A 57,328-nucleotide genomic window follows, 5' to 3' on the forward strand; every position below is an offset into this window, starting at 1 on the left:
GATGGCGCCGGAGAGGAAGCCCCGGCCGAGCGGGGAGTAGGCGACGAGCCCGATGCCGAGCTCGTGCAGGGTGTCGAGGACGCCGTCGTACTCGATCCCGCGCTCGAAGAGGCTGTACTCGGTCTGTACGGCGGCCAGCGGGTGGACGGCGTGGGCGCGGGCGATGGTGCCGGGCGAGGCCTCGCACAGGCCGATGTGGCCGACCTTGCCGGCCGTGACGAGCTCGGCCAGGGCGCCCACGCTCTCCTCGACGGGCACGTTCGGGTCGACGCGGTGCAGGTAGTACAGGTCGATGTGGTCGGTGCCCAGGTGCCGGAGGGAGCGGTCGGCCGAGCGGCGGATGTACTCGGGGGTCGCGTTGTGGCCGAGGAATCCGCCCTCGTCGGTGAACTCGATACCGGTCTTCGTGGCGATCACGGCGGCTTCGCGGCGGCCGGCCAGGGCCTTGCCGAGCAGCATTTCGTTGCGGAAGGGGCCGTAGCCCTCGGCGGTGTCGAGAAGGGTGACGCCCAGCTCCAGGGCGCGGTCGATGGTGGCGAGGGACTCGGTCTCGTCGGTGGCTCCGTAGTGGGCGCTCATGCCCATCAGGCCGAGGCCCTCGGCGCCGACCTCCAGCCCCTGGCCGCCCAGCGCGCGGATCTCCATCGTGCTCTCCATGGTGTGCTCCTCAGTAAGTAACTAACTGGATAGATTTATTATGCGACGGGTCCGCGCCGGATGTCAATAACCGGATAGTTACTTGCTAGGCTGCGCCCATGGCACGGGATTCCAGCGCGACCAAGGCACGGCTGCTCGATGCGGCCTTCTCCGAGTTCGCGGCGTACGGCATCGCAGGAGCGCGGGTCGACCGCATCGCCGAGGCCGCGCAGGCCAACAAACGCCTCATCTACGTCTACTACGGCAACAAGGAACAGCTCTTCGACGCCGTGCTCCAGCGGGCGCTGGAGACGGGCTCGGAATCCGTGCCCTTCGACGCCGACGACCTGCCCGGCTATGCGGGCGCCGTCTTCGACCACCTCGTCGAGAGGCCGTCACTGATGCGCCTGGTGCTGTGGAAGCAGCTGGAGCGCCCCGGGTCCACCGACATGGAGGCCGGCTCCTACCAGGGCAAGATCGCGGCGGTGCGCCGGGCCCAGGAGACGGGCCGGATCGACCCCGGAATGGACCCCGCCGACCTGCTGACCCTGGTGGTGGCCCTGTCGCAGGCCTGGTTCGGAGCGGTGGGCGGCCCGGCGGCGGGGGAGCAGGGCCCGGCCTGGCCCCCGGAGCGGCTCGCCCGCCACCGGGCGGCGGTGGTGGAGTCCGTACGCCGGATCACCGCACCGCCCGACTGCGACCGATAGGTGGCCAAGAGCCCGCACGGAACCGACTCACGGAGCACCATGCGTTCTGCACTGCGCACGTTTGCGCGCCTGACCTTCGGAAACTGGCTTTCAAGGTCGTACCTTGCCCTTGCCGCCTTCTTCCTGCTGTTCGGCTTCGGAGTGAACGACAGCTACGTCGGCGGACTGTTGGCCGCCCTGCTCACCCTCCCCACGGGAGGCGCCCTCGTTGCTGTCGCCGGTTTCCTGGGGGCATGGGCTCGGACGGGCGTGGCAGCGGGCTTCATCCTGCTGTTCTCGTACACGTTCCAGGCGTTCCTCCTGGGGCTGCTCGTGCACGCGGCCCGAAGGCGATCCGGGCGATTCCGGGTGTAGCGAAGCCTGATCGTCCGGGCCCAGTCCTCACGGTCACCCAGCTCCCCGACCGATATTGAGTGATCGACAAGACACCCCCGGGTCCTACGACGCCGCGCACAGGGAGTGGCCCAGTGGGGCCGGCCGTAGAAGACCTCGCGGCCGCTGCGGTTGCGGGTCAGCAGGCCGCCGACGTGCAGCACCTTGAGGTGCTGGCTGACCGCGCCCGGAGTCATGGACAGGCGGCGGGCCAGGATGACCGTGGTGACCGGTTCCGCGAGGGCTACCAGGATCATGGCGCGAGTGCGGCCGATGAGTGCGTTGAGCGCCTCGGTCGTCGGCACGGTGCCGTGCTGCCAGACCGTGGCGACGCCGGGAGCGGGGTAGGTCAGCATCGGCTGGTACGGCTCCGCCATCACCGTCGTGTCCGGCCAGTGGAAGACGCTCGGCACCAGGATCAGCCCGTCTCCGCGGAGGGGGCCGCTGCGCCGCCACGCCAGCGTGCGGACCCGCAGCTGCTGGTCGATCACCAGATCGGGCTGTTCACCGGCGTCCGGGACATGGGCGTGGACGAGCTGAAGCGCAACGTCACGGTGTCTCCGCCCTCGCCCGCTGGCACCGGGGGCGCGCACCGACCGGGGGCCCGGCGCGCACCCCCGACCGGGGGGGGCACGGCGCACCTCCGACCGGGGGCGCGGCGCTCGCCGGCCCCCCGGCGGGCGCCGTGCCCCCGGGCCCCGGCCCCGTCACCGGGTCCAGGCGCGCCAGACCTCCTCGTTCCGCTCGACCCACCTGCGGGCCGCCTCCTCGGGCGAGAGCTTCTCCTCCGCGATCATCAGGGCGACCTCGTTCTGATCCTCCGCCGTCCAGCGGAACTTCTTCAGGAACGACGCCGCCTTCCCGCCCTTGGCCGCGAAATCGGCGTTGAGGAACTTCTGCAGCGGAGTGTGCGGATAGGCGCAGGCCACCTTCTCGGGGTCGGCGTCGCAGCCCTCCTTCCACTCGGGCAGCTTCACCTCCGTCATCGGCACCTGCCGGAACAGCCACTGGGGCTGGTACCAGTACGTCAGGAACGGCTTCCGCTCCTTCGTGAACTGCTTGATCTGGGTGATCTGGGCCGCCTCGGAGCCCGCGAACACCACCTCGAAGTCCAGGCCGAGGTTCTTCACCAGGGCCTTGTCGTTCGTCACGTACGACGGGGAGCCGTCCAGCAGCTGCCCCTTCCCGCGGCTCTCCGCCGTGCCCAGCCGGTCGGCGTACTTGTCGAGGTTCTTCCAGTCCGTCACGTCCGGGTGCTGCTCGGCGAAGTACGTGGGCACGAACCAGCCGATGTGGCCGGTCAGCCCGAGTTCACCGCCGCGGACCACGGTCTTCTTGTCGTCGACGTACCGCTTCTCCTGCTCGGGGTGACCCCAGTCCTCCATGATCGCGTCGATCCGGCCCTGGCTGAGCGCATCCCATGCCGGCACCTCGTCCACCTGCACGGTGTCCACGCGGTAGCCCAGCTCGTGCTCCAACAGGTATGCGGCAACAGCCGTGTTGGACTGCGCGCCGACCCAGGACTGCACGGACAGGGTGACCGTCTTCGCGCCCTGCGCCGCGGCGTACGGCGAGGACTGCTTGGTCATGTCCGCGGCACCGCAGCCGGTCAGCACGGTCAGTACGGCCAGAACGGCGGCGGTCGCGGCGGGCGCGCCGAACGCGCCCCGCCGCCCTCGGCGTTCGGATGTGTGCATCATGCCCGGACTCCCTTCGCCGGCTGGGTGATTCGGTCGAGCATCACGCCCAGACAGACGATCGCGGCCCCCGCCACCAGACCGGTGGCCAGTTCGCCCTTCGCGAGGCCGACGACCACGTCGTAGCCGAGGGCGCCACCGCCGACCAGACCGCCGATGACGACCACGGCCAGCACCAGCACCACGGCCTGGTTGACGGCCAGCAGAAGCGCCGGACGGGCGAGCGGCATCCGGACCTGCCACAGCAGCTGCGATCGGGTCGCGCCCAGCGACCGCGCCGACTCCACCACCGCCGGATCGACCTCGCGCAGCCCCTGCGCGGTGATCCGTACGACGGCCGGCACGGCGTACACGACGGCCGCGGCGGCAGCCGGGGCCCGGCCCACGCCGAACAGGGCGACGACCGGAATCAGGTACACGAACTGCGGCATGGTCTGGCACACGTCCAGCACCGGACGCAGCAGCCGCCCCGCACGCTCGCTGCCGGCCGCGCCCACCGCCACCGCGAAGCCCAGCGCCAGCGTCACCGCCACCGAGGCCAGCACCTGCGACAGCGTGTCCAAGGACGGCTCCCACACCCCGAGGACACCGGTCGCGGCCAGCGCCAGCACCGCGGTCAGCGCGGTCCGCCAGGTGCCGGCCAGCAGCCCGACGGCGCCGACCAGCAGCAGGAGCAGCCACCACGGCAGCCCCTGAAGACCGGACCGCAACGGATCGAGCACCCAGCCGGTGAAGCCCGCGGCCCACTCGGCGGTACCGCCGACCACCGGCACACCGGAATACAGGTGGTCCGTCATCCAGGCCACGGCCCGGTTCACGGGCTCGGCCGGGGACACCGTCCAGGACTCCGGCCACTGCGCGGCCCCGAACATCCGGCCCGCCACCGCCACGGCAGCGGCCGCGAGCACGGTCAGCACCCGCCCGTACCAGCCGTCGAACACCCGGAGCAGGAACGGCCGCTGTGCGGAGGCGTCCGGCGGGGAAGCCAGCCGGACACCCGCCGCATGCGCCGTACGGTCCATCACCACGGCCAGCAGCACGATCGGGACGCCGGCCGCCAGGGCCGCACCGACATCGACCGACGCCAGCGCCTGGTACACCCGGTCGCCGAGGCCGCCCGCGCCGATCACGGACGCGATCACCGCCATCGACAGACCCATCATGATCGCCTGGTTGACACCCAGCAGGATCTGGGGGCGGGCCAGCGGCAGCCGGGCCGTCAGCAGCCGCTGCCGCCCGGTCGTACCGAGGGACGCGGCGGCCTCCATCACCCCGGCGTCCGCCTCGCGCAGGCCGAGCGCCGTCAGCCTGGCCATCGGCGGCGCCGCGTACACGACGGTCGCCAGGACCGCGGCGGGCACCCCGATGCCGAACACCAGCACCATCGGCAGCAGGTACGCGAACGCGGGCAGGATCTGCATCGTCTGCAGCACCGGCTGCAGCGCCCGGTCGGCGCGCGGCGACAGGCCGGCCGCCAGCCCGAGCAACCCGCCCACCAGCACGGAGGCGAGAACGGCCACGACCATCAGCGCCAGCGTCTGCATGGTGGGCACCCACATGCCGAGCAGCCCGCAGACGGCCAGCGCGGCCGTGGAGGTCAGGGCGAGCCGGACCCCGGACAGCCGCCACGCGAGCAACCCGGCCAGCGCGACCACACCGGACCACCCGGCAGCCAGCAGCAGGGTGTACACGGCACGCACGGACACCACCACGACATTGCTGACGTGCCCGAAGAAGTAGAGGAAGACGGGGTGGCTGTCCCGGTGGTCGACGATCCAGTCGCCGGCCCGGCCGAGCGGCCCCGACAGGTCCACGGCCAGCGCGCCCGGCCAGCTGCCCGAGCCCGGGTACAGCACGGCGAGCACCCCCAGGGCGGCCGCGGCGACGGCCGGGGGCAGGGCCCGGCGGACGACGCGGCGGCCCCGGGCGGCTCTGCCGTCCTCCGCCGGACGGCCGCCGGCCTCGGCCGCCCCGGCCGACCGGCCCGGGCGACGGGGCCCGGGCACCCCGGGCCGCGTCCCGCCGCCGCCGCGCGGCGCCGGGGGACGTACGGGTGAGGGAGCGGCGGTCATCCGCACCACCGCCCTCGGCCGGTCGCCGCGGCCGCGACCGCGGCGCCGGCGGGTCCGTGCTGACACGTCACGCCGTTCACGCGACCGCCTCCTCTGACGTACGGCGGGAGGGGACGCCGGCGACCACCGCCAGCAGCCCGGCGTCGTCGACGATGCCCAGGCAGCGGCCGCCGCCGTCCACGACCCGTGCCGGGCCGCCGTTCCGCGCCACCGCCTCGATCCCCTCGACGACGGTGGCCGACGGGGCCAGCGCCGGGCCCCGGTCGGCTTCCCCGGCCGCCGCCGGACGCATCGCGCTGCGGACCGTCATCACCTGCTCGCGCTGTACGTCCCGGACGAAGTCGCGTACGTAGGCGTCGGCGGGGGAGCCGACGATCTCCTCGGGCGTGCCCAGCTGCACGATCCTGCCGTCCCGCATCAGAGCGATCCGGTCGCCGAGGCGGAGCGCCTCCGTCAGGTCGTGGGTGATGAAGACCATGGTCCGGCCCTCCTCGTGGTGCAGCCGCTCCACCTCCTCCTGCATCTCCCGGCGGATCAGCGGGTCGAGGGCACTGAACGGCTCGTCGAACAACAGGACTTCGGGGTCGGCCGCCAGCGCGCGGGCCAGCCCGACCCGCTGCTGCTGACCGCCGGAGAGCTGCCCCGGACGGCGCTCCCCGAGGCCCTCCAGGCCCACCTTGTCGAGGAGTTCCCCGGCCTTGGCACGCCGCTCGGCGCGGCCCACGCCCTGGATCTCCAGACCGTAGGCAACGTTGTCGAGCACGGTGCGGTGCGGCAGCAGGCCGAAGTGCTGGAACACCATGGCGACCCGGCGGCGGCGCATCTCCCGCAGCCGGGCCGCGTCCATGGCGAGCACGTCCTCGCCGTCGATGGCGAGCCGGCCGGCGGTGGGTTCGATCAACCGGGTCAGGCAGCGCACCAGCGTGGACTTGCCGGAGCCGGACAGGCCCATGACCACGAACACCTCGCCCTGGCGGACTTCGAACCCGACGTCCCGCACGGCGGCCGTGCAGCCGGTGCGCTCGCGCAGTTCGGCAGCGGACAGGTCGGCGTCGGGGGAGCCGGGAACCTTGGCGGCGGCGGCCCGCGGACCGAAGACCTTCCAGAGGCCCTCCACGGCGAACACGGGGGGACGGTCCCCGGTGGTGGCGGTGGTGGTGGCGGTGTCGGTTTCGACGGCGGTGGTGGCGTCGGTGTTGCTGGCGTTCATCGCTTCTCACCTCGCAGCGGTTCGGCGCGGAGCAGTTCGGCGGCCTTCTCGCCGACCATCAGCACCCCGATCATCGGATTGACGGCGGGCATGGTCGGGAAGACCGAGGCATCGGCGATCCGGATGCCCTCCAGGCCCCGGATCCGCAGATCCGGCCCGACCACCGCTCCGGGGTCGTCGGCCGCACCCATCCGGCAGGTGCCGGCCGGGTGGTAGACGGTGTGGGCGACGGAACGGGCGTACGCGCTCAGCTCCTCGTCCCCGGTGATCTCCGGGCCCGGGCACACCTCGCGTCCCAGCCAGCCGGACAGCGGCGGCGTCGCCGCGATGGAGCGGGCGATCCGGATGCCGTCGACGAGGGTGCGGGCGTCGTAGTCCTCCGGGTCGGTGAAGTACCGGAAGTCCAGGGCCGGCTTCACTTCGGGGTCGGCGCTGGTCAGGTACAGCCGGCCGCGGCTGCGGGGCTTGGGGATGTTGGGGGTCATCGACACGCCGTGGGCGGGGCGTTCGTAGCCGATCCGCTGCGGGTTGTCGGTGAACGGCACCTGGTAGAAGTGGAACATCAGGTCCGGGCCCGCAGATCCGGGGTCCCGGCGCACGAACAGGCCGGCGTCGCTGTCCATCGCGGAGTTCTCCGGGATGGGCCCGTCCGTCTCCCAGACGATCACCGACTCGGGGTGGTCGAGGAGGTTCTCCCCGACGCCCGGCAGGTCGTGGACGGCCGGTATGCCCAGGTCGGTCAGCTGCTCCCGCGGCCCGATGCCGGAGTGCAGCAGCAGCCGCGGGGTGTCCACGGCACCCGCGCACACCACGACCTCGCGGCGCGCGGTCAGCAGCGACTCGGTGCCGTCCGCGGCCCGGACGTGCACGCCGCGGGCCCGGCCGCCCTCCAGCTCCAGTCGGCAGGCCCAGGTTTCCAGCAGCAGCGTCAGGTTCGGCCGCACGTCCATGACCGGGTGCAGATAGGCGACCGAGGCGGAGGACCGTTTGTTGGTCTCCGGGTGGTAGGCGAGGTCGAAGAACCCGACGCCCTCGTGGAACGGCTTGCGGTTGAAGCCCTCGACGACGGGCACACCGAGTGCGGTGTGGGCGGAGTCGACGAAGTCCCGGGCGATCGCGTTCCGGTCCTCCTCGGCCACCGGCACGATGTGGTTGAGCAGCTTGTCGAAGTACGGGTCCATGGCCGCCGAGTGCCAGCCTTCGGCCCCGGCCTCGGACCACTCGTCCCAGTCGGACGGCAGCGGCTTGAAGGAGATCAGGGTGTTGTGCGAGGAGCAGCCGCCCAGCACCCGGGCCCGGCTGTGCCGGATGTGCGAGTTGCCGCGCGGCTGCTCGGTGGTCGGGTAGTCGTAGTCGAGCTCGCCGCCGAGCAGGCCCATCCAGCGGCGCAGGGTCAGTACCTCGGGCCGGTCCACGTCGCTCGGGCCGCCCTCGATGACGGCGACGGTCACATCCGGGTCTTCCGTCAGCCGTGAGGCGATCACCGAACCGGCGGTGCCGCCGCCGACGATGACGTAGTCGTACGTGTGCGTGGTCATGACGGTGTTTCCCTTCAGCCCGCGAACCAGCGCACGGGGCGCGGGGCGAGGTTCTGGTAGACGTGCTTGCTCTCGCGGTACTCGGCGAGGCCGGTCGGGCCGAGCTCCCGCCCGACGCCGGACTTGCCGAAGCCGCCCCACTCCGCCTGCGGCAGGTACGGGTGGAAGTCGTTGATCCAGACGGTGCCGTGGCGGAGCCGGTCGGCGACGCGCCGGGCCCGGCCCTGGTCGGCCGTCCACACCGCGCCGGCGAGGCCGAACTCGGTGTCGTTGGCGAGGGCCACCGCCTCCTCCTCGGTGCGGAAGGTCTCCACGGTCAGGACCGGGCCGAAGACCTCCTCCCGGACCACCCGCATGGTGCGGACGCAGGCGTCGAGGACGGTCGGCCGGTAGAAGAACCCGGTGGGGCCCGTGTCGCGGGGGCGTTCGCCGCCGGCCCGCAGTACGGCGCCCTCGGCCAGGGCGGAGGCGACGTACGCCTCGGTGCGCTCCCGCTGGGCTGCGGAGACCAGCGGCCCGCACTCCACACCCGGGTCGGTGCCGCGGCCCAGGCGGATGCGGTCGGCGCGGCGCGCCAGCTCCGCGACGAACCGGTCCCGCACCGATTCCTCGACGATCAGCCGGGAGCCGGCCGAGCAGACCTGCCCGCTGTGCAGGAAGGCGGCGTTCAGGGCCTGGTCGACGGCGGTGTCGAAGCCCTCCGGCGTGGCACAGGCGTCGGCGAAGACGACGTTCGGGTTCTTGCCGCCCAGTTCCAGGGCGACCTTCTTGACCGTGTCGGCGGCGGCGTGCGCGACCTTCGTACCGCTGGCCAGCCCGCCGGTGAAGGACACCAGGTCCACCCCGGGATGCTCGGCGAGCCGGGCGCCCACCGGGTCACCGGCACCGGTCACGAGGTTGGCGACCCCGTCCGGGAGACCCGCCTCCTGCAGCAGTTCGACGAGCACCACCGTGGACAACGGGGTGATCTCACTCGGCTTGAGCACGAAGGTGTTGCCCGCTGCGAGCGCCGGCGCCACCTTCCAGCTGGCCTGAAGCAGCGGATAATTCCACGGCGTGATCAGGGCGCACACACCGACCGGCTCGTGCACGACGATGCTGTGCACGTCGGGGGAGCCGGCGTCCACGACCCGGCCGGCGCTCTCGGCGGCGGCGAGGCCGGCGTAGTAGCGGAAGGCCGCGGCGACGCAGTCGACGTCGATCCGGCCTTCCTCCAGCGTCTTGCCGGTGTCGCGGCTCTCCACCAGGGCGATGCGCTCCCGGTCCCGCTCGAGCAGGTCGGCCGTACGGCGCAGCAGCGCCACGCGCTCGGCGACGGGCGTACGCGGCCACGGCCCGCCGTCGAACGCGGACCGCGCGGCGGCGACTGCGGCATCCGCATCGGCGACGCCGCCCTCCGCGACCACGGCGAGGACCGTCGCATCGGCAGGATCGAGTACCTCCCGGCTCGTGCCCGCTGCCGCGGACCGCCAGGTCCCGGCGATGTGAAGGGTCTGTTGCTCTGACACGGCGGGCTGTACCTCCGGTGGTGCGCCCTCCGCAGCTGCTCCGCGGAAGGGGGATGCAGCCGCGACTGCCCCGCCCCTCCGGGCTCATGCGCAGAAGTCACAGGAAGTGACTGGCGTCACGCGGGCAGCGTGACTTCCGCCACATCGGCCGGGTCTGTCAGGCCCGTTCGCCGACGAGGCCGTGTGGCCGATGACTGCGGCCCGCCGACTGCCGCTCACCTCCTCCGTGGCATCCTCCCTTGACCGCTGCGCGCGTCCGTGAGCGTGTAACCCGTCCCGAGCAGGAGAAACCCGTGATGACCGAGCAGGTGCCGAATCGTGTCGCCGACTACGAGCGCCGCTTCAACGCGCTCTTCGAGGAGTACTTCGACACGTTGAGCACCACGCTCGATGTCCCGCCGCACAGCCGCTTCACCCCGGACTGCCTTCGGCTGCTGCGGGACCTGTCCTTGCGGGGCGGCAAGCGGATGCGCGTCGTCCTTCTCCACGAGGCGGCCCGACTGGTGACCGACGAGCCGGTCGAGGGGCTGGACGCCGCGGCGCTGAGCATCGAACTGCTCCAGACGCACGGCCTGGTGCACGACGACCTCATCGACGACAGCCCCACCCGCCGGGGCGGCCCCTCCACCTACTACGCCTACCGCAAGCAGTTCCCCGACCACCCGCAGGCCGCGCTCGGACTCACCGTCCTCGCCGGCGATCTGGCGCTGGCCCTGTCCCTGCGGGTGCTCCTGGACGCCGAACTGCCGCCCGCCGTGCGGCACGCCATGGTCGACGTGCAGACGCGGACGGCAGCCGACACCTTCGTGGGCCAGATCATCGACCTGGAGCGCGACTTCACCAGCACCGCGCCCGACGAGGACGTCCTGCACTGCGTGGCCGACTACAAGTCCGCCCGCTACTCCCTCCTCGCGCCCATGCAGCTCGGGCTCCTGGCGGCAGGCGAACAGCCGGCGCTCTTCGAGCAGGAACTGCGCCGCTATGCGCGGCTGGTGGGCATCTGCGGGCAGATGCGCGACGACTACCTGGACCTGTTCGGCGACGCCGACACCATGGGCAAACCGACCGGCACCGACATCCGCGACGGCAAGCACAGCTACACCGTCAGCGCCCTGCTGTCCGCCGTCGGCGGTACGGAGCGCGCCGTCGTGGAAGCCGCGCTCGGTGACCCGGCCTGCACCCCGGAGACGATTGCCGCCGTCCGGGAGATCGCCGAAAACCGGGGTGTGACGGCCAGGATGCAGGCGGACATGCGGCGCTTCGCCGAGCAGGCGTCCGTGGTGGCGGCCGGCTGGCGGCCGCGGTGGCGCGAGGAGGCGGTCACCTTCTTCGAGCACCTGCCGCGGTGGAGCGTCGAGCGAGCCGGGTGACGGCGTACGTACGAGCAGCGCGCCGCGTCGGGCTGTGACCGGCCCGGCGAGTGGGGGAGGCCGGCGCCCGCCTTCGGCCTTGACCTCAAGTCCGGTTGAGCTCCTATCGTCCCTCTTGTTGATCATCGGACCGACGAAGGGAGCCGTCGTGATTCTCGTGACGGGAGCCACCGGGAACATCGGCAGCGCGCTGGTGGAGGAGTTGAGCGGGCGCATCGGTGCCGGCGCGGTTCGGGCGCTGGCCCGGAACCCGGGCCGGGCCGGGTTTCCCGAAGGGGTCGAGGCAGTCGCCGGGGACCTCGCCGATCCGGCTTCGCTGCCGGCCGCCCTGCGGGGAGCGCGGGCGATGTTCCTGATCTCGCGCTTGGGGGCCGATGAGGAGATCGTGGGTGCCGCCCGGCAGGCGGGCGTGGAGCACGTGGTGCTGGTGTCGTCCCTCACCGCCGAGACCCACCCGCATCTCGGGCCGGCCCGCGAGAACCTCGCCGTGGAGCGGCTGGTCAAGGACAGCGGCATGGCGTGGACGATACTGCGGCCGACCCAGTTCGCCTCCAACGCCCGTTGGTGGGCCGGGGAGATCGGCGCGGGCCGGCCGGTCCGGGTGCCGTACCCGGACATCGGGCTGCCCGCGATCCACCCCGCGGACATCGCGTCGGTGGCCCGGGTGGCCCTGACCGAGCCGGGCCACCGGGGGCAGACGTACGCGCTGACCGGACCGGAGCGGGTGACGCCCCGGCAGCAACTGGAGGCCGTCGCCGCGGTGCTGGGCCGGGAGGTGCCGCTCGTCGGGATCGACCGTGCGGAGGCACACCGGGGCCTGGCCGCCTTCCTGGGGGACGAGGCGGCGGACGCGGTGCTCGACGTCACCGGCGGGGACGTCAACGAGGGGCTGCTGCGGGTCCGGGACACCGTCGCGCGGGTCACCGGCCGACCGGCCCGGACGTTCGGGCAGTGGGCCGAGGAGCACGCGGCCGCCTTCCGCCCGGCCAACGCCGCCACGGCCACCGCCCGCTGACACCGGTCCCCTCGGCCTCAGCCGTCGAGGCGGCCCCGGAGGAACGGCATGTCCCGGTCGCTCACGCGCGCATGCGGACCGGCGGCGCGCAGTACCACGTCGAGGACGCGGTCCGGCTCGGCGGCGTAGCAGTGCGCGAACCAGGGCATGTTGGCTTCGACGACCGCCCATGTGCCGCCGGTGAGCCGTCCGATGTCGACGCAGACCGCGCTCGGCAGGTCCTTCGCCGTGGCGTCCAGCACCTCCCGGGCGAATCCGTGGGCCCGTGCGTCGAGCGGCGCCGGGTCGGGGCGCCCGTGTACGGCATAGCGGCTGCCGGCGGCGACCTCGCCGTCGAGGACGAACAGCCGGTACTCGGTGGCGAACTCCACCACGCCGCTGACCAGTACGGGAGTGGAGCCGTCGAGCGTGGCCGGCAGCCGGTTTCCGTCCCCGTACACCGCGGCGGGAAGGACATCGATCTTCGCCGAGGGCGGTTTCACGAAGGTGCGCTCCGTCAGGGACCGGGCCTGTGCGAGGGTCGTCAGCCGGATGGCACGCCCGGTCAGGGCCTGCGGCACCGTGGTCAGCCAGTGGTCGGACGGTTCGAGGAGGCCGAGGCCGAGCCGCCCGGCCACCCGGTCGGCGGCGAGCGGGCCGCCGTACCAGTGCGTACGGCGGCCCTCCGCCTGCCCGGCGTGGGCCATGACCTCGTACCCGCGCCAAGCCGCCGCGTGCGCGAGCAGTTCTGCGGTGGAGGTGCGGGGCGGGTGCAGGAGAAGGGCGGGCCCGGTGCCGTGGTTCACGGCACCGAGCCTACGAAGCCGCCGCCCGGCCTCGCTCGGGATTTCGAACCACGTCCTGTGGCTGACGGGGACGGTCGGCCCGTGGGCTCAGCGGTCGCGGGTCAGGGCCGCGGGAGCGCCCGCCGACTGGGCTCCTTCCGACTCGAGCGTCAGCCGGTCGGGTTCCGCCATGGTCACCACGTAGACGTTGCTCCGAGGGCAGTCGAAAGTGGCCGCGCGGTCGGTGGGATGGCTGGTCACGGCCTCGAACACCGCGGTGTTCCCGCTGATCTGCCGCAGCTCGAGGGCTTCCGTACAGCCCAGGTTCCGCCCGGTGGAGACCTCCTCGAGGTCGCTGCTCTGGCTGCCGACGACCTCGCCCACCTTCCCGGCGCGCACCGTGAACGTGACGGCGAACTCCCGCGTCTTCGCCCGGGAGATGCCGTCCGCCTCCGGAGTCCCGGGCCCGAGGCCGGACCACGTACCGACCCACGACGCCGGCAGCGACGACGCGGAAGGCGACCCTCCGGACGGCGAAACGGTGGACGAGGTGGCGGGGGAACCGGAACCGGCCGCGTCACCGCCACCGCCCCCGTCGCCGTCTCCGGGAAGTCGGATCAGGAGCGTGACGACAGCGGCAAGGGCGGCGGCACCGGCCGCCGCGCCGATCACCTGCGGCCGACGGGACGCCCACCCACCCCGGGGCTCGGAGGCAGCGGGGGAGCGGAGCGGCGTGCCGGGAGCCGTGGAGGGCGGAGGCGCCGCCCCGGCGGAAACGGGCAGGGCCGGCGCCTGCGGGGGAGGAGCCGGCGGCGTGCCCATCCCCGCGGCGGGGAGAAGGGGCGGCTGCGATGCGGCCAGAAGGCGCCGGAGTTCCGCCTCCCGGCGGCCGACGTCCGCCACCAGGGCCGCAGGCACCGCCCCGCTCCAGCCCTCCTCCTCGGCGGCCCCGAGCCGCGCCCGCACCTCCTCGGCGGTGGGGCGCAGCTCCGGGTCTTTGACCAGGCACTCCTCCACCAGCGGAACAAGTGATTCCGGTAGCCCGTCGAGAAGGGGCTCGTCGTGGACGATCCGGTACAGGAGGGCCGGCAGGCTCAGCTCCTCGCCGTGTGCCAGGAAGGGGCTGCGGCCGGTGGCCGCGTACACCAGGACCGTGGCAAGGGAAAACACGTCCGCCGGCTCCGCGGCCACGGCGCCGGTCGCCTGTTCCGGCGCCAGGTAGCCGGGCGTGCCGATCACCGCGCCCGTCTGCGTGCTGCGCGGGTCGCGGACGGCGCGGGCGATCCCGAAATCGATGAGGAAGGGCCGTTCCGGGCCCAGCAGCACGTTGCCGGGCTTGATGTCGCGGTGGACCACCCCCGCCGTGCGTACGCTGACGAGTGCGGCCGACAGCTCCCGGGCCAGGCTCCGTACGGCCGGTTCCGTCAGCGGTCCGTACCGGCGCACCCAGTCACCCAGCGAGGGCGCGGCGATGTACTCCGTCGCCAGCCACTGCGGCGAAGCACCCGGCGGGCTGAAGTCCACCACCGAAACCGTCCACGGGGAGCGCACGCGGTCGTTGGTGCGTATCTCCCGGGCGAACCGTTCGGCGAAACCCGGCTCCAGGCTCAGGTCCCGGTGCACGGTCTTCAGGGCCAGCGCCCGGCCGGATGCCGTCCGTGCGAGGAACACCTCGCCCATTCCTCCCGCGCCGAGCCGCGCCAGCAGGCGGTACCCCCCGATCTCCGGCGGATCACCAGGCTGCAGAGACTCCACCAACTCCACCGGTCCTCAAGGCCGTTGCCGACCCGTACGGTACGGGCCATCCGGTGAGTCACCTTAGAGGACGAGCCCCAGTACCGCTGCGCACGGACCCCGGCCCGGGCACCTCGACCCGGGGCCCCGCACCCGCGTCCCTGCCCCGACGGCTTCGACCTGCGCTACGGAGCCATGGCCCGCCCCCCGATGCCCGGGGCGCCGGCGAGTTGCCCCTGCCACCACGCCTCCATCCCGCGGCCGTCCATGTCCGCCCAGACCGGAGTCTGCTCGACCTGGGCCCGGCCGAGCCGGCGGGCCAGCGCGACCAGCTCCCGCCCGGCGGGGCCGCGGGCGTCCTCGTAGCCGAGCACCAGCTCCTCGAAGGAGTCGCAGCGCCGCCAGCCGTCGGCGAGGGCGGTGGCGTCCTGGAGGGCCTTGGCGGCCCCGCTCGTGTTGTGCGGTCGTACGACGCTGGCCGCGTCCCCCGCGAGCAGCAGCCGGCCCGCGGCCGTACGCGGGCTCTCCAGGTCGTAGATGGGCTGGACGAAGGTGTCCGCGGGGTCCGTCAGGGCGAGTGCCCGCCCCCAGTACGCCGGGAACTCGCGATCCAGCAGGGCGCGGAGGTGCCCGGCCAGTTCGGGGGTCAGGCCACCCGGCGGGAAGCTCGTGGGGTCATCGAAGCGCAGCCCTCCGTCCCGCGGCGGCGGGGCGTACAGCACCCAGTTCACCCGGGGCCCGTCCGGCCCGGGGATCCGGTAGATGACGCACGTGCCGCCGGAGAAGCAGACGGTGGTCACCGCGTCGGGCACCGGGTCCACACCGCCGCCGAGCTCCGCCAGCCGCGCCGCGTCGAAGTTCCCGCGCCAGCACACGTATCCGGCGTAGTGGGGCCGGGACTCCGGGCAGACGGCCTCGCGCACCACCGACCGGTACCCGTCCGCGCCGATCACCAGGTCGTACCGCTCGACGGAGCCGCCCGCGAGCCGCACCTCGGCACCGGCGGGCCGCACCACGGCGCCCGCGAGCCGCACCTCGGCGCCGGCAGCCCGCACCTCGGCGTCCGCATGCCGCACCCCGGCGCCCGCGGACCCGGTCGCGATCGCCGCGACGCCCGTCACCGCCTCCCCCTGCCGGTAGACCACCGAGTCCGGGACCGACTCCCGCAACCCGCGCCACAGCAGGCCCCAGTGGTAGGAGTGGAACGGGAACGTCTGCTCCCAGATCACCCGCCCGCCCTCCGCGGCGGCGTCCCGGACCACCCAGCGGCGCCGCTCCAGCCGGTGCGCCGCGATCCCCTCGGGCAGCGCCCCGCTCGCCCTGAGCTCGCCGGCCCGCTCGTCGTGGATGCACAGGCCCACACCCCGGTCCTCAAGCCGCCCCCGCGTGCGCTCCAGCACGACGACCTCGCCGGCCCCCGCCCGCGCCGCCGCCGTGGCGAAGGCACAGCCGGCGATGCTCCCGCCGACCACCGCGACCGTTCCGCCCCGCATAACCGCCTCCTGACGCAGCGGCTGCCCGCTGCCAGTGACTCACCGTCCCCGCCGGGTAACGCTACTGAACGCGGCGGAGGGCGGAGGGCGATCCCGCCGGACCCGGCAGGAACCACACGACGACCAGGTGCGTCGCATACCGCGTGCACAAGAGGAAAAGCAGATTCCTGACCCTGGCCGCCGTGTTGCTGGCCCTTCAGGCCGTCACCCTGATCGCCCCGGCGTACGCGTGCGGCTGCGGGGCCATGGTCACCGACCGCTCCTCGCGGATGGGCGTGGAGAAAGAGCTGTCGGTCGTCCGCTGGGACGGCCGCACCGAGCAGATCGTCATGCGCTTCACCGTCAACGGCGATGCGCCCCGGGCCGCCTGGATCATGCCGGTGCCCACACGGGCCACCGTCGAACTGGGCGACCCCGACCTGTTCGGCGACCTGGCCCGGCGGACCCTGCCGGAGCGGAAGACCCGCCACTACTTCTGGCCCAGGGAAGGGGACTGGCCCTTCTCCACCGGTACCGGCGACGGCGCAGCTGCCGCCCCGATGCCCGGCAGCGGCGCGCCGGTCGGCGTCGTCGGACGCGAGCAGCTGGGCGACTTCGACGTCGCCCGGCTGACCGCCACCGACCCGGACGCCCTGCGGAACTGGCTCACCGCCAACGGCTTCGAGCTGCCGCCCGGCCTCGCCGCGGAACTGCGCCCGTACGTGGAACAGCAGTGGGAGTACGTCGCGGTACGCCTCGCCCCGCGTGAACCGGGCCGGATGCTGCGCGGCACCCTCGACCCGCTGCGGATACGCTTCGCCAGCGACCGCCTGGTGTACCCGATGCGCCTGTCCCGGCTGGCCCGTACCCCGCAGGCACTCGGCCTGTACGTGCTGGCCGACCACCGCATGGAACCCCGCGACGCGATCGGCGGCGGGACCCCGGAGGTCACCTTCGCGGGACGCGTCGAACCGGAGCCCAGCGACCCGCTGGCCGCCCTGACCGACGGCCGCCCGGCCTACCTCACCGCCGTCGAGCAGGACTTCCCCCGGCCGGCCGCCATCACCGGCGACCACGAACTCGTACGCACCCCCGCGGACACCCCCTTCCGCCGCACCACCTACACCGACGCGCTCCTCACCGTCGGCCCCGGTGTCCCGGCCTGGCTGCTCACGGTGGCCTCCGTCCTCGTGGCCGCCACCGCGGCGGCCGTCACCCTGCGCCGCCGGAAGACCTCCCGCCGGGCGGCCGGCCAAGGACGGCCCGCCTGAACCTTCCACCGCCACGCAGCAGTGCCTGAGCCGGTCGTCAGGGGCAGGTGTCCAGCATCGTGGTCAGCACGGTCTTCTCCGCCTCGGTGGCCGTCAGCCCGTAGTACGCCTTCACCGTGGTCCAGGCCCGCCCGAACGTGCACCACGACGCCTTGTCCGGCGGCTGCCACGCATCGGGGGACCGGTCGCCCTTGGCCCGGTGGGAGTCGGCGGAGACCGTCAGCAGCTGCGGCCGGGCGAGGTCGTTCGCGAATTCCTTCCGCTTGGCCTCGTCCCAGGTGTTCGCACCGGAGCGCCAGGCGGCCGCGAGGGAAACGACGTGGTCGATGCCCAGCTTGGCGGGGTCGCTGATCACCTGCCCGTCGTACAGGCTCTTCCACGTCCCGGACACCGCCCGGCAGTCGGCGTCCCGCTTCACACCGCGCCCGTCCCGTTTGAGGACGAACTCGGGGACGTCGCACTGCTGGTCCTGCCCCAGCCAGTGCGCATGGCGCGACCTGCCGAAGCCGGTCATCGGCCCTTCCGGAGCCACCTTCAGCCCGGCCAACTGCGTGCGCGCCTCCGAGACGTCGACCATGCCGGGCAGCACCTCCCCGGCCGCCGGCTGCCAGGCCTCCTCACCCGCCCCCGTGCCCGGCATCGGTTTCGGCCGCGGTGCGCCGGCGGCCGACTTGCCGTCCGCACGGTCTGCGGACTCCGTGCAGCCGGACACGGCCAGCACCGCGGCCACGAACACACAACCGAGCAGGCGCGTCTGACGCCTCATGAGTCCACCTCGAAAACCGAGTACCCGTCACTGGTGGGGACACGCTACCCAGAACGGGACATCCTGATCGAAGACCGGCACGCCGCCTCCACAGGAACTCTGTTCGCACGGTCACCTGGGGAGCCCGGTCGCCGCCGCCCCCCACCGCGTGACAGTGTGGTGCCATGACCATCGAAGTTAGCCCGGCTTCGGTCTTCGAGGACGTCCGGACCCTGCTCGGCCCGAAGTCACCCGGCGCCAACGTCTGCTGGTGCCTGAGCTACCGGATCCCGTCCAAGCTCAACAACGAGCTCCGCGGGCCGGCCCGCGGGGAGTACGTCGCCGAACTGTGCCGTACGGGACCCCCTCCGGGGGTGATCGCCTACGACGGCGACGAGCCGGTCGGCTGGGCCGCCGTGGCACCGCGATCGGATACCTCCTTCGCGCGCAGCCGCAAGATTCCGCACGTGGACGACCTGCCGGTCTGGTCGCTCTGGTGCATCCGCGTACGCCCCGGCCATCGGAAGCAGGGCATCTCGCACGCCCTCATCACCGGCGCGGTCGAGTTCGCCCGCGCCCACGGGGCACCGGCGATCGAGGCGTACCCGCTCGACAACGGTGACGCCAAGGTCGACATGACCATGGCGTACGCCGGGCTCCGGAAGAACTTCGAACGCGCCGGGTTCACCCACGCCGCCGACACCACCTCGGTGCTGGCCGGCCACCCCCGGGTCCTGATGCGGCTCGACCTGCGCTGAACGGAAACGGGCCGGCCCGACGCCGTTGGCGCCGAGCCGGCCCGTCTCCCGGACAGCGGGACCGGTCAGTCCGTGCCGGACTCCATCGCGGCGCGGTCCAGCATCTCGTCGTCACCGGACACCTCGCCGCGGGAGGCGATGGCCTCGGCGCCGCCCTCCGGCATGGCGCCGATCAGCCCGGTCGCGGCCGCCTGGGCGGCACCGATGGCGGGATGCGCGGTGCCGATCAGGCCGAGCCCGGCGTACTGCTCCAGCTTGGCGCGCGAGTCGGCGATGTCGAGGTTGCGCATGGTGAGCTGGCCGATCCGGTCCACCGGGCCGAACGCCGAGTCCTCGGTGCGCTCCATGGACAGCTTGTCCGGGTGGTAGCTGAACGCCGGGCCGGAGGTGTCCATGATCGAGTAGTCCTCGCCGCGCCGCAGCCGCAGCGTGACCTCGCCGGTGACCGCCGTGCCCACCCAGCGTTGCAGCGACTCGCGGATCATCAGCGCCTGCGGGTCGAGCCAGCGGCCCTCGTACATCAGCCGGCCGAGGCGCCGGCCCTCGTTGTGGTACTGCGCGAGGGTGTCCTCGTTGTGGATCGCGTTGACCAGGCGCTCGTACGCGGCGTGCAGCAGGGCCATGCCGGGCGCCTCGTAGATGCCGCGGCTCTTGGCCTCGATGATCCGGTTCTCGATCTGGTCGGACATGCCCATGCCGTGGCGGCCGCCGATGGCGTTCGCCTCCATCACCAGGTCGACGGGGGAGGCGAACTCCTTGCCGTTGATCGTCACCGGGCGGCCCTGGTCGAAGCCGATCGTCACGTCCTCCGCGGCGATCTCGACCGAGGGGTCCCAGAACCGCACGCCCATGATCGGCTCGACGGTCTCGACGCCGGTGTCGAGGTGCTCCAGGGTCTTGGCCTCGTGGGTGGCGCCCCAGATGTTGGCGTCGGTGGAATAGGCCTTCTCGGTGCTGTCGCGGTAGGGGAGGCCGTGGGCGAGCAGCCACTCCGACATCTCCTTGCGGCCGCCGAGCTCGGAGACGAAGTCCGCGTCGAGCCACGGCTTGTAGATGCGCAGGTGCGGGTTGGCGAGCAGGCCGTACCGGTAGAACCGCTCGATGTCGTTGCCCTTGAAGGTCGAGCCGTCGCCCCAGATCTGTACGTCGTCCTCGAGCATCGCCCGGACCAGGAGGGTGCCCGTGACGGCGCGGCCGAGCGGCGTGGTGTTGAAGTAGGCACGCCCGCCCGAGCGGATGTGGAACGCCCCGCAGGTCAGCGCGGCCAGGCCCTCCTCGACCAGCGCCGCGCGGCAGTCGACCAGGCGCGCGATCTCGGCACCGTAGGTCTTCGCACGGCCGGGCACCGAGGCGATGTCGGGCTCGTCGTACTGACCGATGTCGGCGGTGTAGGTGCACGGGACGGCACCCTTGTCGCGCATCCACGCGACCGCGACGGAGGTGTCGAGGCCACCGGAGAAGGCGATGCCGACGCGCTCGCCGGCGGGGAGGGAGGTGAGGACCTTGGACATGGGAAGAGTATGCACGAGGATGCATGTTCATGCAACGCGCGTCGCTCCCGTCCGCTGCACCGCCTCTCCGGCCGCCCGAATCGGTGATCGTTGCTCTCTGGTGAGGATCGGTTCCGGCGTGTAGCGTCAGCTCCAGCTGTCGTGGTTCGCAGTACCTGCCCGCGCCTTGGCGCGGGCGCCTTGCTGTGCAGTGCGGGACCAGGGCGATCACCTCCGGGTCCGCGCGGTGCGGACCCGACATCGACTGAGAGGCACGAGCATGGCCAGCGGAACTGTGAAGTGGTTCAACGCCGAAAAGGGCTTCGGCTTCATCGCGCAGGACGGCGGAGGCCCCGACGTCTTCGCGCACTACTCCAACATCAACGCCTCCGGCTTCCGCGAGCTCCAGGAAGGCCAGGCCGTCACCTTCGACATCACCCAGGGCCAGAAGGGCCCGCAGGCGGAGAACATCACCCCTGCCTGACCCGCAACCGGCACACCGGGCTCCGGAGGCAGTACGCCCCCGGAGCCCGGTGTCCGGCCGGCCGGACAGTCCAGCCGGCCGGTCAGTGCGGTCGGCCAGTCAGTGCGGTCGGCCGGTCAGTGCGGAAGCTCCACCGACAGGTGCGGGCTCAGCGCCCGGAGGAAGTCCGCCGCGTCGAACATCGCGCCGGCCGAGGCCACGCCCGTCGTCCGAATGCGCCCGGCCAGGATCCGCTCGACGGCCTCCGCCGCCAGCGGGGCAGTGACCGCGTAGATGTCCTGTCCACGGGCCGTGGCGCGGCGCTCGACGTCACCCGCGCGGACCAGGACGTCGACGACGAACATCTGGTCCGACCGCCCCAGGGCATCGACCGGCTCCGGCTCCGGCGTGTCCTCCCCGGCCAAGTCCCTCGCGGCCTCGACGGCCATGTGGGTACGTACTTCCGGCACGGCCAGGTGGCTGGGCACGGTGACGACATCGGCCATGGAGAACTCCGCGATCACCGTTCGCCGCCCCAGCGGCTCCGGGAACGGCCACTCCTGCTCCGACGCCTTGTCCTCGTGGTATTGCAACGCGCCGTCCGCGAACCGCACCCGACGGCCCCCGCGACGCTCATGGGACACCGCACCCGCAGCCCGGGTGCCCGCCGTGGGATGCCAGCTGCTCAACCCGTACGCGACGTGCGCCTCGTCCGCAGCGGTCCATTCGCCCATCGCCGCGGTCACCAGCAGATCGCCCAGCCCACCGTAGAACGCCATCGCCGGCACCACGGGCACGTCCGCCTTTCCGGCTGCTTCCGCATGGTCGGCGAACATCGAAACGTTCGCTTCGATCTCCGCCGCGACGTCCACGTACGGGATCCCCGCGCGCAAGGCTGCCTCGACGACCGGGCCTCCCGTCACCGCGAACGGTCCCGCGCAGTTGATGACGGCCGCCGCACCGGCCAGCGCCCGGTCCAGTGAGCCCGCGTCGTCCACGGTGGCCGGCCGCACCACCACATCGCCCCACTCGGCCGCCAGCAGCTCCAACCGGGCTGCGTCCCGCCCGGAGATGACGGTGGCGATGCCGCGCCTCCGCAGTTCGGCGACGATGAAGCGACCGGTGTGCCCTGTCGCCCCGTAAACCACTACTGCAGCCGCTGTACTCATGGTTCCCCGATCTCGATGTGCCGATGAGTGAAGTCTCGCCGCCGGCGGAACGCGACCGTGATGGTCCGGAACGACATCACACGTACACTTTCGGACATGCCCACTGTCGCGCTGCCGGCCGCCGGTCACCTGCTGCACTTCGAACTGGCGGTGGCCTACGAGATCTTCGGCAACCCCCCGCGCGAAGCCACACAGGGCTGGTACGACGTACTGCTCTGCGGTCCCGGACCGGTGCGGGTCGGCCCGTTCATGGTCGAGCCCGACCACGGGCTCGAGCGGCTGGTCGGCGCCGACACGGTGATCGTGCCCGCCTGCGCCGACATCGACGATCCCCCGCCGGCGGAGCTGATCGAAGCCGTACGCGCGGCCCACGAGTCGGGCGCCCGGGTCGCCTCCCTGTGGACCGGAGCGTTCCTGCTCGGCGCCGCGGGCCTGCTGGACGGCCGGCGGGCCACCACCCACTGGGCTCACGCCGCGGAGTTGAGCGCACGCCACCCGCTGGCCGAGGTCGACCCGGACGTGCTGTACACGGACAACGGCAGCGTCCTCACGGCTGCGGGCAAGGCCGCCGCCGTGGACCTCTGCCTCCACCTGATCCACCTCGACCACGGCGCCACCATCGCCAACTCCGTCGCCCGCCGCCTCGTGATGGCGCCCCACCGGACCGGCGGCCAGGCCCAGTTCGTGACGACGCCGGTGCAGGTCACGGGCGACCACATGCTCACCCACCTGCTCGCCTGGGTCCGGCAGCGGCTGGACCAGCCGCTGACCGTGACGGACATGGCGCGGAGGGCGAACACCAGCCCGCGCCATCTCGGACGGCAGTTCCGGTCGGTGACCGGGCAGACGCCGCTCCAGTGGCTCCTGACCCAGCGCGTCCGCCGCGCCCAGGAACTGCTGGAGGCCACCGACGAGAGCATCGAGGCGATCGCCCGCGCCACCGGCATGGGTACCGCCACCACACTCCGCCGCCAGTTCAAACGAACGGTCGGCGTCCCCCCGGACACCTACCGCCGCTCGTTCCGCAGCACGAACCCCGCCTGACCGGTTCGGGCCCGTGCCCGAGGCGAAACTCGCCGATGCCGCGGTGCGGCGCGCAGCCGGGACGCCCGTGGTCCGGCACAATCTGATGGCCTTGTGCGAGGAACCAGGACGGGAAGACGCCGTGCGCCACAGCACAGAGATCAGCGAGCCGCGCGCCGCTCGCCGGAGGCGGAAGGGATCGGGCACCCACGCACGGACGGTGGTCGCGACGGTACTGGCCGCGGTGCTGCTCCCTGCCGCCGTCGGAGGGTGCGGTGGTCGGGGCCAGGGTGCCGAGGCGCAGCCGACGGCCGTACCGGCCGACCGCGACAGCGGTTCGGCCCACCGCCGGTCCACCGCGTTCGCACTCGACGATGTGACCCGGCCCGGACCGGCCCAACCCCTTCGACCCGGCACGCACGGGGTCCGGCTGCTGCGGGCCGACGTACGCGGCAGCCTTCCCCACGATCCCCGGGCCTTCACCCAGGGGCTGGAGTTCCACGGCGGCACCCTCTACGAGAGCACGGGGCTGTTCCGCCGGTCCTCGCTGCGCGCCGGACCGCCGGGCAAGCCGCCCACGGCGTACGCCGAGCTGCCGGCGACCCTGTTCGGCGAGGGCATCACGTTGTCCGGCGGCAGGCTCTGGCACATCACCTGGCGCAACGGCATCGCCATCGAGCGCGACCCCGTGACGCTCGCGGAACGCCGTCGGGTCACCTACGAGGGCGAGGGCTGGGGCCTGTGCCACCAACAGGTCGCCGGACGGGAGCGGCTGGTGATGAGCGACGGCACCGACCGACTCACCTTCCGTGACCCCGACACCTTCGAAGCAACCGGCGGCATCGACGTCCACCAGGACGGCCGGCCCGTGACACGGCTCAACGAACTGGAATGCACGCCGGACGGCTCGGTCTACGCCAATGCCTACCCGACGGACACGATCGTGCGCATCGACCCGCACACCGGCGCCGTCACCGCGCACATCGACGCCACCGGACTGCTGACACCGTCCGAACGGCGCGGAGCCCAGAGCCTCAACGGCATCGCAGCCGTACCCGGAACCGACCGGTTCCTGCTCACCGGCAAGCTGTGGCCCCGCATGTTCCTGGTCAGCTTCGTACCGAAGTGAGCCGCCCTGACGTGGCGGTCGCGGCGGGTCAGGCCGGTTCTGCCACCTTCGCCGGCGCGGCGCCGGGCGCGGTGTCGGAGGCGGCGGCCCCGGCGGTCATGGTGGTGCGGGGTCCGTGCCCGGCGCGCAGGCCGAGCCGGCCGATGACCGCGACGAGGGCGAAGGCCCCGGCCCCGATCCAGAAGGTGAGGGTGAACCCGGACTCGGCGGGCAGGACAGGGGCGCCGGCGGGCAGGTGCTCGATGGTCTTCGAGGCCAGGATCGTGGTGACGACGGCGCTGCCGATCGCGCTGCCGGTAGAGCGAGAGATGGAGTTGATGCCGTTGGCGATGCCGCTCTGGTGGTGCGGGACGCTCGCCATGATGACGGCGGGCATGGCCGCGTAACCGAAGCTGACGGCCGCACCGACGACCACGCCGGCGCCGATCACCGAGACGGTGTGGCCGTGGTCGAGGGCGAGCCAGCCGAAGGCCAGGGTGCCCAGCGCGGCGGACAGGACCAGCGCAGTGCGCGGACCGCGGTGGCGGACCAGTTGGCCGCCGATCGGCGAGGCGAGCAGCGAGACGATGGCGCCGGGCAGCAGGAACTGTACGGAGGCGCGCAGGATGGAGGCGTCGAAGCCGTAGCCGGTGAGGGCCTCGGGCATCTGGACGAGGTAGGAGACGCCCAGGAAGTTCGCGAACATGCCGAAGCCGACGAGGATGCCGGCCAGGTTCGCCATGAGCACCGGGCGGTGGACGAACATCCGCATGTCGACGAGGGGCTCGCGGACCTTGAGCTCGGTGAGGACCCAGACGGCGGTCATGACGGCGGCGCCGGCGAAGCTGCCGAGCGTGCGGGCGGAGTCCCAGCCCCACTCGTGGCCCTGCGAGATGGGCAGCAGGAGCAGCAGCAGGGTGATGCCCAGGGTGAGTGCGCCGAGGAAGTCGGTGCGGCCGCCCGTCTTGTGGCGGGTCGCGGGGACCAGGGCGGCCACGGCGACCAGCGCGATGACGGCGAAGCCGGTCGCCATCCAGAAGGCGTTGCGGTAGTCGGCGTCGGAGCCGGAGGTGAGCAGGCCGGTGGCGACGAGCGCGAGGCCGCTGCCGAACGCGAGGGTGCCGCTCACGAGCGCCATGGCGCCGGGCAGCTTCTGCGGGCGGACCTCCTCGCGCAGGACGGACAGGGCGAGCGGGAAGATCGCGGTGGCGGCGCCCTGGAGTACGCGGCCCAGGATCAGCAGCGGGAGCGAGCTCGCCACGGCGGCGATGACGGAACCCACGACCATCACGCCCAGGACGGCCACCAGCGTGGGCTTCTTGCCGTGCTGGTCACCGAAGCGGCCCAGCAGGGGCGTGAACACGGCGGCCGAGAGCAGCGTGGCGGTGGTCACCCAGCTCACGCCGGCGGTCGAGGTACCGAGGTCGGCACGGATGAGGCCGAGGATCGGGACCGGCAGGGTCTGCATCATCGACACGACCATGGCGGCCAGGCTCAGCGCGAAGACGACGACCGTCTCGCGCCGGGGGTCGGCTGCGGGGGACGGCGGGGCGGCGGGACTCATGTCTGGGAGGACCCTCTCACTGCTTCAGATCGCAGATATTTGAAGTCATCAAGTATTTCCTCGACGGTAGACCTCGATAGTTAAGGTGGTCAAGTAAACAATTGATAATGTCAATGATTCTGAGTACGCTCGAGCCATGAGCGCCACGCCCCTCCAGACCCCCACCAAGCTCCAGCTCCTGGAGCTCCTCGCCGCCATCGGTGCGGCCCAGTGGCGCGACTTCGCCGCCGCGGCGGCCCACCACGGCCTGACCTCCACCCAGGCCCGCGTGCTCGCACAGCTCAACGGCCCTCTGCCGATGCGCGGCCTCGCCACCCTCCTGGTGTGCGACGCATCGAACGTCACCGGGATCGTGGACCGCCTGGAGGCTCGCGAACTGGTGCGCCGCGAGCCCGACCCGGCGGACCGCCGCGTCAAGAACGTCGTGGCGACGGACGCGGGCCGCGAGATCATCCGTCGCGTCCGCGAGGAGATGCAGGCCACCCACGGAGCGCTCGACACCCTCGGGCCGGAGGAGAGCACGACCCTCTACGCCCTGCTGGAACGCCTGCGCCCGGGCATGGAGAAGAACGCCTAGCGGGGCATGGCCGCTCGGCCGGGCCTGTGACTCCGCCCACCCTCCCTTGACCCGGAAGGAAGGGCTACCTAAGTTCGACGGCATGGCCCCCCATGACCCCGCATCCGACCCCGGCGACCCCGGCGACGCCGACGCGCTCGACGCGCCCGGCGCGTCCGCGCTGGTCGAGTTCGCGGTCGACCTCACCTCGCAGGAGGTGCTCCGGCGCGCCCAGGTGATGGCGGCCCTCGGCCCGGACTGGGACCCGGTCGAGGTGCTCCTCGGCGAGGAGGCCGCGTACGACCTGCTGTACTCCGGACTCGACGCACGGCAGCAGCGCCTCTACGAGGACCTGGTCGCGGCCGGTGTGCTGCCCGCGCGAGGAGACGGCAGTGCTGCCGCTTGACCCGCAGGCCGACCCCGGGCGCCGCGCCTGGGTGGCCTGCCCGAAGTGCGAGGACGCGCGCGGCTGCGAGCCCTGCGAGCAGCGGCGGACCTGCTCCGCCCACTGGCGCTACCTGCTGACCAACACGGGCAGCCTGCTCCACCTCCAGTGCCCCGCGTGCACCCACGTCTGGGTCCACGAGAGCGGCTTCGGCGCCACCCGCACCCGGTCCCTGTGGGGCCGCGTCGTCGGCAACCTGCCCGGCTTCTGACGCGACGAGTCGGCTGCGCTTGGGCCGAAGTAGCCGCCGTACGCGGCGTGTTGCCGCTTCGCGGAGAGTGTCCCCGTCCGCAGCGGCGATGAAGGCGAAGAGGAGTACTCACTCCTCGCCACTCTCAACTTATAGCGCACCGGGGGGCTTGCGGCAAGATCCCGTTCGTGGGGCAGAATCGCGGTTCCAGACCAGGACCTGCGGAAAACGGGGATTCAAGAAGTGTGTGTTTTGTTGCCAGTTGACGGGTCGTGCGGTGACGTCGAAGGCCGGGAGTTGATGGCATGAACTCCCTGACCACCAGCGCGTTCGACCTTCCCGACCACCTCGCCCCCAAGGCCGACCCGGCGCTGATCGACGCCGATGAGCAGCACTTCGCGACCATCGCGGCGAGCCTCGAGCAAGCGATCGCCGAACAGTCCGACCGCCTCGAGGCCGAGCGCAGGGCTCCCGGCGGCGTCGGCCGGGAGGCGATGGACCGGGACGCGGAGATCCACCGGCTGACCGGGCGCCTGCGCGCCTTGCGTCGCTTCGGTCTGGACCTGTGCCTGGGGCACATCGTCGGTACGGACGATCCCGAGCCCGTGTACATCGGCCGCCTCGGCCTCACCGACAGCACCGGGCGCCGGCTGCTGCTCGACTGGCGGTCCCCCGCGGCCGAGCCGTTCTTCGCGGCGACCCACGCCAACCCGATGGGTCTGGCGAGCCGCCGCAGGTATCGCTGGACCCGCGGCCGGATCAGCGACTACTGGGACGAGGTGTTCACCGCCGACGGGCTCGAAGGGCATGCCGCGCTCGACGACCAGTCCGCGTTCATCGCCAGCCTGGGCAGCAACCGGTCGGACCGGATGCGCGACGTGCTCGCCACCATCCAGGCCGACCAGGACGCCGTCATCCGGGCGGGATCCCGCGGCGCTCTGGTCGTCGACGGCGGTCCGGGCACGGGCAAGACCGTCGTCGCCCTGCACCGGGCCGCCCACCTCCTCTACTCCGACCCCCGCCTCGGTCACCGTCGGGGCGGCGTGCTGTTCGTCGGTCCGCACCAGCCCTACCTGGCCTACGTCGCCGATGTCCTGCCCAGCCTGGGAGAGGAGGGCGTGCAGACCTGCACCGTGCGGGACCTCGTCGCCGAGGGAGCCGGGGCAGCGATCGAGACCGACCCGAGGGCGGCCCTTCTGAAGTCGTCCGCGGACCTGGTGAAGGCGATCGAGCCGGCCGTCGCCCTCTACGAGGAGCCGCCCACCAAGGGGATGACGGTCTCGAGCCACTGGTCCGACATCTGGCTGAGCGCCGACGACTGGGCGGCGGCGTTCGAAGCAGTGGAACCGGGTACTCCGCACAACGAGGCGCGTGACCAGATCCGGGAGGAGCTGGTCACGATCCTGATGGACAAGGACGACAGCGACGTCCCGCCCCACCTGCTCCGGCGGTCGCTGCTCGAGGACAGGGAGCTCATCGGGACCCTCAACCGGGCGTGGCCGATGCTCGAGGCGACCGACATCGTCGGAGACCTGTGGTCGGTGCCCGCCTACCTGCGCAAATGCGCTCCCTGGCTCGGCCCTGACGACGTCCGCGCGCTGCAGCGCGCGGATGCCCAGGCGTGGACGGTGTCCGACCTGCCGCTCCTGGACGCGGCACGGCAGCGGCTGGGCGACGCGGAGGCGTCCGTACGCAAGCGCCGGCACGACGCCTCCGTCGCCGCCGAACGCGCGCGCAGGGCCGACGTCATCGACGGTCTGCTGCAGGCCGATGACGACGGTGAGGGTGCGGTGACGATGCTGCGCGGACAGGACCTGCAGGACACCCTGATCGACGAGAGCGCACTGCCCGGCGTCGAACCGGACCTGCTCGCCGGCCCGTTCGCGCACGTCATCGTGGACGAGGCCCAGGAACTGACCGACGCGGAGTGGCAGATGCTGCTGCTCCGCTGCCCGTCGCGGAGCTTCACCATCGTCGGGGACCGGGCCCAGGCCAGGCACGGGTTCACGGAGTCGTGGCAGGAACGGCTCGAGCGGGTCGGCCTCGACCGGATCAACGTGGCCTCCCTGAGCATCAACTACCGCACGCCGGAGGAGGTCATGGCCGAAGCCGAGCTGGTCATCCGGGCCGAGCTCCCGGACGCCAATGTGCCGACCTCCATCCGCAGCAGCGGCATCCCCGTCGTGCACGGATCCGTTTCGGATCGGGACGCGATCCTCGACACCTGGCTGGCGACGCATGCCGACGGGATCGCCTGCGTCATCGGCGATCCGACGTTCCGGTCGACGTCCCGCGTCCGGTCGCTGACCCCGGAGCTCTCGAAGGGACTCGAGTTCGACCTGGTCGTCCTCGTCGATCCGGAAGAGTTCGGCAAGGGGGTCGAAGGAGCGGTCGACCGCTACGTGGCGATGACCCGGGCGACCCGGCAACTCGTCATCCTGACGAGCTCCTGACGAGCTCCTGACGAGCTCCTGACGAGCTCCTGACGAGCTCCTGACGAGCTCCTGACGAGCTCCTGACGTCGGCCGACCTCGGCCGACACCGCCTAGGGCAGCGGCTCGCCGCGGGCGGCGAGCCAGAGGGCGTACCACTCCTCGTGGTCCAGCTCCGGCGGCCCGCCGACCGCCTGCCTGCAGGCCCGGATCCGGCCCGGATCGGAAGTGCCGATCACCGGCGCGATCCGGGCCGGGTGCCGCTGGAGCCACCACAGCAGCACCGTCTCCGGGGTCACCTGCTTGCGTTCGGCCAGCGCCGCGAGCAGCTCGGCGGCCGCCTGCTCGTGCGGGGTCTCCTGTCGTCCGGTGAACCGTCCCTGTGCCAGCGCGCCCCAGGCCTGTACCTGGATGCCGTGGTCGCGGCAGTGCTCCAGCGTTCCGAAGGGGAAGCCGTTGGCCGCCGCCGCGGGGGTGTTCAGCAGGATCCCGGCCTCGACCCAGTCGCGCTTGTGCAGGCTCATCTCGAGTTGGTTGGCGACGAGCGGCAGCCCCAACCGGGCCTGGAGCGCCGCGATCTGCGCCGCTCCCATGTTGGAGACACCGAACCGGCGCACCAGGCCCTGGGCGTGCAGGGAGGTCAGGGCCTCGGCTATGTCGTCGGGGTCCGCGAGCGGGTCCGGCCGGTGCAGCAGCAGGACGTCGATCACATCGGTGCGCAGCCGGGTCAGGCTCTCCTCGACCCGGCGCAGCACGGTCTTGCCGCGCAGGTCGTAGATGCCGGGACGCTCGCCGTCCGGCAGGCGGATCCCGCACTTCGTCTGGAGCGTGATCCGCCCGCGCAGTCCGGGGTCGCGGGCCAGGAGTTCACCGAAGACCGCCTCGGACTTTCCGTGGCGGTAGATGTCGGCGTGGTCGAAGGTGGTGATCCCGATCTCCAGGGCGGCGGTGACCGCCGCCTCCGCGGCCCCGATCTCCGCGGCCCCGTAGGGCTCGGGTCCCCAGGTGCCGCCCAGGCCCATGCACCCGTACAGCGGCCGGCTCGTACTCGCGTTCGTCGTCACACGCAGACCTTACGGGCTCACCGCATCCGGGCCGAGCGGACGACCGTGCCGAGCGGGAACGGCGGGCGACTCCGCCGCTCGCCTGAGCGCCAACCAGGCGGCCAGGCGGATGTCGGCATCGCCGAGGTCGAGGCGGAACAGCTCGCGGACGCGCTTCAGCCGGTGCCGGAGCGTGTTCGGGTGGACCTGAAGCCTGCCGGCGGCAGCGGCGACATCGCCCAGCTCGTCCAGCCAGGCGGTGACCGTCGCCGCGTATCCGGTGCCGTGAGCGGCGTCGTGCGCGAGCAGCGCATCGACCTCGGTCGGGCGCAGCCAGGGATCCCGGTCCAGTTCGTCGCCCAACCGGTCCAGCAGGATCCGGTGCCGTACGTCCGACGCGGCCGCAGCCGGCGCTCCCACCGGGGCGCCGGCCGTCGCGCGCAGCACCGCTTCGGCTTCCCGGCGCAGGGCGGCCGGGAGCCCGAGGTCGCTGTGGGAACGGGTGATGGCCGCGCGGACCGCGGGTGCGACCGCCCGGCGCACCGCGCCGAGCGCCATGTCGGCGAACCGGCGGGCGGCAGCGGTCGAAGCCTGGGGGAGCAGGACGAACACCGCACCTCCCGTGGCGGTCACCGTGGCGTCCGGGCGGTGGGCGGCGCAATGCCGGACCAGTTCGGACTCGATGTGCTCCAGGAGCGTCGCCGCTGCGGTGGCGGACGCGGCGGCCCCGTCCCGGCTGCCCGCCGCAGTCGGCGGCCCGAAGGCCACCAGGCAGAGCTCCGCGCCCGCGCGCAGCCCGAGGAGGGCCGCCGCCTCCTCCGCCGAAGGCCCGGAGTTGGTGAGTACGGCGCGCAGGGTCTCGCGGCGCATGCGGCGCTCGGCTTCCGGCAGGTTGAGCAGCCTCAGCAGGTGGGGTGCGGCGAGCCGGGCCGTTTCGGCGAGGGCGGAGAGCCCTTCCGCGGAGATTCCCGCTTCGGGCTCGATGGCCCACAGGGTGCCGAGCGGCAGTGTGCCGGCGCGGATCGCCACTGCGGCCCGCGGCAGCTCCTCGCCGATCACGGGGAAGCGGACGACGCCCTGCGCGACCAGCACCTGCCGATATTGGCGGCGCTGTTCGGGCAGGTCGGGCGCCCTTCGCTGGAGAATGCCGCGCTCGCGCGGCACATCGATGCGTACGCCGGGCACACCGGAATAGGCGATCACGTTCTGTGCCAGGTCTTCGATGGCCACCGCTCCACCGACGGCCGCGGCCAGGTGATCGGCGAGTACGAAGAGCTCTCCGCCGCTCGCGGAGCCGACGCCGAGCGGTGTGCCGGTGCCCGGGCCGGCGAGGGAGCAGCTCAGTACGGCGTCGATGTTCCGCCACGGCAGGTCGTCGGCCGCGGCCAGCACGGCGACGTCGTGGGCGCAGGCCTCCAGGAGGAAGCGCTGGACGTCCCGGCCCCGGCGTTTGACGACGACGGCGGTGAAACCGCATGCGGCGGCCTCGCGCAGTACACCGGACTGGCGCGGGTCGGCCGGGTCGGTGCCGACGAGCAGCAGCACCCCGCCGGGGGACTCCGCCAGCCGGTCGCCCGCGTCGTGGATCACGGTGCTGCGGACGGGAACACCGAGTCCGCCGGGTGCGGCGAGCACCCGGAGCGCCAGCGCGCCGGCGCCGGTCAGGAGGCCGTCCAGGGTGGCCGGCCCCTCCGCGTCCGGAAAGTCCGCGGCCATTGTGTCATCGGACAATGCAGGCCTCGTTTCGTGGGGCGATCGGCTGCGGCGGCGGCGCGAACAGGTTGCCAGGATAGCGATCCCGGCATTCCTGCCGATCCGAGGAGACAGCCCCCTCATGCCCGCCGGCCTGCCCTCCTCCGACCCGGCGGGTGCGGGTGCGTGGTCGAGGGCCACGCCCTGCGGGAGCGTGCCCGCGCCTGCCGCCGGGCTCGCCGGGCATTGGCCGAACAGCCAATCGATCCTTGCGCACCCACCTGAACCGCAACACGAGCAAGTGAGGCACCGTGTCCACCGTCTTCGAGACCCCCGCCCAGGCCACCCCCGCCCCGGCCACCACCGCCGAGGCGATCCGCGCCGCCGAGGCGCGCAGCGCGCACAACTACCACCCGCTGCCGATCGTGATCGCATCGGCCCAGGGCGCGTGGACCACCGACATCGAGGGCCGGCGCGCGCTGGACCTGCTGGCCGGGTACTCGGCTCTGAACTTCGGCCACGGCCATCCCCGCCTGATCCGCGCGGCCAAGGACCAGCTGGACCGGGTGACGCTCACGTCGCGCGCCTTCCACCACGACCGTTTCGGCGAGTTCTGCGCACAGCTCGCCGACCTGTGCGGCATGGAGACCGTGCTCCCGATGAACACGGGCGCAGAGGCCGTGGAGAGCGCCGTCAAGGTCGCCCGCAAGTGGGGCTACGAGGTCAAGGGGGTGGCCCCCGGACAGGCGCGCGTGGTCGTCGCGGCGAACAACTTCCACGGCCGCACCACCACCATCGTGTCGTTCTCCACGGACCCCGACGCACGCACCGGTTTCGGGCCCTTCACGCCCGGCTTCGACGTGGTCCCCTACGGGGACGCCGCGGCGCTGGCGGCGGCCCTGACCGAGGACACGGTCGCGGTGCTGCTGGAGCCGATCCAGGGCGAGGCCGGGGTACTCGTCCCGCCGCCCGGCTACCTCGCACAGGTGCGGGAGCTGACGGCCCGGCACGACGTCCTGATGATCGCCGACGAGATCCAGTCGGGACTCGGCCGGACGGGCCGGACCTTCGCCTGCGAACACGAGGGCGTGGTGCCCGACGTGTACCTCCTGGGCAAGGCCCTGGGCGGAGGGGTGGTACCGGTCTCGGCGGTGGTGTCCTCGCAGGCCGTCCTCGGAGTGCTGCGCCCGGGCCAGCACGGCTCCACGTTCGGAGGCAACCCGCTGGCGTGCGCCGTGGCCCTGGAAGTGATCGCGATGCTCCGCACGGGCGAATTCCAGCAGCGGGCGACCGAGTTGGGGGCACACATGCATGCGCGTCTCGGCGAGATGACCGCAACGGGTCTGCTGGAGGCGGTCCGTGGACGCGGACTGTGGGCGGGTGTCGACGTTCCCGCACGGCACGGCGGCGGAAGCGCGGTGGCCCGGCGGCTGCTGGAGTCCGGCGTACTGGTGAAGGACACCCACGGTTCGACGATCCGGCTCGCGCCACCGCTGGTGATCGGTCAGGAGGACCTCGACTGGGGACTCGACCGGCTGGCGGACGTACTGTCCGAGCCCGCCTGAGGGTTGTCGGTCGCCGGGGTGGCCGCCGCCGGCGGTCGGGACCGTGTTGCCGGCGGCGGCCTTCGCGCCGGATCCGAGCTCCGCTCGCGGGGAGCCCGGGCCCGTCAGCCGGCGCTGATGCCCAGGACGTGCGCGGTGCCGTCGCGCAGGGCGGTGATGCGGGCCTGGCCGGCCGGGAAGGGGTCCCGGCCGTTCGGGCCGGGCATCCGCGCGAATCCGGTCCAGGATCCGTCCGGCCTCCTGATCTGGTGCCAGACGTTCCCGTCCCGCCCGACGGCGACGACCTGGGCGGAGCCGTCGGGCATACCGGCGATGTCGACGGCGCTCGCCCCCATGGTCGGGGTGGTCACGCCCCTGGGAGGCTGGAAGCCGGTCCACGAGCCGTCGGGGCGGCGGATCGTGTGGTAGACCATGCCGTCCAGGCCGATGGCGAGGACCTGCGAGGCCCCGTCCGGCATTCCGGTGATCGCCAGGGCAGGGCCGGCGAAGGCCGGAGCCCCGTTGAACCCGGCGAGCCGGCCCCACCCGCTCCACGATCCGCTGCTCCTGCGGATGCAGTGGTACATGGAGCCGTCCGTGCCGTAGCCGAGGACCTGCGCGGAGCCGTCGGGCATTCCGGCGATGGCCACTTTGGTCGCCCCCCAGCGGCCGGCCGCCTGGTTGCCGGGCACCTGCCGGAATCCGGCCCACGCTCCCGTCGCGCGGCGTTGCCGGTGGTACACCGTGCCGTCCATGCCGGTGACCACGATCTGGCTCGTGCCGTCGGCGAATCCGGTGATCGCGGCTTCCCGGACGGCGAACGCGGCCTGGCCGTCCGGACCGGCGAGCTGCTGCCAGGGCTGGATCGTGGCCGACCCCTTCCGCATGGTGAACCACAGCTTGTTGTCGGTGCCGATGCCCAGTGCCTGGACCGATCCGTCCGGCATGCCGGCGACGGACGCCTGTACTCCGGTGAACGTGGGGGCGCTGCCGGGCCCCGGCAGCGGCCGCATGCTGCTCCAGCTTCCGTCGGGTCGCCGCTCCGTTTGGAAGAAGGTGCGTTCCTCGATGGGGTAGGGAGGGAGGCCGGCCGGGTGGAACCACACCGGGTTGGTGATCGCCACCATCTGGTCGAGGGTGGTGGAGGCCGGCTTGAGGCGGCGCACTTCGGCGCGGGCGAAGAGCGAGGCCTTGCCCCAGCCCCTCCAGTGGAGGCGGCCCCGGCCACTGCCGTCGATCTTCTTGGCGGCCATGATGCCCCACTCGGTGTGGAGCGTGATGACGGCGTCCGGCGCACCCGTGACGTCCACGGTGACGTCGACGGCGTCGAAGAAGGACAGCGGGAGTTCTTCCCCGGGACCGGCGGCGGCGCCGTTGGCGCCGGCGGTGAGGTCGACCGTCACGTTCGCGGATTCGACGGCGTACGACCTTCCCCTGCGCAGGGCGTCGAGGAGGGCGGGGGCGGACAGGCCGGCGGCATGCACCACGTTGTGCGGCTCGCCGACCACGTCGCCGGGGCTGTGGGCGTCGCTGTTGCCGAGGCCGGCGATGCGCTTGCCGAGGCAGAGCATGGCGTGCCAGAGGGCGATGTTGGCCGCGTCGTCCAGCGTCCACGGCCCGTTCCAGACCTCCATGGCATCGACCCGGTCCAGGCCGAACTCCCAGAACGCGCCGGGGCCCGGGGTCAGCGGGTGGGCGACGACGGCGAGTCCGCCGAGGCTGTGGAGCCGCCTGATGTGTTTGTCCAGCACGCCGGCGTCGGAGGGGGCGTAGTGCCAGTCCACCCATTCACCCTGGGGCAGGCCGACCGCCAGCCAGTGGCCGTGCCGGGTGGTGACCTCTTCGGCGTTGAGGACGAGGAGGTCGGCGGGGACGTTGCCGCGCCAGGAGACGCCGGTGGAGCTGGTGTTGTGGTCCGAGGTGGCGATGAAGTCCAGCTTCGCGCGACGGGCGTCGGCGATGAGGTGCTCGACGGTGCGCTGACCGTCCGAGTGGACGGTGTGCAGGTGGAGGTCGCCCCGGTACCAGCCGGCGCCGCGTCCCGGCACCGCGGCGGGCAGGGCGTCGTACGGAAGCACCGGCAGCGGGTCCCCGTACTCCAGGGTCACGCTGACCTGCCAGTCCATTCCGCTCGACTTGTTGACCATCGGCCCGAGCGCGACGGACCACTGGCCGGACTGGACGGGGCCGGGAACGTAGCCCGGGGTGGCGTCCGAGCCGGAGAGGGTGAACTCGCGCCGGGCACTGCCCGACCAGCCGCGGAAGCCCGTCGGGCCGAAGATGCCGATGTCCAGCACGCCGGCCGTGCCGTCGAAGTCGTAGGTGACGGAGAGGCGTCGGACGCCGTCGGGGACGGTGAAGTCGACGGACGCCCACTGGTCGAACCCGTAGGGTGAGTTGCCCCGGTAGGTGGTGGTTTCCGACTGGGTGCCCCGGTGCCGCGTGTCGGCTCGGGCGAGGTCTGCGGGCACCAGCGCGGCGAGGCCGCCGGCGGCTATCAGGGTGCTGAGCCGCAGCAGGTCCCTGCGCCCGAGCTGGTGGGCGTCGCCTGTGCCGGGTGTGGGGGGTAATTCACTGTGCACGACCGACTCTCCGTTCTCACGGTGGTTCGTGGCGTTGGGTGTCTTGGCGCCGGACAGGCACGGCGGTCCGGGCGTACAGAGGCCCGGTGGCAGCCGGTGCAGACTGACCGAACGAACAGTAGGTCAGCTCCTGTACGCACGGAAGTGTCGTGCACATGTCAGCTCGGGCCTCGGTGCGCGGAACGACGGGCCCCGGAACGGGCTCGGAACGGGCCTCGGAACGCACGCCGGAACGGGCCGCTCCGAGAGCCCGTTCAGTCCACGAGCACGCCCGGGTTGAGGATGCCCCGCGGGTCGAGCGCCCCCTTCGCGGCCCGCAGCGCGAGGGCGAAGGGTTCGGGGCGCTGGCGGTCGTAGCCCGGACGGTGGTCCCGGCCCACGGCGTGGTGGTGGGTGATGGTGGCCCGGTGGCGGTGCAGGACCTCGCTCGCGACGGCCTTGAGGTCGTCCCAGAGGGCGACCTCGTCACCGGCACGGCCGGCGGCGAGGACGGTGAAGTAGGGTGCCGCGCCGTCCGGGTATGCGTGCGTCAGGCGGCAGTTCACGATCGCCGGATACCCGGTGGCCTTGAGCGCCGCCTCGCCGACCTCGGTGCGCACCGCGTCGATCAGGCCGGGGATCCGGTCCCAGGTGGCCGCCGTCTCGAAGGTCTCCGCGACTGCGCCCATCCTGGCCAGACCGTCGCGGAGGTAGGGCATCCGCAGGAAGGCCGAGCGCCAGGCGCCCACGGCCGCGTCGCCGGCGGCGTCGCAATCCGGGACCTCGTCCCCGGCCCGGTCCGGGCCGGTGGACCCGCCGTACCGGCCGCCGTGCGAGCGGGCCAGGTCGACGGCCCGCTCCAACCGGGCGGTCACCGGTTCGTCCGCCGACTCGAACCCCAGGACCAGTACGGCCGAACCGTCCTGCGCCGCACCCGACAGCGCGGCCTCACCGGCGTCCAGCAGACGGCAGTTGGCGGGGGAGAGGTCGGACTGCGCGAGGGCGCGCACCGCCCGGAGCGCCTCGTGGAAGTCGGCGAAGGCGACTGCCGCGGACGCCTTGTGGCGGGGGCGCTCCTGAAGCCGGACCCAGGCCTCGGTGATGATGCCGAGGGCCCCTTCGGAGCCCAGGAACAGGCGGTCGGGGGAGGGGCCCGCCCCGGAGGCGGGCAGCCGCCAGGAGCTGCTCGTGCCGGCCGGGGTGACGACGCGGAGCGACTGTACGAACTCGTCGATGTGGGTGCGGCCGGTGGCGTAGTGCCCGCCCGCCCGGGTGGCGAGCCAGCCCCCCAGGGTGGAGAACTCGAAGCTCTGCGGGAAGTGCCGCAGGGTCAGGCCGTGGGGCCGCAGCTGGCCCTCCAGGCTCGGCCCGAGGGTGCCGGCCTGGATGCGTGCCGCCCGGCCCTCGGCGTCCACCTCCAGAACGCGCCCCATGGCGGTCAGATCGAGGGACATCACCGCCCGGTGGGCGTCACCGCGGTACTCCACGCCCCCGGTGACCGAGGAACCCCCGCCGTACGGGACGACGGCGACCTGCCGGTCACCGGCCCACTCCAGCAGGTCGGCCACGCCCTGCTCGTCCGCCGGGCGGGCGACGAGATCGGGGATGCGGCCGGGTCGCCCGCGGAGGGCGCGCATCACGTCGCGGTACGCCTTCCCCATGGCGTGGGCGGCGCGGTCCCCGGGATCGGCGGTGACGAGGTGGGCGAGGCTCCGCGGGGGCTCGGCGGCCGGGCTCCCGATGCCCAGGTCGCGTACGCGGGGCACGGGGAGCGGCCGGCCGAGGGTGCCGGGGAGCAGGGCGCCCATCGCGGCGCATTCCGCATCGTCGGGATGCGCGTCCGTCCAGCCCCAGCCCCACCAGGAGCGGGTGCGGGACGTCGGCTGCGGGGTGGTGCCGGCCATGGATGCGCTCCAGGGGTCGAGGTAATTTACCTACAGGTAAATTACCTACTGATAATATCGGTGCATGGCAACCCCCGCGTCGAAGGCCGGCACCAAGGGAGTTCCGCGGGAGCACCGCCGGCAGCAGATGCTGGAGGCCGCCACGGAAGAGTTCGGCACCCGCGGCTACGCGGCCGCGTCGCTCCCCGCGATCGCCGCCCGCGTGGGCGTCACCAAGACGCTGCTGCACCAGTACTGCGGCACCAAGGAAGACCTGTACGTCGCCTGCCTGGTCCCCGTCGGGGACCGGCTCCTGGGCGCCATCCGTACGGCGATGGGCCCGGACGGGGCGGAACCGCACACGCCCCTGCGCGTGCTCCACGGCATCTTCACCGCCCTGGAGGGTCAGCGGGAGGCGTGGTTCGTGCTGTACGACGCCACCCTGCCGCCCGGCGGCGAGGCCGCACGCCGGGCCTCGGAGTACCGGACGGCCATCGACCGGCTCGCCGCCGGCGGCACCGCCGAACTGCTGCGCACGGCCGGATCCGCCGACCCGCTGGACGCCGACGCGCTCAAGTACGTCTGGCGGGACCTCGTCGCCACCCTCGTCCGCTGGTGGGTCAAGCACCCGGAGCAGACCCCGGAGGCCATGACCCGGCGCTGCGCCCGCCTCTTCGCGGCCGCCGCCATCCTCACCTCCGACGGCCACTCCGACTGAAGCCGGGCCGCCCTGCTCGCCCTACTCGCCCTTCACGCCCTTCTCGGACTTGAGCTTGCGCCACACCCTCCCCAGCGCCTCCAGGTCCTGCTCGTCGAGGAGCTCGGTGAAGACCGGCGCCAGGACTTCCCGCCGGGTGGCGTCGGCGTCGGCGAACACCGCACGTCCCGCCTCCGTGAGGGCGACCTCCACCGACCGGGCGTCACGCGCCGAGGGCGTACGGGTCACCAGGCCCCGGGCCTGCAGGGCGTCCACGACCCGCGACACCTGGCTGCGGCTGAGCAGCGTGCTGTTCCCGAGCACGGACGCGGGCACGGGCTCGGGGCTGGAAGCCAGCCACAGCATGACCTCGAACCAGGACACGGGCAGGTCGTGGGCCTTCACGAGGGCCCGGTCGACCCGGTCGGTCATCACGGTGCCGGCCCAGACCAGCCCGTAGAACGCGTAGTCGGCCGCCGGCATCTCGGCTTCGGTGAGCTTCTTCGGCATGTCGGCAGTCTAGAGGTTGCGTGCGCACGCACATAACTTTATGGTGTGTGTGCACGCACATAAATCACGCTCCGTGAAAGGCCCCGCCATGTCGACCCTCCCCGCCACCCCCGACACCACTTCCCGAACCGTCCTGATCACCGGCACCTCTTCCGGCATCGGCCTGGCCGCGGCCGTCGCGGCCGCCCGCGCCGGATGGCGTACGGTCGCCACGCTGCGTGACACAAGCAGGGCCGGCGCCCTGCGCGAGGCCGCCGACGAGGCGGGCGTCGACATCGACATCCGGCAGCTCGACGTCGTCGACGAGAGCTCCGTCGCCGCCGCCGTCAACGGCGTGATCGCCGACTACGGCCGTCTGGACGCCGTCGTGAACAACGCCGGCGCCGGGCACGTCGGCACCCTCGAACTCGAGTCCGTCGCCGACGTCCGCGAAGTCATGGAGGTCAACTTCTTCGGCGTGCTGAGCGTCTCCAAGGCCGCACTGCCGCACCTGCGGGCCACCGGAGGCCGCCTGATCACGGTCACCAGCGTCGGCGGCGTCATCGGCCAGCCCTTCAACGAGGCCTACTGCGCGGCGAAGTTCGCCGTGGAGGGGTGCATGGAGAGCCTCGCCCCCGTCGCGGGCGCCGTCGGTGTGAGCGTCTCCGTCATCGAACCGGGCGCCGTGGCCACGGAGTTCGTCAACAACATCGGGCTGGACCTCGAAGCCCGGATCGCCGCGGCCGGCCCGTACGCCGATGCGCTGCGCCACTACGTCGACCGTACGGTCGGCCAGTTCCTGGACGGCGCCCAGACCCCGGCCGGCGCAGCCGGCGCCGTGATGGAGGCCCTGACCGCAGACCGGCCCGCCTTCCGCATCCAGACCTCTCAGTGGGCCCGCGAGTTCACCGGGGCCAAGCTGGCCGACCTGGACGGCTCGGCGGTCCTCGGCATGACCGGAAGCTGGGTCTCCTGAACCGCCCGCAACCAGGCCGGCTCCCTGCCGGAGCGGCTGCGGGCCCCGGCGGCCGAACTGTGCTCCGCGTGGAACGGGGTCATCATGGCTAGAGGCCGGCGGGGCCTTCGTACGGCCACGGCTGCCGGACCTGCGCGTGGCGGCACGCGCCCGAGTCGGGAGGTGACTCGTACGCATGGACGAATCACGCAGAGCCTGGATCATGCTCGGCACCGTCATCACCGTCATCCTCTTGAACCTCACGGCCATCGTCCTGATGAACGCCCTCGGACGATGACCGGGTGACGTGACCGGGTGACAGGGGCAGGGACAGGGACGGTGACGGTCACCCGCGCGGCCCATCCCGGGTGAATCAGTCGCCGCCGCCTCCGCAGCCGCTCCCGCAGCCGTGGAAGGTCCCGCAGGAGGACCCGGAGGTCCCGGATGGCGCCACGGACCGCTTCCGGCGGTCGGCCTCCTTCCTGCGCTCCCAGAGGGCGGACGGGCTCTCGGGCGTCCGCCGCCCGGGGCGGGCGGGGCGGCGCAGGGCCAGCAGGGGGACGGCCGCCACCTCGGTGACGATCCGGGTGCCGTCCTGGAACACGGCGTACTCGAGGACGACTTCCGCGCCCTCGTACGGGGTGCCGTAGAGGACGGCTTCGAACGGCTCGCTGAAGGGGTTGATGCCCTCGTGCTCGGCGCGCAGTTGCTCCGCCGAGCCACCCAGCAGGGTCCGCGCAGGCCCGATCCGGTCCTCGAACCGGCTGCGGAAGGCGATCAGCGGCTGTGCGGACGGGGTGCGTGCATCGGCGTACAGCCAGTTGTGCGCAGGACCGGTGGCGCGTACGCCGACGACGAGGGCGGGCTGCGGCGCGGCGCGCAGTCGGCGCGCGGCCAGCTGGGCGGCCACCCCCCGGCCGGCCATCGCCGCACCGGGGACGATCAGCAGCAGGGCCAGGACCTGCTGCCCGGTGGCGTCGTACGAGCCCGCCCGCTCTGCTCCCAAGTCCATGGCCAGGGCCCAGCAGACGGCGAGGATCCCACCGACGCAGAGCACGGCGCCGGGCAGCATCAGCGGAAGGCCGCGCAGGCGGTGGTCCTGGGGGAGGTGCCGGGGCAGCGGATGGCGGGACGGGCCGGCGGCGGCGAGCGCGATGGCGCGCCGGCGCCGGCGGGCCCGCAGCCGCAACAGCGCCCCGGTGAACGCGTACCCGCAGACCGCGAGGACCAGCAGGCTGCCCGCCAGGCCCGCGGTATCGCCGCCGGGCAGGCCGGTCAGTGCGAACGCCGAGTACCCGGCGAGCAGCGGTGTGGCCGCGAGCGTGGCGCCCGGGGTCAGCCGGAACCACAGCGGCAGGCTGATCAGCAGGAGCGCCGCCGGATACCCGGACCAGTCGGTACCCCGATGCGGCACCACCGGCTCGTTCCAGCCGAGAAGGGCCACCGCGACCACGACCAGCACGGCCAGTGCCCAACCCCCGGCGGTCGGCGCAAAAACGGCGGGTGCGGCGGCCGCGCGCCAGCGCTCGGCGTCGGCGGCGCTCCAGACGGGCAGGCCACCCGGGGGTATGGCGGCATCGGGCAGGTGCTTCACGTGATCGGTCACGTCGCAATTATGGCTGCAGGAGAAGCTTTAAAATTCAGCCACTTCGGCCGGATGATATTCGCTTGATTTGGCGTTCCGGAGTAGATGTTTCATCATCATGACTGCATGTCAGGTGACGGCGTGTGTGAGGGATGCCGTGGCGTACGGGTTCCCCGCATGCCCACCGATCGATCCCGCAGGCGGCGAGCTCGTGGTCCCGCTCAACTGCGGTGACCACCGACCCCACCCGTTCCGCTCCGTTCCCCTAGGCAAGGCCGCATGTCCGCTCATCAGCTATCGGACCTCATACGGTTCGCTCGTCTCAACTCGCCTTTCTACCGTGACCTCTACGCGTCCCTCCCGCCCGGAGCCGACCGTCTCGGCGACCTCCCGGTCGTGGACCAGCAGGAGTTCTGGGCAGCCAACACCCTTGACGACAACCGCGTCCTGACCGGGCCGCTCAGTGAGGCGACCGTCTACAAGACCGGTGGCACCACCGGCGCCCCCAAGTTCTCCGTCTACACCCGTGACGAGTGGCGCACCTTCGTGACCGCCTTCGGCCAGGGCATGGTGGAGACGGGGCTGCGCCCCGGGCACCGCGTCGCGGACCTCTTCTACGCCGGCGAGCTCTACGCCAGCTTCCTCTTCGTCCTCGACTCGCTCGCCCATGCCCCCGTCGACAACGTGCGGCTGCCCATCGGCGGTGCCGCGCCGCTGGAGTCGACCGTGCCCGTGCTGCGCGACTTCGGCGTCCAGGTGGTGACCGGCACTCCCACCACGTTGTGCCGGCTCGCCGAGCACGTGATCGCGGCCGGGCAGCGGCTCGATGCCGTGGAGCTGGTCCTGTTCGGCGGCGAGGCGCTCTTCGCCGACCAGCAGCGGCTGCTGGCCGCCGCGTTCCCGAACGCCCGGGCCCGTTCCGTGGGTTACGCCAGCGTCGATGCCGGCCTGCTCGGCTGCCCCGTGCCCGGACCGGACCCCCGGATGCACCGGGCCTTCACCCCGCACTCCGTCGTCGAGATCCTCGACGACACCACGGGGGAGCCGATAACCGAGCCCGGACGGCCCGGACGGGTCGTGGTGACCAGCCTGTTCCGCCGGCTCATGCCCGTCATCCGTTATCCCGCGGGGGACCGTGCCGAGTGGGCCGACACCCGGACCGGTCACTTCCGCATCCTTGGCCGCGCCGAGGAGGGCGTCCGCGTCGGGCCCGTGTCGCTGTACTCCCAGGACGCGCAGGACGCCGTGGCCACCGCGGACACCGCGGGCCGGGTCGTCGGCATGCAGCTGGCCGTGCGCCGCTGGGACGGCCGCGACGGACTGGTGCTCCGGCTGGCGACCGCCCCGGGCGACGAAGCCCCCGGCGACGACGACCGGGGCGGCGACCCGGCCGGCCTGGAGTCGCTCGCCAAGGCGGTGGTCACGGAGCTGGAGACGGTCCGGCCGCTCTATCCGGACAGCGTGCGCGCCGGCTACGTCCACCCGCTGACCGTGGAATGGGTGCGCCACCGCGACCTCGCCGTGAACCCGCGTTCCGGCAAGCTCGTCCGCGTCGTCGACGAGAGGCCGACCACATGACCCCGGTCTCCACGGACGAGGGGCGCCGCCTGCCGCTCGTTCTGCGCAACCGCGCCTTCGGCACGGTATGGCTGGGCCAGGTCCTGACCCAGGCCGCGGTCCGGATGTTCCAGGTCGGTGTCTCCTGGTGGCTGGTCGCCTATGCCGTCGACGCCGGGCGCGGCCTGGCTTCCGGGCTCTTCATGGCCGTCAGCACCCTGCCCGCCGTGGTCCTCGCCCCGGTCGTGGCCCGCGCGGTCGCCGGGATCGCCCACCGGACCGTCCTGCGTACGGCCGCCATGCTGGCCGGCGCGGTCGCGGCCGCACTGGCAGCCTGGGCCTCGGCGAGTGACCTGCCCCTTGCGGCCGCGTACGCGGCGGCCCTTGCCCTGGCCGCCTGCCAGGCCTTCTTCGACCCCTGCCTGACCACCTCGGTGCCCGAGCTCGTCGAGGACGAGGACATCGAGACGGCCACCGGGTTCGAGCTTTCCACCCAGTCCCTGGCCGGCCTCGGCGGGGCGCTGCTCGGTGCCCTGATCGTCGACCGGGCCGGCCTGGGCGGGCTCGCCGCCGGCTGCGCGGCCGCCTACCTGAGCGCCGCCGTGCTCATCGCCGGGGTGCGCTTCCGCACCGTCATCGCCCCCGAGCCGTCCGGGGATCCGGGGTGGGCTCCGCCTCGCGGGCGCACACTGCGCGGCATCCTGGCCGGGCTGCCGTACATCCGCCGGATCCTGGTCTGCTTCACCGCGGCCAACCTCTTCACCACCGCCGTCTTCGTCGTCATCCCCCTCTACACCCGCAACGTGCTGGGCGGCGGCGGTGGCACCGTGGCCCTGCTGGAGGCGGCCCTGGGCGCCGGCACTCTCCTCGGGTCCGTCACCGGCGCCCGGGTGCCGGGCCGGCCCACCGTCGCGGGCGCGTACTGCCTGGCCCTGATGGCCCTTGCCCTGGCCCTCCCGGGCCTGTTCGCCGACCGCTGGGTCTTCGCCTCCTGCCTGGCCGTGGCGGGCTGGTGCGTCGGGGTGATCGGGGTCCGCTTCGTGGCCCTGTTCCAGCGGCTGGTGCCCGCCGCCGACAAGCCCGGCTTCTTCGCCGTGATGCAGGCGGCGCTGGGCGCCACGTTCCCGGTGGCCTCGCTGCTGTTCGGACTCGCCGGGGACCACCTCTCGGCACGGACGCTGTGCCTGGTGCAGGCCGGCGGCCTGGTCCCGGCCGCCTGTGCGCTGGCCCTCCTCGGCGCGCGCCGCCCCGAGCCCGCCCCGGACCCGGAACGGCCGGACCCGGAGCGGCCGGACCCGGAGCGGCCGGACCCGGCACGGCCGGACCCGGAGCCCGTAGCCGGCTCCGCGGGGGTCCGTACGCCCGAGCCCGTCGGGGGTGAGCGGTGAACGCCCGGATCGCCGCGGCCACCGGCGCGGACATCGCAGAGCTGCGCCAGCTCTACTACGCCGTGTACGGGCCCCACTACCCGGCCGCGCTCGGCACCGACCCCACCGAGATGGCCCGGATCATCCAGGACCCGAACTCCCTCTGGCTCACCGCCCGCTGCCGGGACACCGGTGTCCTGGCCGCATCGGCCGTCATCCACGGAGAGCAAGGCAGCCGGATCGGCCGTCTGGAAGGCCTCGCCGTGCACCCCGACCACCGCTCCGGCGGCCTGGCCGCCACCCTGACCGAGGCACTGTGCGCCGCGATGCTGGACACCGGGCGGCTCGACTCGGTGTACGCCACCGTCCGTACCGTCAGCGCCGGCCCGCAGCGCGTCGTCGCGCGCAACGGCTTCCGCCCCCTGGGCATCCTGCCCAACGCGGTCGATCTCAGCGGCCGCGAGAGCCTCGCCCTCTACGCGCGTCACTCAACGGGGCTGCTCGACCAACGAGTTCCCGTCCCCGAGGTACCCGCCCCGCTGGTGCCGCTCATCGAGGCCTCCGAACGCTGTCTGGGCGTCAGCTATCAGAACCCCCGAGCAGCGGAACCCCTCCCGCCGGCCGAGCACAACCCGGACGAGCACCTGGAGATGATCGAAGCCCCCGGCTTCGTCCGCCGCCGCTTCCGCGACCGCTTCCCCGACGCGGACGGCTGGTTCTACCCGCTGCACACACCCAACGTGCTGCTCACCCCGGACGACGGGCGCTTCGAGGTCTACGCGTACCTCAACCGCACCGGACGGTACGGCGCGCTCCTCACCGCCTACCCCGACCCCGCCGCCGCGGCCGCCTGCCTCGAACCCGTCACCCGAGCCCTCACCCGGGCCGGTGCCGGCTACGTGGAGGCGCTGGTCCCGCTCGCCCAGCACGAAGCGCTCTCGGCGTTCCTGGCCCAGGGATTCATCGCCGGCGCCCTCTACCCGGCGATGCGGGCCGACGGCGACGGCTTCCACGACTACGTCGTCCTCTCCCGCTCCACCGAACAGATCGACTTCCGCGGCATCGTCGTCGAACCGTCCCTCCAGCCCTACCTGGCCTGCTACCAGTCGGCCTGGGCGTCGACCTACCTGCCCACACTCGAGGTTGCCCCATGAACCCCCATCTCGCCCCGGTCGGCGTCCCCGACCCCGCCCTCCTGCCGCACGTCCAGCAACTGTGCGACCTCGCCGACCCCTACACCTGCGGGCCCGCCGAGGACCGGCTGTTCGCCGCGGCCATGACGGAGATCAACGCCTGGCACACCGAACGGTCCCCGTTCTTCCGCTCGCTGTACGACGCCACCCCGCCCGCGCAGCCGTACCGCACCCCGCTCGTGCACGCCAACTTCTTCAAGCGCCACGAAGTGCTGTCCATCCCGCGCGACGAGGTCGACCTGCACCTGACCTCCTCCGGCACCACCGGACAGAAGTCGCAGATGTTCTTCGACAACTGGACCATCCGCTCCGCCCAGCGCATGGTCGCCCGCATCTTCGAGCGCAACGGCTGGATCACCCCCGACCAGGAGGTCAACTACCTCCTCTACAGCTACGAGCCGGCCCCCGCCCTCAACCTCGGCACCTCCTTCACCGACAACTACCTCTGCGACTTCGCCCCCGCCCGCACCATCGAGTACGCCCTGCGCAACACCGGCGGCGGCCACGAGTTCGACCCCTTCGGCTGCATCGCAGCGCTGCGCCGCTTCGAGCACGACGACGCCCCGGTCCGCATCCTGGGCTTCCCCGCCTTCCTCTTCTTCACCCTGGAGCGCATGCACGCCATGGGGCTGCCACCGCTGCGGCTGCCGGAGGGCTCCCTGGTCGTCCTCGGCGGCGGCTGGAAGGGCAACGCCGACCGGCGCATCGGCAAGGAAGACCTGTACGCCCGCATCACCGAGCAGCTCGGCATCCCCGGTGACCGCATCCGCGACACCTTCGGATCCGTCGAACACTGCATCCCCTACATCGAGTGCGACCACCACCGCCTGCACGCCCCCGTCTGGTCCCGGGTCGCCATCCGCTCCACCCGCACCCTCGAGCCCCTGCCCTACGGCGAGACCGGCTACCTGCACCTCACCTCGCCCTACATCACCTCCGTACCGGCGCAGAGCGTCGTCATGGGCGACCTCGCCTCCCTGCACCCCGGCGACGCGTGCGGGTGCGAGCTGACCACCGACTGGTTCACGATCCACGGCCGCGCCGGGGTGAGCCGCAACCGAAGCTGCGCCGTGGCCGCCGCCGAACTGATGAAGGGAATGTCGTGACCGCGCACCCCGCTGCCGAAACGCACGCACACCACTACTGGCAGGGCGCCTTCGTGGACGACGAGGAGGCGGCACGCCGGCTCGCCCGCCTGCCCGCCGCCGTCGAGGACGCGCTCGCCGCCCCGCTGGAAACGGAGACCCTCCTGGCCGCCTGCGACACCCTGGCGGTGTCCCTGCGCGACCCGGACCACCCGCTGCGCACCCGCCTCGAGGGCCACCTGCCCGAGGACGAGGACCCCGCCCTCCTCACGGAGCTCGCAGCCGCCCTCGGCCGGCCCGAGCTCACCCGCAAGCTCCGCCGCGAACTCGGTGCCGCCGCCCCGGGACGGCTGAACCGTCCCGACGCCCGCGAGACCGTCTACGAGGCCTGGGCCCCGGTCGGCCTGGTCGCCCACATCGCCCCCGGCAACGCCGCCACCGTGGCCCCGCTGAGCATCGTCGAAGGCCTCCTCGCCGGCAACGTCAACATCCTCAAGACCAGCAGCGGCGACACCGACCTCACCCAGCACCTGATGGCCGAACTCGCCGCCCTGGAACCCACCGGCGCCATCGCCGCCCGCATCATCGTGCTGCGCTTCCCCTCCTCCCGGCAGGAGTGGCTGCGCCTGATGTGCGCACCCGCCGACGCCATAGCCGTCTGGGGCGGCGAAAGCGCCGTCGAAGGAGTCTCCGCCCACGTCCCGCCGGGCTGCCGGCTCGTGGAATGGGGCCACCGCATCTCCTTCGCCTACCTCACCCGCGAAGCCGGCCGGGACCCCGCCACGCTCGACGCCCTGGCCGACGACGTCTGCCAGTACGAGCAGCAGGCGTGCTCCAGTCCCCAGGTGGTCTACCTCGACACCGAGGACGAGCAGGACGTCTTCGCCCTCGCCGAACGCTTCGCCGCCGTACTCGCCGCCCGCCCGGCTCCGGCGGACCTCCCCGGCGACGGCCCGGACCTGGCCGAACAGGCCGAACTCAGCACCACCGAGCTGTTGGCCCGCCTGGAGGAACACCTCGGCCTGACCCGGGTGTTCGCCGCGCCCGACGGCTCGTGGCGGGTCATGGCCGACACCCGGCCCGCCCTCACCGCCTCGCCCCTGCACCGCAGCGTGTGGATCAAGCCGCTTCCGCGCAAAAGGCTCATCGCCACCCTGCGCCCCATGAGGCGCTACCTGCAGACCGCAGGACTGGCCGGCAGCCGCGCCGACACCGCCGAACTCTCCCGCACCATCCTGGCCACCGGCGTCACCCGCATCACGCCCGTCGGCGCCATGCACGCCAGCTACCCGGGCGAGCCCCACGACGGCGTCTACGCCCTCCAGCGCTACAGCCGCCGCGTGGCGGTCCAGGCGGACCCGCGCTTCACCGCCACCGCCTGCCTGGACGACCTCGTCCGGCCCGTCGTCCTCCCGCCGCCCGCCGGCCCGCTGCTCGGCAAGGAAGAAGTCCAGGAACTCAACCGGCACGTCGCCGCCGCCGACGCCGAACTGTACTTCCGCAGCGGCGGCAGCACCGGCGCCCCCGCCCTGTCCCTCTTCAGCTACGACGACTACGACACCCAGATGCACGCCGCCGCCCGCGGCCTGCTCGCCGCCGGTTACGACCCGGCGGGCGACCGCACGGCCAACCTCTTCTACTGCGGCGGCATGTACGGCAGCTTCATCAGCTTCTTCTCCATCCTGGAACGCCTCGGCGGCATCCAGCTGCCCCTGGCCGCCGGCCCCGACCACCGGGCCACGGCGCAGACGCTGATCGACCACAAGGCGGACACCCTCTTCGGAATGCCCTCCTACCTGTGGCAACTGCTGCACGAGGAGGCCGACGCCCTGCGCGCCTACGGCGGCCTACGGAAGATCTTCTACGGCGGCGAGCACTTCACCCGGGAACAGCAGCGCACCCTGAAGGACACCTTCGGCATCGAGGTGATCCGCTCCATCACCTACGGCAGCACCGACCTCGGCCCGCTCGGCTACCAGTGCACCGAGAGCACCGGCGGGATCCACCACCTCCACGCCGACCTGCACACCATGGAGATCCTCGAACTCGACTCCGACCGGCCGGTACCGACCGGGGAAACGGGCCGTCTGGTCTTCACTACGCACGCCCGGCGCGGCCAGAACCTCGGCCGCTACGTCATCGGCGACCTCGGCCGGGCCGTCCCGGGCCGCTGTCCCTGCGGCAGCCAAGCTCCCCGTTTCGAACTGCGGGGCAGGACCGGTGACGTGATGCGGGTGGCCACCTACCTCCTCAACCACCGCCGCTTCGCGGCCATCGCCCAGGAGGAGAGCCGCTACGCCGGCGAACTCCAGATCCTGCTCACCGCGCAGGACGCGCGCGAACGTCTCACCGTACGCCTGGAACGCTCTGCCGCGCCCGACCCCCTGCGGCTCCGGGACGCCTTCCTGGCCGGTTACCCCGAACTGCGCACCGCCGTGGAGGAGCGCCTCCTGGACCTGAACGTCGAGGTCGTGGAAGGGACCTCCCTGGACCGGAGCCCGACCAGCGGCAAACTGCGCTCGGTGGTTGACACCCGCCGCTAGCGCAGTCCCCGTGCGCATGCGGAGCCGGCGGCACTGGTGGTCCCGGCCGTCGGCTCCGCTGTCGCGGCGGTCAGGAAGTGCGCTTCAAGGTCCACGTGTTGGCGTTGAAGCTCGGGACCGCGGAGTAGCGGCAGCCGCTCGAGTAGTAGGTGTTGGTGATCGTCCAGCCGGCGGGCGGCCAGGTGGAGGCGCATGCGTTGACCTGGGTGCCGACCGGGTACCCGTTGAGGTCCTTCATCTGCTTGGCGTTCGGCGTGAAAGTCGAGCCGCAGCCACCGCTGTTCCACCACTGGACGTCCACCCAGCCGGCCGGGGTGAGCGTGCTGGAGCAGGCGTTGAGGGTGTCGCCGGGGGCTGCGCCGGCGGGGGTGGCGGCGATCGCGAGAGCGGTGAAGGCCATGGTGGCGAGAGCGGCGAAACGGGTGCGGATCACGAGACGTCCCTTTCCCGGCGCGCTGGGGTCTCCGCCGACCGTCGACGGCCGTGCCAGGCGCCGCCTCATTGCTATCCGACTCCGCCCGGTTGCGGACAGTCATGTTTTGGGCATAACTCCGCGGCTGTTTGCGGCCGTTGGAGAGCCGAGAGCCGAGAGCCGAGAGCTGGGAACGGGGAACGGGGAACGGGGAACGGGGAGCGGGGAGCGGGGAGCACGGCCCGCGCGGGCCGTGCTCCCCCCAGGCTCCCCGTGGCCGCCTCTTACGACGTGGCGGGGTGGATCTGCTTCACCTTGCCGTCCAGGCCGGCGACGAGATATCCCGTCCCGCCGTACGCGTTGGTGAAGTAGATCTTCAGGCGCGGCTCGGCCTTGTCGAAGATGTCCGGTTCGACCAGGACGTAGCGCATCGTCGGCTTCTCCACCCGGAGCTTGCGCTCGGCCTGCTGGAACAGCCCGGGCAGCACGTCCCAGTCGACCTTGCTCAGGTCGACCGGCTTGGAACCGTCCCGCACCGTGCCGCCGGGACCGAAGCGCGAGAGCCCGCCCTGGTACCGGTAGCTGTCGTAGGCGCCGGCCGGGGACGAGACCGGTACGTACGCCATCGCGTACTCGCCGTACAGGGCGAGGCGTACGACGTCCCCGCGCCCGGTCTCCTCGCGCAGTGCGGCCGCCACGGCCCGGGCGCCGGCCGGGGTGAGCAGGTCGTCCGGCGCGTCGGGCGTGCTCGGCGTGCTGCTCTGCTGTGCCGCCGGGCTGCCCGTCGCCGCGCCCGGGGTGCGGCTCGGCCCGCTCCCGCCGCTGGGACCGGCGGAAGCCGCCTCGCCGGTCTTCCCTCCGTCGTCCGGCAGGATCCACTTCACGGTCGCGGCAGTTCCGGCCAGCAGCACACCGACCACCGCCAGGGACACCAGCACCGGGTGCCCGCGCCGAGCGGGTGGAACGGGCGGGACCGGCGCCGTGACCACACCGCCGGCCGGCGGTCCGAAGCCGTGCGCGGGGGCGTACCCGGCCGCCGGGCCGTATCCCTGCGGCACCGTCGCCGCCCCGCCCGGCCGCTCCCCGGGGGCCACGGCGGGAGACGCCACCGGAGACGTCGCCGGACCCGCCGGCGTGCCCGACGCCGGCACCGCCCGCAGCAGCCGGTCCAGCCGCGCCGCATCCGGCCGGGCCGCCGTATCGCGTACGAGGAGCTCCGCGAGCACCGGGGCGAGCGCACCCGAACGCGACGGGTAGGGGAGGGGTTCGTCGAGCACGGCGACGACGGTCGCCATCGCGGTGGCCCGGCGCAAGGGGTGCACGCCCTCCGCGGCGACATACAGCATCATGCCGAGCGACCACAGGTCGGAGGCCGGGTTCCCCTCCTCGCCGCGCACCCGCTCGGGGGCGATGTACTCGGGGGAGCCCACCAGGTCGCCGGTGGCCGTGAGACCGGCCGACTCGTGCAGCGCCGCGATGCCGAAGTCGGTGAGGACGGCGCTGCCGTCTGGGCGCAGCAGCACGTTGGCGGGCTTGACGTCCCGGTGGTGCACGCCGGCCGCGTGCGCGGCCCGCAGTGCGGACAGGACGTCGAGGCCGATCCGCACCACCTCGGAAACGGGCAGCGGGCCCTGCGCCAGCCGGTCGTGGAGCGAGCCGCCCTCGACCAGCTCCATCACGATCCAGGGGTGCGAGCCGTCCGGCGGCTCGACGATGTGGTGGATGGACACGACGTTGGGGTGGGCCAGCCGGGCCAGCGCCTGCGCCTCGCGGATGGCCCGCTGCCGCAGTTGCAGCGCGAGATGCGGGTTGGCGTCGACCAGCGCCGGGTCCGCGGGCCGCACCTCCTTCAGCGCGACCTCCCGCTGCAGGGCTGTGTCCCGGGCCCGCCACACGGTGCCCATGCCTCCGCTGCCCAGTCGGGCGATCAATTCGAAGCGGCCGTCGACGAGACGTCTGCCGCCCTCACTTGTGTCCATGGCAGGACATCGTAGGGACTGTCCGGACCGCCCCTTTCCGCAGGGTGGTCACCGGAGCCGGGCCCCTTCCGCCGCCCGGCGGGACGCTTCCGTCCAGGACCGGTTCCGGCCATCGGGAACCTCTTCCGGTCCCTCGCCGGGACAACGAAACCAGTGGTCAACGGCCGGGAGTTCCGGCTCGGGACCTGAAAAGGCGGGGCGCCACCGCGGGGCGCCGGCCGACTGGTTCCAGCCGTTTCGCACCCCCTCTCGCCCCTCATTCCAAGGACGCCCCGACGCTTCGTCTGCCCACGCTCCCGGCCGCCGCGGCCCCCGGCCTCACCCTCACCACCGCCGAACTGGCCACCGCTGGCGTCCGTTCCGCGGGCCGGCAGTAGCAGCCTCCTGCGGATCGGGCAGAGCCCGCCGGGCCGCGCCCCACTCCCCGCCCGCACCCCCCCGGCGGTACGACGCCAACACCGAGCCGCGCGGTCTGGCGACCAAGGTGACCGACTCCGTCGCCGGTGTCTTCACCGGCAAGTACGACGCCAGCGGCAAGACCGTCGAGCAGACCCTGCCCGGTGGCGTGACCATGCGCCAGACCAACGCGCCCAACGGTGAAGCGATCGCCCGCTCCTACACGCTGGACGGCCAGAGCGAGCCCTTCTTCGCCGGCGCCGGCTCCACCTCGGTGCACGGCCAGCTGCTGGACCGCTCAAGCCTCACGGTCGCGGCCAACACCTACGACGCCGGCGGCCGGCTGGTGAAGCAGGCCACCGAGGCCCAGGACGGCTCCGGCGCCTGCACCCTGCACACGTACACCTACAACGCCAACGGCAGCCGCAAGAGCCAGGCCTCCGCGACCGGTACCACCGAGACGGGCTGCCCGACCTCGACCGGCACCGCCACCACCCACGCCTACGATTCCGCCGGACGGATCGCGGACGCGGGCTACCAGTACGACACCCGCGGCCGGCTCACCGCCAGCCCGGACGGACTGAGCTCCACCTTGGAGCCCGGCTCCGACATCCTCGCCGCGGGCCACACCGTCTGGGGCTTGGCCCTGTTCGTCCTGCTGCTCGCCGGCCTCGCCGCCGCCGTCGGACGGCTCACCGGGCGGACCCGCACCGCGATGGCGGCCGTCGGCGGCACCCCCGCCGCCCTGCTGCTCGCCTCGTACCTCACCCACGAGCCGGACCCGGACGGCTTCTCCGGACTGTGGCCGACCGAGTGGCCGTTCGCCGCCGCGCTGATGGTCGCGGGCGCCGGCCTGGCCGCCTCCCTGGCCCGCCCCGACCGCACCCCCGACGTGCTGCTCGCCGACTTCCGCGACCGCCAGCTGCCCGTCGCCGCGGCCGCGGCCGCCGGCCTCACCGCCTTCTTCGTACAGGCCCTCGCGTCCGACGCCGGCCCCCTGGCCCGCACGGTCGCCGCGGCCCTCTCCCTCGCCCCGGGCCACGGCGTCGGCTGGGTGCTGAGCGCGAGCGGCCGCGGACTGCCGGCCACTGCCGCCCTGACCGCCGCGGGAGTCGCCGTCATGGCCGCCCTGGACAACGCCGCCGCCTCCCTGTGGGGCTGGGCCGGCCCGGACCTCCTCGCCTGGTCGGCCACCCTCGCCGCCTAAACCCTCGGCGCCGCCCTCGCCCACTCCATCCACCCGGGCCGCGCCGTACCGGCCCACTGATCCCGGACTCCGACCGCAGCCGACCAGCTCTGGCAGACAGTTCCGTCGGGAAACGGTGACATGCATCACAGCAGGATGTTGGATCACGGAACCATTACGGCCGCTGACCTCTCACCGACATGTCGTGATTTGTCAGTTGGGATTCGACATTCCCCTATCCGGCGAAATGTCCATCCCAAGGGGTGAGATGATCAACGGCAACGCCCCAGCCCAGAGGGGATTCTGATGGATCGTCACGTAGCTCGCCACCACGGGCTGCGGACCCTTCGGCACGACCGGACGCCCTTTTCAAGTCCGGGCGCCCGGCACTGCCGGGCGCACTCGCGGCGCGACTTGCCAGGTCAATGCGGGGCTTCTAAGAATGGCGGCCCGCCCGGCGCTGGAGCGGCACGGGCGTCGACGCTTCGCAGACAACCGAGTGAGGTCACGCATGCAGAAGCACCGCAAGAAGACGCATTACAAGAAAATAGCCATCGGCGCAGTCGCGGTCGGCATCGTGGGCATACCCACGGCCGCGATGGCCTGCCTGGACACGCAGGAGACGGGCGCTGCCCGGGTCACCGGCCAGGGGAGCCCGCGCCCCTCCTACAGCGCCCCCTCCCTGAGCGTGCCGGTCCAGATACAGGAGGGCCCGGAGGGCCGTACGGCCGCCGCGGACCGCGGCGACGGCACCCGGCGCCCGACCTGGCAGGCCACGCGCGGCCCGCAGAAGCCGAAGCCGCCGACCGTAACGGCGAATCCGACGAAGCCGACGAAGCCGACGAAGCCGGCGACGCCCAAGCCGCCGGCCCCGACCACCTCGCAGAAGCCCACGACCCCGGCCGTTCCGACCGGCGTGGCAGCCCAGGTCGTGGCCCTCGCCAACAAGGAGCGCGCCAAGGTCGGGTGTTCGCCGCTCACGGTGAACGCGAAGCTGACGACGGCCGCCCAGAACCACAGCAAGGACATGGCAGCCCACGGCAACATGTCGCACACCGGCTCCGACGGCTCCGACCCGGGCCAGCGCATCACCCGTGCCGGCTACACCTGGCGCACGTACGGCGAGAACGTCGCCTACGGCTACAGCACGCCCGAGAAGGTCATGACGGGCTGGATGAACAGCCCCGGCCACAAGGCGAACATCCTCAACTGCTCGTTCAAGGAGATCGGCGTCGGCCTCGCGCAGCCGAACTCCTACTGGACGCAGGTCTTCGGCGCCGCCCGCTGACGCAGCGGCCCCCTCGGTCGGGGCTCACCGGACTCGGTCGTAGACGAGGGCCAGCGTGCCGTGCTCGCCCGCGGCCTGGCTGACGAGCGTCCACTGCCCGGCGGGCAGACCGTCCTCGAAGAGGCGCGGTCCGCCGCCGAGGAAGACCGGAAAGATCGTGAGCGCCAGCCGGTCGACCGCGTCGGCCGCCAGCAGCGCCTTGATGACGCTCGCGCTGGAGAGCACGAGAACGTCGCCGCCCTCGGTCGCCCTGAGGTCCGCGACCACCTCGGCGGTCGGTTTGTCGACGATCGTCGTCCGCTCCCACGGTGCTTCGGCGAGGGTGGAGGAGAGGACCACTTTGTCGGTGTCGACGAGCCACTTCGCGAAGCCCTCGTCGCGCGGGTCGGCGCCCTCCGTCCCGAGGACGGTGGGCCAGAAGCCGAGGAATCCCTCGGCGTTGACCCGCCCGAGCAGGACCGTGGTCGCCGGCTCCCAGAGGCTGGTCAGGTGGTCGCGGGCGACGTCGGTGACGGCGTACGGCATCACCCAGCCCATGTCCCGGGGGTCGTCCGGCCTGGCATAGCGGCCGTCGAGGGAGAGGGCCATGTTGGTGACGACCCTGCGGCCGGCACTCTGCTCTGTCACTTCGTGCTCCTCGTGTCGGTGTCGGTGTCGGTGGGCATGCCGGTGTCGGTGTCGACGGCGTCGTGCGAGTCCGCGGCCAGAGTCGCCGCGAGCTTGTCGAGGCTCTGGCCGAAGCCGATCTCGATGCCCGCAACGAAGTCCGCGGAGTCGGCGGTGCTGTCGGAGATCCGCCAGTGGACGTCCAGGTCCGTGCCGGTCCCCGTGGGCCGGAGACCGAGGTCGACGTGAGCGGTGAAGGCGATACCGCCGTCGGGGCGCAGAGGGGAAAGCCGGTAGGCGAGACGCTCGCCGGCGCGTACGTCGTCGACGACCCCCTCCGCGCGCCCGGCGGCCGGGTCGGAGCCGTCGGCGTCCTCGGTATCGCGGTACTCCAGGACGATCCGCCCACCCGGACGCGCCTCGAAGAGGAGCTCGGAGATGCGGAGGTCGTCGGGCGCCCACCATCGGGCGAGCAGGGAGACCTCGGTCAGGTGGCGCCACACCAGCTCGGGGCGCCCCGTCAGCGACCGGAGGAAGCTGAAGGAGCGGCCGTCGGCCCACCCCGGCTCCTCCGCGGCGAGCCGCTCTGCCTCGAGGCTGAGCCCGTAGCGGTCGTGGGTCGAACCCGGGCCACCGACCTGGTCCGCGGTGTCGGCGAGCCTGCCGAGCTCAGCCGCCAGGTCCCGCAGGGGACCGGGCCGGAGCGCGTAGATGCGGCGCTGGCCCGTGCGCTGGGAAGTGACGACGCCGGCACGCTCGAGGGTCTGCAGGTGCTTGGTCGTCTGGGGCTGGCGTGCCTCGGCGAGCTGCGCGAGCACGCCGACCGAGCGGGGCCGCTCGGCCAGCAGGCTCACGAGCCGCCAGCGGGCCGGGTCGGCCAGTGCGGTGAGAAGTGCCTCCATGCGGCAAGTATTCCCGACGGAGAATATTCGCGTCAAGGAATATTGTGTTGGCGTGGCGCTGTGGGTCTCAGCCGGCCGCCTTCCCGATGAGCTCGACGATCCGTGCCTCGGTAGCGGCCGTCAGCTCCGTCAGGGCGTAGGTGGTGGGCCACATCGTGCCGTCGTCGAGGTTCGCCTGGTCGCTGAAGCCGAGCGTGGCGTACCGGGACTTGAATTTCTGCGCGCTCTGGAAGAAGCAGACGACCTTGCCGTCCCTCGCGTACGCGGGCATCCCGTACCAGAGCTTCGGCGAGAGGTCCGGCGCGGCGGACCTGACGATCTCGTGGAGCCGCTCGGCGAGGACGCGGTCCGCATCCGCCATCTCGGCGATCTTCGCGAGCACGTCGCTCTCCCCGTCCGCCTTGGCCGTGCGCGGGCTGCGGCGCGCGGACGCCTTCAACTCCTTGGCGTGGTCCTGCATCGCGGCGCGTTCCTCGGCCGTGAACCCGTCGAACTTCTTGTCGGCCGTGCCGGTGCTCCGGGCGGGCTTCTGCGCGTTCGTCATGGCAGGTTTCCTTTCATGCATGGTTGATGGGGGACGTGGTTGATGGGGGATCAGCCGAGCCAGCGGCCGTCGCGCATGAGCTCGCGTCCGGCCAACTCGTCTGCCTCGCACCAGGCTTGGATGCGGTGCGGGGTGATACGGAACCAGCGGTACGGCGTGGCCGACGCGCGCGGGTCGAAGCCGGTGCGGGCGGCGAACCGGTCGCCCTGCTGCCGCGGCAGCGCGTCGATCTCGAGGACCTCGACCTCGCCGTCGATCATGGATACGTCGCGGGTGTGGCCCAGGCTCAGCCGAGTGGTCCGGGTGGCAGCCAGGTTCCTGCCGGTCGGGCTGCCGGCCGGGGTGGCCACCAACAGCGTCTCGCCGTCCCAGTCGAAGGACAGCGGCACCAGGTACGGCGCACCGTCCGCCGAGGCACTGGCCACCCAGACATCGACGTCATGGGCGAGCCGGTGCTCGGTGTCGCGGCGACGCACAGCCCGGGGGCGTGGGTCGGCACTCGGCCGGTCCGT

The 57,328-nt window shown here is 72.7% G+C and carries 48 protein-coding genes and 1 pseudogene (2 of these 49 cut by a window edge); 23 read left to right on the forward strand and 26 right to left on the reverse strand.

The features are described 5' to 3' along the window. A protein-coding gene (locus tag AB0447_RS17975) for an aldo/keto reductase (protein ID WP_366477741.1) crosses the window boundary here: on the reverse strand, positions 1-645 show its 5' portion. Its footprint begins 339 nt before the window's first position; only the first 645 of its 984 coding nucleotides appear in the window; the start codon lies at positions 643-645; its stop codon lies off the left edge, out of view. 110 nt (positions 646-755) lie between these two features. Here AB0447_RS17975 and AB0447_RS17980 point away from each other — a divergent pair, with 110 nt between their 5' ends. Beyond that, a complete protein-coding gene (locus AB0447_RS17980) occupies positions 756-1,343 on the forward strand; it encodes a TetR family transcriptional regulator (RefSeq protein ID WP_366477645.1) in 588 nt (195 codons plus the stop codon). A gap of 39 nt (positions 1,344-1,382) precedes the next feature. Next, positions 1,383-1,697, forward strand: a complete 315-nt coding sequence (locus tag AB0447_RS17985; RefSeq protein WP_366477748.1) for a hypothetical protein — start codon at positions 1,383-1,385, stop codon at positions 1,695-1,697. A 170-nt stretch (positions 1,698-1,867) separates the two neighbouring features. On the opposite strand, the pseudogene AB0447_RS17990 reads toward AB0447_RS17985, so the two are convergent. From AB0447_RS17990 to AB0447_RS18015, 6 genes and pseudogenes are all read right to left on the reverse strand, one after another. Continuing rightward, positions 1,868-2,092 (reverse strand): annotated as a pseudogene (locus AB0447_RS17990) (winged helix-turn-helix domain-containing protein); the annotation flags it as partial. 330 nt (positions 2,093-2,422) lie between these two features. After that, positions 2,423-3,304 (reverse strand): ABC transporter substrate-binding protein, encoded by an 882-nt coding sequence (locus tag AB0447_RS17995; protein ID WP_366477742.1) that lies wholly within the window; start codon positions 3,302-3,304, stop codon positions 2,423-2,425. Positions 3,305-3,411: 107 nt separating this feature from the next. Further along, complete coding sequence (locus tag AB0447_RS18000) at positions 3,412-5,310, reverse strand: ABC transporter permease subunit (RefSeq protein WP_366477743.1); 1,899 nt, start codon at positions 5,308-5,310, stop codon at positions 3,412-3,414. A gap of 250 nt (positions 5,311-5,560) precedes the next feature. Beyond that, complete coding sequence (locus tag AB0447_RS18005; protein WP_366477646.1) at positions 5,561-6,694, reverse strand: glycine betaine/L-proline ABC transporter ATP-binding protein; 1,134 nt, start codon at positions 6,692-6,694, stop codon at positions 5,561-5,563. Then, positions 6,691-8,232: a GMC oxidoreductase gene (locus AB0447_RS18010; RefSeq protein ID WP_366477647.1), complete on the reverse strand. Its 1,542-nt coding sequence runs from the start codon at positions 8,230-8,232 to the stop codon at positions 6,691-6,693. Before AB0447_RS18010 ends, AB0447_RS18005 begins: the two co-directional genes overlap by 4 nt. Before the next feature lie 14 nt (positions 8,233-8,246). Next, positions 8,247-9,740 carry an aldehyde dehydrogenase family protein gene (locus tag AB0447_RS18015; protein WP_366477648.1) on the reverse strand — a complete coding sequence of 498 codons (1,494 nt, stop codon included), beginning with the start codon at positions 9,738-9,740 and terminating at the stop codon, positions 8,247-8,249. A 296-nt stretch (positions 9,741-10,036) separates the two neighbouring features. Between AB0447_RS18015 and AB0447_RS18020 the strand changes: the two genes are divergently transcribed. After that, positions 10,037-11,110: a polyprenyl synthetase family protein gene (locus tag AB0447_RS18020; protein ID WP_366477649.1), complete on the forward strand. Its 1,074-nt coding sequence runs from the start codon at positions 10,037-10,039 to the stop codon at positions 11,108-11,110. Between the two features lie 148 nt (positions 11,111-11,258). Continuing rightward, on the forward strand, positions 11,259-12,125 hold the full coding sequence (locus AB0447_RS18025) for an NAD(P)H-binding protein (RefSeq protein ID WP_366477650.1): 867 nt from the start codon (positions 11,259-11,261) through the stop codon (positions 12,123-12,125). Positions 12,126-12,142: 17 nt separating this feature from the next. Here AB0447_RS18025 and AB0447_RS18030 read toward each other — a convergent pair whose 3' ends face one another. The 3 genes from AB0447_RS18030 to AB0447_RS18040 form a co-directional block, all read right to left on the reverse strand. Further along, positions 12,143-12,910, reverse strand: a complete 768-nt coding sequence (locus AB0447_RS18030; protein WP_366477651.1) for an ATP-grasp domain-containing protein — start codon at positions 12,908-12,910, stop codon at positions 12,143-12,145. An 87-nt stretch (positions 12,911-12,997) separates the two neighbouring features. Beyond that, the gene (locus AB0447_RS18035) at positions 12,998-14,644 is read right to left on the reverse strand and encodes a serine/threonine-protein kinase (protein ID WP_366477744.1); all 1,647 of its coding nucleotides are present in this window, start codon (positions 14,642-14,644) and stop codon (positions 12,998-13,000) included. Between the two features lie 164 nt (positions 14,645-14,808). After that, on the reverse strand, positions 14,809-16,116 hold the full coding sequence (locus tag AB0447_RS18040; RefSeq protein ID WP_366477652.1) for an FAD-dependent monooxygenase: 1,308 nt from the start codon (positions 16,114-16,116) through the stop codon (positions 14,809-14,811). A 143-nt stretch (positions 16,117-16,259) separates the two neighbouring features. On the opposite strand from AB0447_RS18040, the gene AB0447_RS18045 reads away from it, so the two are divergent. Further along, a complete protein-coding gene (locus AB0447_RS18045; RefSeq protein WP_366477653.1) occupies positions 16,260-17,366 on the forward strand; it encodes a DUF2330 domain-containing protein in 1,107 nt (368 codons plus the stop codon). Between the two features lie 37 nt (positions 17,367-17,403). Here AB0447_RS18045 and AB0447_RS18050 read toward each other — a convergent pair whose 3' ends face one another. Next, positions 17,404-18,132: a DUF1524 domain-containing protein gene (locus AB0447_RS18050; protein WP_366477654.1), complete on the reverse strand. Its 729-nt coding sequence runs from the start codon at positions 18,130-18,132 to the stop codon at positions 17,404-17,406. A gap of 164 nt (positions 18,133-18,296) precedes the next feature. Between AB0447_RS18050 and AB0447_RS18055 the strand changes: the two genes are divergently transcribed. After that, the gene (locus AB0447_RS18055) at positions 18,297-18,869 is read left to right on the forward strand and encodes a GNAT family N-acetyltransferase (RefSeq protein ID WP_366477655.1); all 573 of its coding nucleotides are present in this window, start codon (positions 18,297-18,299) and stop codon (positions 18,867-18,869) included. Between the two features lie 65 nt (positions 18,870-18,934). On the opposite strand, the gene argG is transcribed toward AB0447_RS18055, so the two are convergent. After that, complete coding sequence (argG, locus tag AB0447_RS18060; RefSeq protein WP_366477656.1) at positions 18,935-20,380, reverse strand: argininosuccinate synthase; 1,446 nt, start codon at positions 20,378-20,380, stop codon at positions 18,935-18,937. A gap of 259 nt (positions 20,381-20,639) precedes the next feature. On the opposite strand from argG, the gene AB0447_RS18065 reads away from it, so the two are divergent. Then, positions 20,640-20,843: a cold-shock protein gene (locus AB0447_RS18065; RefSeq protein WP_037751662.1), complete on the forward strand. Its 204-nt coding sequence runs from the start codon at positions 20,640-20,642 to the stop codon at positions 20,841-20,843. A 116-nt stretch (positions 20,844-20,959) separates the two neighbouring features. On the opposite strand, the gene AB0447_RS18070 is transcribed toward AB0447_RS18065, so the two are convergent. Continuing rightward, positions 20,960-21,991: a saccharopine dehydrogenase NADP-binding domain-containing protein gene (locus AB0447_RS18070; protein ID WP_366477657.1), complete on the reverse strand. Its 1,032-nt coding sequence runs from the start codon at positions 21,989-21,991 to the stop codon at positions 20,960-20,962. A 96-nt stretch (positions 21,992-22,087) separates the two neighbouring features. Here AB0447_RS18070 and AB0447_RS18075 point away from each other — a divergent pair, with 96 nt between their 5' ends. Together AB0447_RS18075 and AB0447_RS18080 are read left to right on the forward strand one after the other, a co-directional pair. Beyond that, a complete protein-coding gene (locus AB0447_RS18075) occupies positions 22,088-23,035 on the forward strand; it encodes a helix-turn-helix domain-containing protein (protein WP_366477658.1) in 948 nt (315 codons plus the stop codon). 121 nt (positions 23,036-23,156) lie between these two features. Next, positions 23,157-24,143: a glutaminyl-peptide cyclotransferase gene (locus AB0447_RS18080; RefSeq protein WP_366477659.1), complete on the forward strand. Its 987-nt coding sequence runs from the start codon at positions 23,157-23,159 to the stop codon at positions 24,141-24,143. A gap of 28 nt (positions 24,144-24,171) precedes the next feature. On the opposite strand, the gene AB0447_RS18085 is transcribed toward AB0447_RS18080, so the two are convergent. Next, entirely contained in the window at positions 24,172-25,686 is a 1,515-nt protein-coding gene (locus AB0447_RS18085) for an MFS transporter (protein ID WP_366477660.1), read from the reverse strand. 136 nt (positions 25,687-25,822) lie between these two features. On the opposite strand from AB0447_RS18085, the gene AB0447_RS18090 reads away from it, so the two are divergent. The 4 genes from AB0447_RS18090 (at position 25,823) to helR (ending at position 29,330) form a co-directional block, all read left to right on the forward strand. Beyond that, positions 25,823-26,263 (forward strand): MarR family transcriptional regulator, encoded by a 441-nt coding sequence (locus tag AB0447_RS18090; RefSeq protein ID WP_366477661.1) that lies wholly within the window; start codon positions 25,823-25,825, stop codon positions 26,261-26,263. An 82-nt stretch (positions 26,264-26,345) separates the two neighbouring features. Beyond that, complete coding sequence (locus AB0447_RS18095) at positions 26,346-26,648, forward strand: DUF6400 family protein (RefSeq protein WP_366477662.1); 303 nt, start codon at positions 26,346-26,348, stop codon at positions 26,646-26,648. Next, complete coding sequence (locus AB0447_RS18100; protein WP_366477663.1) at positions 26,635-26,898, forward strand: hypothetical protein; 264 nt, start codon at positions 26,635-26,637, stop codon at positions 26,896-26,898. Before AB0447_RS18095 ends, AB0447_RS18100 begins: the two co-directional genes overlap by 14 nt. A gap of 284 nt (positions 26,899-27,182) precedes the next feature. After that, entirely contained in the window at positions 27,183-29,330 is a 2,148-nt protein-coding gene (gene helR / locus AB0447_RS18105) for an RNA polymerase recycling motor ATPase HelR (RefSeq protein ID WP_366477664.1), read from the forward strand. 92 nt (positions 29,331-29,422) lie between these two features. Here the strand turns inward: helR and AB0447_RS18110 are convergent, their stop codons facing one another. Further along, on the reverse strand, positions 29,423-30,373 hold the full coding sequence (locus tag AB0447_RS18110; protein WP_366477665.1) for an aldo/keto reductase: 951 nt from the start codon (positions 30,371-30,373) through the stop codon (positions 29,423-29,425). A gap of 9 nt (positions 30,374-30,382) precedes the next feature. After that, positions 30,383-32,068: a helix-turn-helix domain-containing protein gene (locus AB0447_RS18115; protein ID WP_366477666.1), complete on the reverse strand. Its 1,686-nt coding sequence runs from the start codon at positions 32,066-32,068 to the stop codon at positions 30,383-30,385. 287 nt (positions 32,069-32,355) lie between these two features. On the opposite strand from AB0447_RS18115, the gene rocD reads away from it, so the two are divergent. Beyond that, complete coding sequence (rocD, locus tag AB0447_RS18120) at positions 32,356-33,609, forward strand: ornithine--oxo-acid transaminase (RefSeq protein ID WP_366477667.1); 1,254 nt, start codon at positions 32,356-32,358, stop codon at positions 33,607-33,609. Positions 33,610-33,713: 104 nt separating this feature from the next. Here rocD and AB0447_RS18125 read toward each other — a convergent pair whose 3' ends face one another. Further along, positions 33,714-36,170 carry a CehA/McbA family metallohydrolase gene (locus tag AB0447_RS18125; RefSeq protein ID WP_366477668.1) on the reverse strand — a complete coding sequence of 819 codons (2,457 nt, stop codon included), beginning with the start codon at positions 36,168-36,170 and terminating at the stop codon, positions 33,714-33,716. A gap of 254 nt (positions 36,171-36,424) precedes the next feature. Beyond that, the gene (locus tag AB0447_RS18130) at positions 36,425-38,053 is read right to left on the reverse strand and encodes an FAD-binding oxidoreductase (RefSeq protein ID WP_366477669.1); all 1,629 of its coding nucleotides are present in this window, start codon (positions 38,051-38,053) and stop codon (positions 36,425-36,427) included. Between the two features lie 64 nt (positions 38,054-38,117). Between AB0447_RS18130 and AB0447_RS18135 the strand changes: the two genes are divergently transcribed. Next, a complete protein-coding gene (locus tag AB0447_RS18135) occupies positions 38,118-38,750 on the forward strand; it encodes a TetR/AcrR family transcriptional regulator (RefSeq protein ID WP_366477670.1) in 633 nt (210 codons plus the stop codon). A 21-nt stretch (positions 38,751-38,771) separates the two neighbouring features. Here AB0447_RS18135 and AB0447_RS18140 read toward each other — a convergent pair whose 3' ends face one another. Then, positions 38,772-39,239, reverse strand: coding sequence for a MarR family winged helix-turn-helix transcriptional regulator (locus AB0447_RS18140; RefSeq protein ID WP_366477671.1), 468 nt, complete (start codon positions 39,237-39,239; stop codon positions 38,772-38,774). Between the two features lie 88 nt (positions 39,240-39,327). Here AB0447_RS18140 and AB0447_RS18145 point away from each other — a divergent pair, with 88 nt between their 5' ends. Then, the gene (locus AB0447_RS18145; protein ID WP_366477672.1) at positions 39,328-40,194 is read left to right on the forward strand and encodes an SDR family NAD(P)-dependent oxidoreductase; all 867 of its coding nucleotides are present in this window, start codon (positions 39,328-39,330) and stop codon (positions 40,192-40,194) included. A gap of 352 nt (positions 40,195-40,546) precedes the next feature. Here AB0447_RS18145 and AB0447_RS18150 read toward each other — a convergent pair whose 3' ends face one another. After that, positions 40,547-41,779, reverse strand: a complete 1,233-nt coding sequence (locus tag AB0447_RS18150) for a hypothetical protein (RefSeq protein WP_366477673.1) — start codon at positions 41,777-41,779, stop codon at positions 40,547-40,549. A 258-nt stretch (positions 41,780-42,037) separates the two neighbouring features. Between AB0447_RS18150 and AB0447_RS18155 the strand changes: the two genes are divergently transcribed. Genes AB0447_RS18155 through AB0447_RS18175 form a run of 5 tightly spaced genes read left to right on the forward strand, consistent with a single transcriptional unit; the run spans position 42,038 to position 49,503 of the window. Further along, positions 42,038-43,336 (forward strand): AMP-binding protein, encoded by a 1,299-nt coding sequence (locus AB0447_RS18155; RefSeq protein WP_366477674.1) that lies wholly within the window; start codon positions 42,038-42,040, stop codon positions 43,334-43,336. Continuing rightward, positions 43,333-44,703 (forward strand): MFS transporter, encoded by a 1,371-nt coding sequence (locus AB0447_RS18160; RefSeq protein WP_366477675.1) that lies wholly within the window; start codon positions 43,333-43,335, stop codon positions 44,701-44,703. The genes AB0447_RS18155 and AB0447_RS18160 overlap by 4 nt, the downstream gene beginning before the upstream one ends. Continuing rightward, positions 44,700-45,836: a GNAT family N-acetyltransferase gene (locus AB0447_RS18165; RefSeq protein ID WP_366477676.1), complete on the forward strand. Its 1,137-nt coding sequence runs from the start codon at positions 44,700-44,702 to the stop codon at positions 45,834-45,836. Before AB0447_RS18160 ends, AB0447_RS18165 begins: the two co-directional genes overlap by 4 nt. Beyond that, positions 45,833-46,981, forward strand: a complete 1,149-nt coding sequence (locus tag AB0447_RS18170; RefSeq protein WP_366477677.1) for an acyl-protein synthase — start codon at positions 45,833-45,835, stop codon at positions 46,979-46,981. Before AB0447_RS18165 ends, AB0447_RS18170 begins: the two co-directional genes overlap by 4 nt. Next, positions 46,978-49,503 (forward strand): acyl-CoA reductase, encoded by a 2,526-nt coding sequence (locus AB0447_RS18175; RefSeq protein WP_366477678.1) that lies wholly within the window; start codon positions 46,978-46,980, stop codon positions 49,501-49,503. The genes AB0447_RS18170 and AB0447_RS18175 overlap by 4 nt, the downstream gene beginning before the upstream one ends. A gap of 70 nt (positions 49,504-49,573) precedes the next feature. On the opposite strand, the gene AB0447_RS18180 is transcribed toward AB0447_RS18175, so the two are convergent. Beyond that, a complete protein-coding gene (locus tag AB0447_RS18180; RefSeq protein WP_366477679.1) occupies positions 49,574-49,936 on the reverse strand; it encodes a hypothetical protein in 363 nt (120 codons plus the stop codon). 263 nt (positions 49,937-50,199) lie between these two features. Further along, the gene (locus tag AB0447_RS18185; protein ID WP_366477680.1) at positions 50,200-51,894 is read right to left on the reverse strand and encodes a protein kinase; all 1,695 of its coding nucleotides are present in this window, start codon (positions 51,892-51,894) and stop codon (positions 50,200-50,202) included. A gap of 484 nt (positions 51,895-52,378) precedes the next feature. On the opposite strand from AB0447_RS18185, the gene AB0447_RS18190 reads away from it, so the two are divergent. Both AB0447_RS18190 and AB0447_RS18195 read left to right on the forward strand, forming a co-directional pair. Beyond that, positions 52,379-53,497: a hypothetical protein gene (locus tag AB0447_RS18190; RefSeq protein WP_366477681.1), complete on the forward strand. Its 1,119-nt coding sequence runs from the start codon at positions 52,379-52,381 to the stop codon at positions 53,495-53,497. Positions 53,498-53,987: 490 nt separating this feature from the next. Then, entirely contained in the window at positions 53,988-54,764 is a 777-nt protein-coding gene (locus AB0447_RS18195) for a CAP domain-containing protein (protein WP_366477682.1), read from the forward strand. Positions 54,765-54,788: 24 nt separating this feature from the next. Here AB0447_RS18195 and AB0447_RS18200 read toward each other — a convergent pair whose 3' ends face one another. The 4 genes from AB0447_RS18200 to AB0447_RS18215 all read right to left on the reverse strand — a co-directional run. Next, on the reverse strand, positions 54,789-55,391 hold the full coding sequence (locus AB0447_RS18200; RefSeq protein ID WP_366477683.1) for a dihydrofolate reductase family protein: 603 nt from the start codon (positions 55,389-55,391) through the stop codon (positions 54,789-54,791). After that, complete coding sequence (locus tag AB0447_RS18205; RefSeq protein WP_366477684.1) at positions 55,388-56,272, reverse strand: metalloregulator ArsR/SmtB family transcription factor; 885 nt, start codon at positions 56,270-56,272, stop codon at positions 55,388-55,390. Before AB0447_RS18205 ends, AB0447_RS18200 begins: the two co-directional genes overlap by 4 nt. A 67-nt stretch (positions 56,273-56,339) precedes the next feature. Beyond that, the gene (locus tag AB0447_RS18210) at positions 56,340-56,816 is read right to left on the reverse strand and encodes a DUF1801 domain-containing protein (RefSeq protein WP_366477685.1); all 477 of its coding nucleotides are present in this window, start codon (positions 56,814-56,816) and stop codon (positions 56,340-56,342) included. 50 nt (positions 56,817-56,866) lie between these two features. Next, positions 56,867-57,328: the 3' portion of a pyridoxamine 5'-phosphate oxidase family protein gene (locus AB0447_RS18215; RefSeq protein WP_366477686.1), read on the reverse strand. 3 nt of this gene lie beyond the right edge of the window; 462 of the gene's 465 nt are visible here — the last part of the coding sequence; its start codon lies off the right edge, out of view; the stop codon is at positions 56,867-56,869.

Source organism: Streptomyces sp. NPDC051211 (genome assembly GCF_040689505.1).
GTDB lineage: Bacteria > Actinomycetota > Actinomycetes > Streptomycetales > Streptomycetaceae > Streptomyces.

Bases quoted from the DNA above. Each gene is read 5' to 3' on its own strand.
- AB0447_RS17980 (WP_366477645.1), top strand. From the start codon at position 756: ATGGCACGGGATTCCAGCGCGACCAAGGCACGGCTGCTCGATGCGGCC.
- AB0447_RS17985 (WP_366477748.1), top strand. From the start codon at position 1,383: ATGCGTTCTGCACTGCGCACGTTTGCGCGCCTGACCTTCGGAAACTGG.
- AB0447_RS17995 (WP_366477742.1), bottom strand. From the start codon at position 3,304: ATGACCAAGCAGTCCTCGCCGTACGCCGCGGCGCAGGGCGCGAAGACG.
- AB0447_RS18005 (WP_366477646.1), bottom strand. From the start codon at position 6,694: ATGAACGCCAGCAACACCGACGCCACCACCGCCGTCGAAACCGACACC.
- AB0447_RS18010 (WP_366477647.1), bottom strand. From the start codon at position 8,232: ATGACCACGCACACGTACGACTACGTCATCGTCGGCGGCGGCACCGCC.
- AB0447_RS18020 (WP_366477649.1), top strand. From the start codon at position 10,037: ATGACCGAGCAGGTGCCGAATCGTGTCGCCGACTACGAGCGCCGCTTC.
- AB0447_RS18040 (WP_366477652.1), bottom strand. From the start codon at position 16,116: ATGCGGGGCGGAACGGTCGCGGTGGTCGGCGGGAGCATCGCCGGCTGT.
- AB0447_RS18050 (WP_366477654.1), bottom strand. From the start codon at position 18,132: ATGAGGCGTCAGACGCGCCTGCTCGGTTGTGTGTTCGTGGCCGCGGTG.
- AB0447_RS18055 (WP_366477655.1), top strand. From the start codon at position 18,297: ATGACCATCGAAGTTAGCCCGGCTTCGGTCTTCGAGGACGTCCGGACC.
- argG (WP_366477656.1), bottom strand. From the start codon at position 20,380: ATGTCCAAGGTCCTCACCTCCCTCCCCGCCGGCGAGCGCGTCGGCATC.
- AB0447_RS18065 (WP_037751662.1), top strand. From the start codon at position 20,640: ATGGCCAGCGGAACTGTGAAGTGGTTCAACGCCGAAAAGGGCTTCGGC.
- AB0447_RS18070 (WP_366477657.1), bottom strand. From the start codon at position 21,991: ATGAGTACAGCGGCTGCAGTAGTGGTTTACGGGGCGACAGGGCACACC.
- AB0447_RS18075 (WP_366477658.1), top strand. From the start codon at position 22,088: ATGCCCACTGTCGCGCTGCCGGCCGCCGGTCACCTGCTGCACTTCGAA.
- AB0447_RS18085 (WP_366477660.1), bottom strand. From the start codon at position 25,686: ATGAGTCCCGCCGCCCCGCCGTCCCCCGCAGCCGACCCCCGGCGCGAG.
- AB0447_RS18090 (WP_366477661.1), top strand. From the start codon at position 25,823: ATGAGCGCCACGCCCCTCCAGACCCCCACCAAGCTCCAGCTCCTGGAG.
- AB0447_RS18095 (WP_366477662.1), top strand. From the start codon at position 26,346: ATGGCCCCCCATGACCCCGCATCCGACCCCGGCGACCCCGGCGACGCC.
- helR (WP_366477664.1), top strand. From the start codon at position 27,183: ATGAACTCCCTGACCACCAGCGCGTTCGACCTTCCCGACCACCTCGCC.
- AB0447_RS18115 (WP_366477666.1), bottom strand. From the start codon at position 32,068: ATGGCCGCGGACTTTCCGGACGCGGAGGGGCCGGCCACCCTGGACGGC.
- AB0447_RS18130 (WP_366477669.1), bottom strand. From the start codon at position 38,053: ATGGCCGGCACCACCCCGCAGCCGACGTCCCGCACCCGCTCCTGGTGG.
- AB0447_RS18135 (WP_366477670.1), top strand. From the start codon at position 38,118: ATGGCAACCCCCGCGTCGAAGGCCGGCACCAAGGGAGTTCCGCGGGAG.
- AB0447_RS18140 (WP_366477671.1), bottom strand. From the start codon at position 39,239: ATGCCGAAGAAGCTCACCGAAGCCGAGATGCCGGCGGCCGACTACGCG.
- AB0447_RS18145 (WP_366477672.1), top strand. From the start codon at position 39,328: ATGTCGACCCTCCCCGCCACCCCCGACACCACTTCCCGAACCGTCCTG.
- AB0447_RS18155 (WP_366477674.1), top strand. From the start codon at position 42,038: ATGTCCGCTCATCAGCTATCGGACCTCATACGGTTCGCTCGTCTCAAC.
- AB0447_RS18160 (WP_366477675.1), top strand. From the start codon at position 43,333: ATGACCCCGGTCTCCACGGACGAGGGGCGCCGCCTGCCGCTCGTTCTG.
- AB0447_RS18170 (WP_366477677.1), top strand. From the start codon at position 45,833: ATGAACCCCCATCTCGCCCCGGTCGGCGTCCCCGACCCCGCCCTCCTG.
- AB0447_RS18185 (WP_366477680.1), bottom strand. From the start codon at position 51,894: ATGGACACAAGTGAGGGCGGCAGACGTCTCGTCGACGGCCGCTTCGAA.
- AB0447_RS18195 (WP_366477682.1), top strand. From the start codon at position 53,988: ATGCAGAAGCACCGCAAGAAGACGCATTACAAGAAAATAGCCATCGGC.
- AB0447_RS18205 (WP_366477684.1), bottom strand. From the start codon at position 56,272: ATGGAGGCACTTCTCACCGCACTGGCCGACCCGGCCCGCTGGCGGCTC.
- AB0447_RS18210 (WP_366477685.1), bottom strand. From the start codon at position 56,816: ATGACGAACGCGCAGAAGCCCGCCCGGAGCACCGGCACGGCCGACAAG.